Raw genomic sequence first — 57,671 nt, 5'->3', positions numbered from 1 at the left:
GGGAATGCCGCAGGCTGACAGTCAGTTGATCCCTGCGGAGGTGGACCCATGTCCTATGAAGTGACCAAGACCGACCAGCAGTGGCGTGACGAGCTCAGCCCCGAGGAGTACCAGGTGCTGCGCCAGGCCGGTACCGAGCGCCCGGGTACAGGCGAGCTGCTGCACGAGAACCGCGAAGGTGTGTTCCGCTGTCGCGCCTGCAGCGCTGAGCTGTTCCGCTCGGACAGCAAGTTCGACGCGCACTGCGGATGGCCGAGCTTCTTCGAGCCGAAGGAGTCCGACGCCGTGGAGCTCATCGAAGACCGCACCCTCGGGATGGTCCGCACCGAGGTGCGCTGCGCCCGCTGCGGCTCGCACCTGGGGCACGTCTTCGACGACGCGCCGCAGACCCCGACGGGGGAGCGGTTCTGCATGAACTCGATCTCGCTGACCTTCGAGGACTCGACCGCCAGCTGATCGAGCACGCCGGGTGTACGAGACCCGGCAGCATCACCCCACGAGGCCCGGACCGTCACGGTCCGGGCCTCGCGCGCGTCGGGACCTCGCGCGATGGAGCCTCGCTCGCGACAGGACCTCGCGCGCGACGCACGGGGCACGACGAAGGCCGGGCCACCCCTGAGGGGTGACCCGGCCTCTGTCGTGCGTGCGACCTGCTGGCGCTGCAGCTACCCAGCCGTCAGGCCCGGGGAGCCCGACCTGTGGCAGCGTCTGACAGCGACTCCTCCGAGCCCTTGTCCGCTGACGTGCCCTGAGCCGCGCGGACCTCGGCCTCCTCGGCCGTGAGGTCGTCGTCGCTGCGGACCGCACCTGCGGTGTCGGCGGCGTCGTGCCCCAGCTCTTCGAGGCGCTGCTGGACACCGGACTTGGTGCCGAGCGGGATCTCCTTGAGCAGGATCACCGCGATGAGCGCGATGAGCGCGAGCGGGGCGGCGATGAGGAAGATCTCCGCGACACCGGCGCCGTAGGCCTTCTCGACCACATCACGGACCGGGGCCGGCAGCGTGCTCACGTCGGGGATGGTCCCGCCGCTGAGCCCGCCGCCCTCGACGCCCAGGCTGCGCAGCCCGGCGGTGACGTCTGTCGTGATCCGCGACCCGAGGATCGCGCCGAGAACTGCGACACCCATCGCACCACCGAGGGTCCTGAAGAACGCGATGGTCGCCGTCCCTGTGCCCATCTCCTTGGGGGAGAGGGTGTTCTGCGCGGCGAGCACCAGGTTCTGCATGAGCATGCCCATGCCGACACCGACGACGAACAGGTAGACCCCGATGAGCGCCATGTTGGTGTGGTAGTCGATCGTGCCCATGAGGGCGAGGCCCACGGTCAGCGAGACGGCGCCGACCAGCATGAAGCGCTTGTAGCGACCGGTGCGGGTGATGAGCGTGCCGATCCCCGTCGAGGCGATGAACTGCCCGGCGATCATCGGGATGGTCAGCAGGCCGGAGACCGTCGCGGACTTGCCGCGGGCCACCTGCATGTACTGGCTGAGGAACACCGAGGTGCCGAAGAGCGCGATACCTACCGCGGCGCTGCCGATCACTGCGAGGACGACCGTGCGGTTGCGGAACAGGCTGAGCGGGATGATCGGGGCCTCGACGCGGCTCTCGACCCAGACGGCGAGGACGAGCACGAGGACCGAGCCGGCGGCCATCGCGACCGACTGCCAGGAGCCCCACGCGAACTGGTCGCCCGCGAAGGTGACCCAGAGCAGCAGCCCGGAGATCCCGACGGAGAGCAGGAACGCGCCCCAGTAGTCGAGGCGGACGCGGACCTTGGGCATCGGCGGGAGCTTGAGCGTGCGCTGCAGCGTGATGATCGCGGCGATCGCGAAGGGGATGCCGACGAAGAAGTTCCAGCGCCATCCGACGCTGTCCGTGAGCGCACCGCCGAGGAGCGGTCCGCCGACCATGCCGACGGCCATGATGGCGCCCATGAGGCCCATGTACTTGCCGCGCTCGCGCGGGGAGATGATGTCCGCGATGAGCACGGTCGCGAGGGCTGTGAGACCACCGGCCCCGATGCCCTGGAAGGCGCGGAAGAGGATCAGGGTGCCCGAGCTCTGCGACGCACCGGCGAGGGCGGCCGAGATCACGGTGATGACGAGGGCGATCTGGATCAGCGTCTTGCGGTTGACCAGGTCGGCCAGCTTGCCCCAGATCGGGGTGCTGATGGTGGTGGTGAGCAGCGTCGCGGTGACCACCCAGGTGAAGGCGGTCTGCGTGCCCTTGAGGTCCGCGAGGATCACGGGCAGCGACGACGACACCACGGAGGTGGCGAGGATCGACACGAACATGCCCAGGAGGATCCCGGAGAGGGCCTCGAGCACCTGGCGGTGGGTCATCTGCTGGGGTTCGCCGGGGACGTGCTCGTCCCCGGTCGTCACCGGCGCTGAGCCGGCTGTCTCGGTGGTCTTGCTCATACGGGTTCCTTTGCGTCAAACGTCTCTTTGACCTGCAGCGAGGCAGGTAGCTCGTTGTGGTGGTCGGCGATCGTGCGGGCGAGCGCCGCCATGTGGTCCGTCGCTGCGGACAGCTCGTGGGGTTCCCAGTCGGCGAACATGTCGGTCATGAGCACGGTGATGTGCTCCTTGAGCTCGTCGACGCGTGCGTGGCCGAGGTCGGTCAGCTCGATCGAGCGTGACCGGCGGTCACCGTCGTCGACCGTGCGGCGCACGAGCCCGGCATCGACGAGGGCGCTCACCTGGCGGCTCGCGACCGAGAGGTCCACCCGCAGATGCTGCGCTGCGCAGCCGACCGAGACAGGCTCGGCGGTCGCGTACAGGTAGCGCAGGATGCCGATGCCTGCGCGGGGCAGGTCCATCGAGCGTGCGAGGCGGGCGCCGATCTCACGCTGGGCGCGGCCGAACTCGTCGAGTGCGCGGAGCATGTCCTGCACCGCATGGCTGTCGATCATGTCGTCTCCTTGGAACTCTTCCATCCTAAGTCGTTGCTTGCAGAATGCAAGTAGTTGCTGTGTGATCCGCCGCACCGCCCGCGGGCCTCCCCGAGACGGTCGTGCCGCGGCGAGGTGCCCTCTCGCCGCGCGTTGCGGCGAGGGCTGCGGTATCTTCCGCACAACCCGCTGACCTGCGAGGACAGGCGGGTGAAGGTGAGAATCCACCCGCCCTCCCGCCGCCTCGGACCTCATGCCGGCCGGAGCGCTGTCGATAGGTCGTCGATGCACACCACAGCCGCAGGAGCGCGCGGACGACGACCTCGGCCCGCGCGCAGCTCAGGAGAGACACATGGCACGGATCGAACGACGGACGGTGCTCCAGTTCGCAGCGCTCGCAGCAGCCACGCCCTGGGTCGTCAACGTGCTCAGGACTGAGTCAGCAGCCGCCGGCAACCCCGAGGTCGCCGCGCCCTCCCCGGGGGTCGACGCGGCCTTCGCCTTCCTCGACGGCCTCGTGCCGCTCGCCCCGCCCGTGCTCCCCGGCGCCCCGGCACCCGTCGCCAGCCGAGCGCTGCCCCGCAGCTATTCGCGCGGCTACCTCGAGTCCATCGGCTTCGACGTCGCGTTCTCCTACGACTGCGCGCTCGTCGTCCTGGCCTACCTGGCCCGCGGGACGGCCGACGACGTCCAGCGCGCCACGACCATCGGCGACGTCCTCGTGTCGCTCCAGGAGAGCGACCCCGAGCTCGCCGGGCGGATCCGCAACTCCTACATCGCGAGCGTGTCGGTCGACGACGCGGGCCGACCGCAGATCGCCTCCCACGCCGCCACGACGGGCAACCAGGCCTGGGTCGGCATCGCGCTGCTCGCCCTGCACGCGACCGTCGACGACGACAGGTTCCTGGTCGCCGCCCTGACGCTCGCCCGGGCCGTCGTCGTGACGTCCTTCGACGACCGCGGTCTGCCGGCCTTCTCGGGAGGGCGCGGCGAAGACGGACGCGTGCTGTCCTGGCGCTCGACCGAGCACAACACCGACTGCTACGCCTTCTTCAGTGCTCTCGCCCGCGTCACCGCGGACCAGGAGTGGGCCGACCGCGCCGCCGACGCGCGGACCTTCGTCGAGTCGCTCTGGCGCCCTGAGGAGGGCTACTTCCTCGTCGGGACGATCGACGACGGGGTGACCCCGAACGTTCACCCGATCGCCGAGGACGCGCAGACCTGGACGTACCTCGCGCTGCGTGACCCCGCCTATGCGGGGTCCCTCGACTGGGCGGCCGAGCACCTGGCCGCGCACGACGGCGACGTCCACGGCGTGACCGTGTGCCACGTCGCGAGCACCGACAAGGTGTGGCTCGAGGGCACGGCGCACCTCGCTGCGGCCCTCACGGTCCGTGCGACCGAGACGGGCGACGCCTCCGGCGACCTCGCCCGGGCGGCGGCGCTCCTCGACTCGGTGTGGGTCGCGCAGGCCTCGTCACCCCACGCGGACGGGCTCGGCATCCCCTCGGCGTCCTCGGACGACCTCGACTCGGGCTTCGGCGACCTCGTCTACGCCTCGCTGCACACGGGCTCGACCGCCTGGGCGATCCTCGCGGCCCTCGGCGCGAACCCGCTCGCGGTCGTCCGTTAGACAGAGGCTGTACACAGCACAGCACAGCACTGCGCAGCACAGCACAGCGGCCCGGTCCTCTCGCGAGGAACCGGGCCGCTGTGCTGTGTGCAGACGCGCTGCGTGCAGACGTGCTGTGTGAAGACCTGGTCTGCTGCGCGCGGGCGTGCTGCGCGCGGGCGTGCTGCGCGCGGGCGTGCCGAGCGCGGTGGTGGTCGTCAGACCTTGACGTCGTCTTCCATGTCCTCGAGGTCGCGGTTGCGGGTCTCCTTGACCTTGGCCAGGACGAACACGAAGGACAGCAGCGCGAAGGTGCCGTACATGCCGTAGGTGAAGGGCAGACCGAGGTTCTCCGACAGCGGCGGGAAGCTGACCGTGATCGCGAAGTTCGCGATCCACTGCGCCGCTGCGGCGATCGCGAGGGCCGAGGCGCGGATGCGGTTGGGGAACATCTCGCCGAGCAGGACCCACACGACGGGACCCCACGAGGCACCGAAGGAGACCACGAAGACGTTCGCCGCGATGAGCGCGATGGTGCCCCAGGAACCGGCGAGCGTGACGTCGTCGCCCGAGCCGCTCGACTGGGTGAAGGCGATGGCCATCATCACGAGCGAGACCGTCATGCCGGCCGAGCCGGCGAGGAGCAGCGGCTTGCGGCCGATCTTGTCGACCAGCGCGATCGCGATGAAGGTCACGACCACGTTCGTCACGGCGGTGATCGTCGAGACCGTGAAGGACTGGGAGTCGTCGAAGCCGACCGAGCGCCACAGCGTCGTGGAGTAGTAGAAGATCACGTTGATGCCGACGAGCTGCTGGAACACCGACAGCAGGATGCCGACCCAGACGATGGGCAGCAGGCCGAAGCGCGGACCCTTGAGCGACGCCTGCTTCTCGAGCTTCGCGTCGCGCACGACCGACGCCTCGATGGCGTCGACCTTGGCGTCGAGGTCGACAGGGCCGAGGACCGAGCGCAGCACGGCGCGGGCCTCGTCGATCTTGCCCTTGCCGATGAGGTAGCGGGGCGACTCGGGGACCGTGAGCGCGACCCAGGCGTAGACGGCTGCCGGCACGATCGCGATGAGGAACATCCAGCGCCACGCGTCGAGGCCGAAGAGGCTCGCACCGAGGGCGATCGGGTCGCCGTCGCCGACGGGGCCGGCGGTCTCGGCGAAGAGCTGGTCGGAGAGCAGCGCCGCGAAGATGCCGATGGTGATGGCGAGCTGCTGGAGCGAGGCCAGGCGGCCGCGGATCGCCGTCGGGGAGATCTCGGCGATGTACGCCGGGGTCACGACCGAGGCGATGCCGATGCCGATGCCACCGACCACCCGCCAGAGGATGAGGTCCCACACGGCGAAGGCAAAACCACAGCCGACGGCGGAGACGAGGAACATGATCGCGCCGACGAGCATGACCCGCGGACGCCCCCAGCGGTCCGCGAGACGCCCGGCGTACCAGGCTCCGAGCGCGCACCCGAGGAGTGCGACGGCGACGGAGAACCCGACGAGCGTCGAGCTCAGCTCGAAGTCCTTCTCGATCGCGTCGACGGCTCCGTTGATGACGGAGCTGTCGAAGCCGAAGAGGAACCCTCCGACTGCGGCGGACACCGCGAGGGTGATCGCCTTGCGGTGCGCGGCTCTGGTCTCCGGGCTGTCGGGAGCGACCTCGCTCCCGCCTGCCTGCTCTTTCCCTGACGACGTGGTCATCGCTGCCTCCGCTGGTTCGTGGTCGCGGCGGCCGGCGGCGCTCGCGTCGCGGCCACAGGACCTCCGGGTCTTCTTCACTGTAACGACGGGAGACGATATCGGCGCGAGCAGAGAATCATGGGGTCGGCGAGGTGAGTCGATCGTCACGTCGACCTGGGTGGCGCAAGGACCGCTCGCGGTGCTCGCACGCGGTTGGCGGCAGGCCCGCGGGAGGACCAGACTGGGTAGATGACCGATTCGACCCGACCGACCGGCGGGCGCCCGCAGCCACGGCGCCCCGCGATGCTCGACCCACGCGCCGCCGAGGAGATCCCCGGGTCGGTCGACCCCACGGTCCGGGGTGAGATCGCCCACACCACGGCGGCCGCGATCGTGCACCAGGCGCGGGCCAAGGAAGACCCGGAGGTCGTCGCGCGTCTCGTGCGCCTGGTCGAGGACGAAGGGCTCGACGTCGTCGCGGCACTGTGGGCGGACAGCCCCGCGGACACGCTCCCCGGCGCGCTCTGGCGTCTCTACGTCCTGCGCGAGTGGGTCCGTCGCGACCCCTCGACCGTCGCGGAGCGATACAGGCTGGGCGTCGACGCGGCGCCGGTCCACGAGGTCGTCGCGGGCGTCGTGAGCCCACCCGGACCCGACGACGTGCGGACCGCCGCCGACGCCGTGCTGTCGGGCGTCTTCACGGGGGACCTGGCCGTCGCCCTCGAGCGAGCCGCGGCGTTCTGCCGGATCTTGGCGGTCGGCGCGGCCTTCGACGCCGACGCTGTCGACCGCGTCGACAGCGACCGGGGCACCCGCCTGACCCGTGGTGCGGCGTCGCTGACGCGCACCGCAGAAGAGCTCGAGCAGGCCGCGACGATGTGGCGGGCCGACCGACTCGAATGATCGCGCGAGGGCGCGTAGGCTTGTTCTCGACGCCGGGCCACTGTGGCCCCGGGCTCCAACACAAGCCGCTACGAGCGGCCTTCGCGCCGTCAGGCGCTACGTGGTCCGGCGTCCTCGAAGCTCTCATCGCAGTCCCCACCCCACCCACGGCACGGTCATGACGGCCCTCCGAGCAACGGCGCTCGTCGGCTCCCGAGGCCCAGGCCCACGGGGTGGCCGCTGGCCCTGGCCCACGAAGAAGTGGGACCTTCGTCTCATCAGGTCAGACGGTGACCTGTGCGTTCACCGTGAGTATGGTCGTGTGACACCCTCGGAGTTGTGAGTTCACCAAACTGCTGCCCTACGCTGGGGACGATCAGTCGATCTCACCAAGTTGCTGCACTGTCGTCACTCACTGTCAGTTAACGTCGCTTCCCCCCAACGGAGCCTGCTGTGCGCCTGCGCCTCACCCCGCGCGATACCTCGTTCTTCGATCTCCTCGCCGACTCTGCGAGCCACCTCGTCACCGGCGCGAACCTGCTGAGCGAGCTGCTCGGGGCAGACCGGCCGGGCCGCAAGGTGATCGCCAAGAAGCTGTCCGACGTCGAGCACGCCGCGGACGACGCGACGCACTCGATCATGCGTCGGCTCAACTCGACCTTCGTGACGCCCTTCGACAGGGACGACATCTCGGGGCTCGCGTCGGCGCTCGACGACTGCATGGACTACATGGAGGAGGCCGGCGACCTCATCGTGCTCTACAAGCTCGACGAGCTCCCCGCCCGTGTCTCCGACCAGATCCAGGTGCTCCAGCGCTGCGCCGAGCTGACCGCCGACGCCATGCCGCACCTGCGCTCGATGGGTGACCTCACGGACTACTGGGTCGAGGTCAACAGCCTCGAGAACCAGGCGGACAAGATCCACCGCAAGCTCCTCGCGCAGATGTTCGACGAGATCGCCGACCCCATCCAGCTGATGAAGCTCAAAGAGGTCGTCGAGACCCTCGAGGCCGCAGCCGATGCGTTCGAGACCGTGGCGAACATGGTCGAGACCATCGCCCTCAAGGAGTCCTGACTCCGGTGGAGGTCGCGCTCGTAGTTGTCGTCGTCGCGCTCGCTCTCAGCTTCGACTACACCAATGGATTCCACGATGCGGCCAACGCGATCGCGACCTCGGTCTCGACCCGCGCGCTGACCCCTCGTGCCGCGCTCATCATGGCCGCGGTGATGAACTTCGCCGGTGCGCTGCTCGGCACCGAGGTGGCCGAGACGATCGCGAAGTCGATCGTCAACCTCGACGGGGCGGCTGACCATACGGCGCTCGTCGTCATCCTCTGCGCCCTGGTCGGCGCGATCACCTGGAACCTCATCACCTGGTGGTTCGGTCTCCCGTCGTCGTCGACCCACGCGCTCATCGGCGGACTCGTCGGAGCAGGTCTCGCGGGTGGGCTCGGCATCTACGGCAGCGCGATCGTCGACAAGGTCGTCCTGCCGATGATCTTCTCGCCGCTCATCGGCTTCGGCCTCGCGTTCTTCGTGATGGTCGCCGTGCTGTGGCTCTTCCGCCGCGCCTCGCCGAGCAAGACGAACCGTCGGTTCCGCATCGCGCAGACGGCCTCGGCCGCGGCGATGGCCCTCGGCCACGGTCTCCAGGACGCGCAGAAGACCATGGGTGTCATCTACATGGCTCTGCTGACCGTCGGCTTCGCGAGCGCGGAGGACGGCATCCCGCTGTGGGTCAAGCTGGCCGCCGCCGCTGCGATCTCCCTCGGCACGTACTCCGGCGGCTGGCGCATCATGCGCACCCTCGGTCGCAAGATCATCGAGCTGGACCCCGCCCGCGGCTTCGTCGCCGAGTCGGTCTCGGCCGTGGTGCTCTACGTCAACGCCTTCGTGCTGCACGCGCCCGTGTCCACGACCCACACGATCACCTCGGCGATCATGGGTGTCGGCGCGACCAAGCGTCTCTCCGCCGTCCGCTGGGGGGTCGCCAAGAACATCGGGATCGCCTGGGTCCTCACGATCCCCGCAGCCGCGCTCGTGGCCGCGATCATGTACTGGATCCTGCACCCGATCCTCGGCTGACCAGCACCGTCGAAGACCCCAGCACCGCGCGACGCCCGCCAGGCAGACCTGGCGGGCGTCGTGCGTCTGCGACGTCTCCGGGGGAGGAGCGTGAGCGGGACGTCTGCCCGGCCGGGACTGATCCCGGGAGACCACGACCGTGCGACGTGACCCGGTCCGGTACCGGGTGGACACGACGAGCGGGCCCTCGACCCAGGCCTGGACCGACGCTGAGGTCCGAGACGCAGACGGGGCCCGCCGCTGTGTGCGACGGGCCCCGATCCTGCTGTGGTGCTGTGGTGCTGTGGTGCTGTGGTGCTGTGGTGCTGTGGTGCTGTGGTGCTGTGCGGCTCAGGCCGTGCGGCGCCTGCGGACCAGGAGGACCGCACCGCCGGCCAGAGCGAGGGCTGCGACGAGCAGCAGACCCGCGACGTCGCCACCGGTGAGGGCCAGCCCGCTGCCCGGGGTGGTCGACCCGGGACCGCCGGCGCCAGGAGCACCCGCTCCGGGTGCACCTGCCCCGGGCGTCCCGTCGGCCGCGAGGACCGTGAGCGCAGCGCTCACGTCGATGCCCTCGCCGAGCACGCGAACCGTGTGCTCCCCGAGAGGCGTCGCGGCCGGGATGGTCACCGTGAGCGTGCCCGCGCCGTCGGCGTCGAGCGCGAGGGTGCCGAGCAGGACGGGCTCAGAGTTGAGCCAGACCTCGGTCGAGGCGCCAGGCGTCCCGCCGGTGACCGTGGCGGAGACCGAACCGCCCGCGGCGACCTCGGAGGCCGAGAGCGTCAGGGTCGGAGTCTCGGGGTCGGTCGGTGGCGTGGTCGGCGGGGTGACCCCACCGGTCACCTCGGCCGGGAGGACGACCGTCGTGCCGCTCGGGGCGGCCGTCAGGGTGAGCAGCTGCGCGCCGTTCGTCGCGTCGGCCGGGACCGCCACCTCGACCGTCGTGCTGCCGTCGGTGAAGGTGCTGGACCCGACAGCAGTGCCGTCGAGGTCCGCGGACACCGTCGTGTTGACCGGGGATCCGAGGCTGTGCAGGTCCGCACGGCTGAGCGTGACCGAGGTGGTCGTACCGGCCTCGAGCGGCAGGCTCGCGCCGGCCTCGAGCTCGACACCGGTGACCTGGACGCCTGTGCGGGCGTAGCTCGGCGCGACGGGCGAGGAGTCCTCGAGGTACTGGACCCAGCCCTCCCAGTCGAGCAGGCCCGTGTTGATCGTCGCGGAGGCCTCGGAGAAGACCCTGAAGTTGTCTCCGCCGGCGGCGAGGAACGAGAACGTCCCGATGCGGTAGTCCGCAGCGAGGTCGATCGGCTCGCCGTCGATCGTCACCGAGCTGATCTTCCCGACGGTGCGGGTCGCGTCGGCCGGGTCGGGCACGGACTCGTACGTGTAGGTGACGTTGTCCGACAGCCCGAGCTGGAGGTACGGGCGTGAGGGGACAGACCCGTCGGCGCCGCGCTGCCACTGCTGCTCGAGCATCGTGACGACCTGCTCGCCGGTGAGGGTGACGATCGTCAGGTCGTTCGAGTAGGGGAGCACCGCGAGGGCCTCGGCGAAGGTGACGACGCCGTCGGCGCCGTACAGGAGGTCGGCGCGCAGACCACCGGGGTTGACGACCCCGAAGTCGGGCGCCGCCGGGAGCGTGGACAGGCTGTCCCGCAGGGCGTTGCCGACCACGGTGCCCATCGTCGACGCCTCGGAGCGGTCACCGCTGGTACCGCCCGTGTAGACGCCGTCGACGACGGTGCCGCCCGAGAAGGCCGTGGTGACGTCGGCGGACACCGACCCGACAGGCTCGGAGCCGATCTTGTCGGCGTAGGCGACGGCCTCGTCGACGATCGTCTTGACCTCGGCGACCCTGGGGAACGTCGCGACGAGCTCGTCCTCAGGTGTCGTCGTGCGAGGCACGTTGACAGCGTCGGACGCGATGACGTCGCCCGTGGCGAGGTCGACGTCGAGGGTGACCTTGCCGAGGAACTCTCCGTACGAGCCGGTCTGGAGGACCGGTCGGGTCGAGCCGTCGGTCGCGCCCAGGACCGGTGCCTGCCACGCGTACTGCTTGTGGGTGTGGCCCGTGAAGATCACGTCCACGTCGGGGGACGTGGTCGTGACGATGTCGGCGAAGGCCCCGCCGTGGGCGACCTCCTCCTCGAGGGTCGAGCCGTCGGGGATCCCCGCGCCTGCCCCCTCGTGGAACTCGGCCACGATGATGTCGGCCTCACCGTTGAGCGGGTCGCCGTCCGTCAGCTGGGCTGTCACCCGGTTGACGGCCTCGACCGGGTCGCCGAACTCGAGGCCGGCGATCCCCGTGGGAGTGACGAGCGCAGGTGTCTCCTCCGTGACGACACCGATGACGGCGACCTGCAGACCGTCGACCTCGACGATCTCGTACTCGTCGAGCGCCGGGGTGGTCGTGCCCTTGGTGTAGACGTTCGCACCGAGGTAGGGCGCGTCGAGCGCGTCAGACACGCGGCCGGTGAGGTCGTCGAAGCCCTTGTCGAACTCGTGGTTGCCGACCGCGCTCGCCGCGAGGCCGAGCGTGTTGAGCACGTCGATGGTCGGCTGGTCCTTCTGGATGCCGGAGGTGAAGAGCGAGGCTCCGATGTTGTCGCCCGCGGAGAGGAACAGGGTGCTGTCCTCGCCCGCCAGCGCGCGCTGCTCTTCGACGGTCCCCGCGAAGGCGACGGTCGCGCCGTTGCTCGTCGGGCCGATGCGCCCGTGGAAGTCGTTGATGTTGAGCAGCGTGAGTGTTGTGGTGTCGGCCGCGGCGGCCTCGGCGGACAGGCCGACGATCACGGGGTCGTGGTCGGAGGACCTGTAGGCGTCTGCCGTGTAGAAGTCGCCTGCGGTGGCGTTGACGCGGGAGTACTCGAGCGCGATGGACTCGGGGGCGTTGATGTCCCAGACGTCAGAGCCCGTGAAGCGCTCGGCGGCCGAGGCGTTGAGGAGCACGTGGTCGAGGGAGCCGTTGAGCCCCTGGAAGGAGTACGTGAACTCGCCGCGGCCCTCGAGGCGGGTCGCGTCCTGGTACCCGGCTCCGTAGAGGTGCTGGAGCGGGTCTTCGAAGGTGTAGGCGTTGAAGTCCCCGACGAGGAGGACGTCCTCGACGGGGGTGCCCACTTCGGTCGAGACTGCGGGGAGCGCGGTCTCGTCGATCCAGGTGGAGAGTGCCTTGGCCTGCTCGGTGCGGGCTGCGTTCCAGGCGCCCTGACCCAGGTCCTTCTCGGCGCCCGAGGCGCTGCCGGCCGACTTGGACTTGAAGTGGTTCGCGACGACGAAGAACGGCTCGCCGCCCGCGGCGGGCTCGAAGGCCTGACCGATGGGCTCGCGGGCGTTGTCGAAGGTCTGCCCGGCACCGCTGAGGCTGCCGAGGGCGTGGGAGCTGCCGACGGGGTTCACGGCTGCGGGCTGGTAGATGATCGCCGTCGAGATGACGTCCTGGTCGCTCGTGGCGGGCAGGTCGGCGGGGGAGGCGACGTAGGCCCAGCGGTCTTCGCCGGCCTTCGTGTTGAGCGCGGCGACCAGGGTCTTGAGCGCCTCGTCGGGCGTCTCGTCCAGTGCTGCCGAGTTCTCGATCTCCATGAGGCCGACGACGTCGGCGTCGAGGGTGGTGATCGCCTCGACGATCTTCGCCTGCTGGCGCTCGAGGTTCTGCTCGTCCCACGCACCGCGCGGGCCGTTGCCCGGGCAGGTGTCTGTCGTGACGGGGTTGCCCTCACGGTCCTTGTACGACGTGCACCCGGTCACCGAGGCACCCGTGGTGGTGAAGTAGTTGAGCACGTTGAAGGACGCGACGGTCACGTCGGCGGCGCCGACGGCTGCGGTGTCGGGGGCTGCCGGACGGGTGCCGGAGAAGGACACGGGGTACGCGGCGGTGTCGGCCGGGGTCACCTGGCTGGTGGGGTTGAGCTTCCAGGTGTTGTTCCTGAAGTCGACGACCACGGGGTCGGTGAACTCGACCGACGTGCCGACGCGGACTGCACCGTCGGCGGTGACGTACGGCGGGACGCTCGCGTTGTTCGGAGCCTTCAGGTAGTCCCACGACGCACCGTCGTCGAGCACGACACCGCGGGCTGCGTTGTCGGCGACGACGGCCTGCTGCTCAGGTGTCCCGAAGGCGGCGATGTCCGTCGACTGGCGCAGAGGGGAGTTTCCCGTCGCCAGGCCGACCTCTCCGTACTGGTGCGTGGAGTAGGAGTTGGTGACCGTGAAGTCGCCCTTCGGGAGGACGAGCACCGACTCGAGGGCCTCGCGGCCGGTCTCGGTCGCGGGCCACGCGCAGGACGCTGCGACGGGGGCGGATCCGGTCGCGGTGCCGGGGACGACAGTCGGCGTGGCGATCTGGGTGAGCCCGTTGAACTCACCGGCGACCCCGGTGACCTCGACGTAGTCGCCGACGGCGACCGTCGGCGCTGCGCCGGTGTAGACGAAGACGGCCGGGGAGGCCGTGCCCTCGGCCGGGCAGGTGGCTCCGGTGTCGGACTCCTGGATGACGAAGCCGTTGTAGCCGCCGGTCGGGTAGGCCGCGGTCACCCAGCCCGTCGTGGTGACGGTCTGGTCGGCGACGGGGGTCGTGGCGCCGGTGCCCTGGATCTCCGAGATGCGCAGGGTCCCGGCGTCGACCGGGGGCGCGGGGGGCTCGGGCGCGGCGGGGACCTCGTCCAGAGAGTTGACGGGTGTCGGCGCACTGGCGACGAAGTCAGCACCGTTGGCGGTGGTGTGGGCGTGCCCGGTCCGGGAGAGCGAGCTTGCCGAGCTGCCGGCGGGGGCCGCAGCGAGGCCGGCGAAGGTCACGGCCGAGCCGTAGCCGACGAGATCGACGACTGCCGGGCTGGTGGCGCAAGCGGCTGGCTCGCAGACGAGCGGCTCCGGACCAGCGACGAGCGCCACGGTCCCATTCGACCCGCTGAGGTCGAGGGTCCCGGAGGCATCGGGGGTCGGGAGGCCAGTGCCGCTCGTACCCCCGGCCAGCTGCACGAGATAGGTCTTGCCCGGAGCGATCGAGCCGGAGAGTGCCACGGAGCCGGAGCCCGCCGAGAAGCCTTTGGCCGCGGAGGCGTACTTGATGCTCATCCCGTCCAGCGGGACGGCGACGGAGCCGGGGTTGTACAGCTCGACGAAGTCGTTCTTCAGCGTGGCGGCGCCGTTGCCGCCGCCGCCGTAGACCTCGTCGATGATGACCTTGGCGGAGATGTCCACGGCTGCTTGGCTGGGTGTCGCCAGCAGCGGCGTGGTACCGAGGGCGACGGCGAGTGCCGCACCCCCGGCCAGGTGTCGTGATCGCATGTGGAGCCGTTCTCTTCGCGGGACCTGGATGGTGCGTCTATGCGACCAGACCGCGAACACCGGATCGTGACCATGAGGTTTCTTCCGGGTGAACTCCGGGGGGTGCGGCCGCAGGTCCGGCTCTACGGCGAGATGACGCCGTCCTGGACGCGCGTCCGGACCAGAGTTCACCCTGTCAGGTGTTTCTCAGTTCCGGAAGATGGTGCTTTCGAGGAAGGTATGTTACTGACCGGTACGGGGCGCCCGAGGGTGGGCGCTGCCCTGGCGCCCGACCGTGGCGAGGTCGGGACGCCCTCTACTCGAAGCGGCTCGGGTCTCCGAGGCCGACACGGACGACCTCGGGGGCGCCGCTCGACCAGTCGACGACTGTCGTCGGCTCGGTCCCGCAGTCGCCCCCGTCGACGACGACGTCGACCACGTGCTCGAGCTCTTCCTTGATCTGCCAGCCGTCTGTCGGCTGGGTCTCGCTGTCGGGGAGGATCAGCGTGCTCGACAGCAGCGGGGCGCCGAGGGCGCGCACGAGCGCGAGCGCGACAGGGTGGTCGGGGATCCGCACGCCCACGGTCTTCTTCTTCTCGTGCGCGAACCTGCGCGGGACCTCTTTGGTGGCCGGCAGGATGAAGGTGTAGGCCCCGGGGGTCGACGCCTTGATCGCCCGGAAGGCTGAGTTGTCGAGCCGCACGAACTGCCCGAGCTGCGCGAAGTCCGCGCACACCAGCGTGAAGTGGTGCTTGTCGTTCAGGTGCCGGATCCGCCGGATCCTGTCCGCCCCCGTGTGGCTGTCGAGGGAGCACCCGAAGGCGTAGGACGAGTCTGTCGGGTAGGCGATGAGCGCGTCGTCGCGCAGCATCTCGGTCACCTGCGCGACGAGGCGCGGCTGGGGGTCCTGCGGATGGATGTCGACGTAGCGAGCCATGAGTCGACGATAGGCCAGGACCCGCCGCCGCGCACCGTGCTCTCTCAGTGCAGCGGCGGCCGTACGTGCTCGACGCCGACGACCCGGGGTCCCTTGGCCGTCTGGCTCACGTGGGTCACGAGGGCCTCGCCGGGCTCGAGGAACGGGTCCTTGGTCGGCAGCGCCGAGGCGACCGAGCGGCGCGAGTGCTGCCCGAGGACGTCGAGGACCGTCGGCAGCACGGGCCGGTGCGTGCACAGGACCGTCGGCTCGGCGGACTCGAGCAGCGACCTGACGACAGCGGCGACGCGACCGGGTGACCTCTCGTGGTCGCTCTCGGTGAGGTTCTCGTTCGACTCGGTGTCCAGCCAGGCTGCCCGGGCGTACGGCGCCATGGTCTCCGAGCAGCGCCGCCACCGGCTGGTGACCACCGTGCTCACGCCGAAGGCCGCGAGGACCGGGACGAGCGCCGCCGACTGGGCGTGCCCCGTCGGGGTGAGCGGCCTGTCGATCTCGGTCCCGTGCCACGCGCTGCGGGCCTGGGCCTTGCCGTGCCGGGCGATGACGAGCGCGGTCGTGGCGAGCCGACCCTTCTCGTGCTCCGCGACGAGGGCGGCGAGCGGGACGGTGTCGGCGCGACGGGTCAGCGCGGCGGCCGCCTGCTCGACGTCCATCCACTTCTTGGCGTCGATCTCGGCAGGGTCGACAGGGGGGACCGGTGCGCGGGCCGCGAGGGCGGGGGAGGCTGCGCCCGTGGTCGCGGCCCAGTAGTGCACCCGCTTCACGGCGCCGTCGGGCGTGAGGTACTGCAGCCCGGGCAGCGGCAGACCGAGGGTCACCGGGCGACCGGTCTCCTCGGCGACCTCGCGGGCCGCGGCCGTCGGCAGCGTCTCGCCGGGGTCGAGCTTGCCCTTGGGCCAGGACCAGTCGTCGTAGCGCGGGCGGTGGATGAGGAGGACCTGCAGCCGCCCCTCCCGCACCCGCCACACGAGCGCACCAGCAGACTCGATGACCGGGGTCTTGTCGGTCGCCGAGTCGGACACGCCGGTGGCTCCGCGGACGCGGAAGGGGACGACGGGGGGAGTGCTCGACTTCATCGACCCAGGCTCAGTCGACGACGCTGCCGCACGATGAGGTCGTGCTGGACGTCTCCGAGAGGCTGTCCGTCCTCTGTGAGGTGGTGGCGGGTCCAGGTGCCGTCCGCAGCGAGGTGCCACGAGGCGGACTCGGGTGACATGGAGTTGTCGATGAGGTCGATCAGACCGTTGATCTGCGTCTCGTCCGTCAGGCGGATGAGGGTCTCGACCCGGCGGTCGAGGTTGCGGTGCATGAGGTCAGCAGAACCGATGAACACCTCGGGGCCGCTCGCCGGCCCCTCGGCGATCGCCGGGCCTGAGGAGTTCGCGAAGGCGAAGATCCGTGAGTGCTCGAGGAACCGTCCGAGGATCGACCTGACGCGGATCGTCTCGCTGAGCCCGGGGACCCCCGGGCGCACGGCGCAGATCCCACGGACCACGAGGTCGACCGGGACCCCGGCCTGCGACGCCCTGTAGAGCGCGTCGATGGTGGCCTCGTCGACGACCGAGTTGACCTTCATCTTGATCCAGGCCGGCTTGCCCGCACGGGCGGCTGCGGCCTCGCGGTCGATCCGCTCGACGAGCCCGGAGCGCACGGAGCGTGGGGCGACGAGCAGCCTGTGGAACCGGGACTGCGGGGCGTAGCCGCTCAGCTGGTTGAACAGGCGCGTGAGGTCCTGGCCGACGTCGGGGTCGCAGGTGAGCAGCCCCAGGTCGGTGTACAGGCGGGCGGTCTTCGGGTTGTAGTTGCCCGTGCCCACGTGGCAGTAGCGGCGCAGGCCGTCGGGCTCCTGGCGCACCACGAGCGAGAGCTTGCAGTGCGTCTTGAGGCCGACGATCCCGTAGACCACGTGCACACCGGCCTGCTCGAGCTTGCGGGCCCACGAGATGTTGTTCTGCTCGTCGAAGCGCGCCTTGATCTCGACCAGGGCCAGCACCTGCTTGCCCGCGTCGGCAGCCTCGATGAGCGCGTCGACGATCGGGGAGTCGCCCGAGGTGCGGTACAGCGTCTGCTTGATCGCGAGGACGTCGGGGTCGGCCGCGGCCTGCTCGAGGAAGGTCTGGACCGACGTCGAGAAGGAGTCGTAGGGGTGGTGGAGCAGGATGTCGCGCTCGCGGATCGCCGCGAAGATGTCGGTCGGCGTCGCGCTCTCCACCTCGGCGAGGGCACGGTGCGTGGTCGGCACGAAGCGCGGGTAGTGCAGGTCGGCCCTGTCGAGGTCGGCGATGAGGTTGAGGCCCGTGAGGTCGAGCGGCGCCTGGAGCGTGTACACCTCGTCCTCGACCACGCCGAGCTCACGGATGAGCAGCTGGCGGATGCGCGGGCTGATGCCCTGGGCGAGCTCGAGCCGGACCGGCGGGCCGAAGCGGCGACGCAGCAGCTCCTTCTCCATGGCCTTGAGGAGGTTCTCGGCGTCGTCTTCCTCGACCTCGACGTCTTCGTTGCGGGTCACCCGGAAGGTGTGGTGCTCGAGCACCTCCATGCCGGGGAACAGGTGGTCGAGGTGGTGGGAGATGATGTCCTCGAGCGGCACGAAGGACGTCGGGCCCTTGCCCGAGGCCTGCGTGCTCGGCGCGCTGGGACGGCCCTTGGCGTCGACCGCGATGAAGCGGGGCAGCAGCGGCGGCACCTTGACCCGGGCGAAGTGCTCCTTGTTCGTCGTCGGGTTGAGCACGACGACCGACAGGTTGAGCGAGAGCCCCGAGATGTACGGGAACGGGTGCGCAGGGTCGACCGCGAGCGGGGTGAGCACCGGGAAGATCTGCTTGCGGAAGAACTTGTGCAGGCGGTCCTGCTCCTGCTGCGACAGGTCTTCCCACCGGACGAGGGTGATGCCCTCGGCGCCGAGGGCCGGCTGGACGTGCTCGGCGAAGGCCCGCGCGTGACGGTCCATGAGGTCGTGGGCGCGCGTGCCGATCGCGTCGAGGACCTGGCGCGGGGTCAGACCCGAGGCGGCGTTGACGGCCAGACCTGTCGCGATGCGGCGCTTGAGCCCGGCGACGCGCACCATGAAGAACTCGTCGAGGTTCGAGGCGAAGATCGCGAGGTAGCGCACCCGGGCCAGCAGGGGCTGGGACTCGTCCTCGGCAAGCTCGAGGACCCGCTCGTTGAAGGCGAGCCAGGACAGCTCGCGGTCGCCGAAGCGGTCGTCCGGGAGCGGCTCGAGGCCGGCGCCGACGGCCGGGACCACGGTGTCGCGCTCTCCGATGTGCTCGGCGATGTGCGCTGCGAGCTCGGGATCGATCGGCGCTGAGCCCGGGGAGGGCGTGACAGGGCCGGGCTCAGGGGTGCGCCGAGAGGTCGCGGTCGATTCGCTCATGGGTTCATCGTGACACCTGTTGGTGAACTCTGGGTGCTCAGCGCGAAGATCGGTGCGTCGGCGCAGGTCGTCGGTGGTCGACGGCCTGCGTCGGCGCAGGTCCGGCCGAGGTCAGACGACGGTCTCGGCGGTGTCTGCGGTCGCGCTGGGACGGGCCATCTGGACGTCGGCCGTGGCCCGCGTGAAGCCCGCCGCGGTGTACGTGCGGATCGCCACGGTGTTGTCACCCTCGGTGTAGAGCTCGACCACCTCGACCCCGAGGTCGTGCAGTCGGGCCAGTCCCGCAGCGGTCAGCGCTGTCCCCAGGCGCAGGCCCTGGGCGGAGGGGTCGACACCGAGGGCGTAGATCTCCCCGACCCGGGGCGCGTCCTGCGCCTGGTCCGCGGGGACCTTCAACCAGCAGAATCCGACGAGCTCGCCGTCACGCTCGGCCAGCAGGAAGGACTCCGCGTCGAACCACGGCTCGCGGGCCCGGGCCTGGAGGTCGCCGAGGGTCAGGCGCCCCTGCTCGGGGTGCGAGGCGAAGGCGCGGGCGTTGACCGCGAGCCACGCCGCGTCGTCCTGACCCGGGCGGAAGCTCCGGAGCGTGACACCCGGGGCGAGCTCGGGTGCCGCACCCGGGGCATCGAGGGGCCTGTGCATCTTCCACAGCTCCCGGACGACGACGAGCCCTGTGCGCGCGGCGAGGCTGCGCGCGGCCGGGAGGTCGCCGTGCGCCCACACGGACAGCATGCGGTCCTCGGCGTCCATGAGCTCGAGGGAGTGCTCGAGCAGCGCCGTGCCCACTCCGTGGTGCCGCGCGAGGGGGTGCACGACGAGCTCGGCGCTCGCCGTCCCCGGGGCGCCACGGTCGATCTGCGCGTACCCGGCGAGGTCGTCGGCCGCGCGCACCATCAGGTGGGTCACGGGGGCGTCGGCGTCGAGGAGGTGCAGCAGCGGCTGCTCGGAGAGCGGTGCGACGCCGTCGACGTGCTCGGCCGCGCGGGCGAGCCTGTGCACCGCCGCTGCGTCGGCTGCGGTCAGGGGGCTGGTCTCGACGTCGATCTCGCTGTGGTCCACACCCTCGATTCCATCACGGCCGGGCCGTGGTCGGCTGCAGCAGGAGGACAGCCGCGCGGATGGACCTGCAGGGCTGCCGCGCGGGTGGAGGTCGTGATGGCGGGTGAGGCACCCGCACCCTGGCGCGGCGCGCGCTGCGCACCGCGGACTCACAGCGGGTTCATGGGAGGCCCAGACTGTGCAGACAGGCTCCGGCGCCAGGGTGGTCGCCATGAGCACAGACGACCGCACCCAGCCACTGTCCACCCCGCCGCCCTCGCCCGAGGGCTCGAGCGGAGCTGCCGGGCCGCCGCAGGCCCCGGCCGCACCGCACCAGGCACCGCACCTGGTTCAGGACGGCCCCACGGTCGAGACCGCAGCGATGCCGTCCGGAGGGCCGGGCTACGTCAACAGCTCGGCGACCGCGCAGCCGCCCACCCGCCGTCGACTGGGTGTCGGGGCAGCCGTCGGCGGCGTGGCCGCAGCAGGTGCGCTGTTCGTCGGCGGGTTCCTCGTCGGGTCGGCCACGGCCGACGGACCGAGCACGAGCGCCGCAGCCGAGGCGACAGGTGCCGGGGAGGCTGCCGCCCCGGACGGGACCGCGCCCGAGGGGACCGCGGCCGACGGCACCGCGCCCGACGCGGCAGCAGCCGACGGCACCGCGCCCGACGGTGCCCTCCCTGACGCCGGTGGCCGTGGTGGCGCGATGCCCGGAGGTGGCGGTCTGACCTCGGGAGAGATCACGGGCATCGCCGACGGGATCCTCACCGTGACCCTGGCGGACGGCACGGAGATCACCGTGACCACCACCGACAGCACGACCGTCACGACCACCGAGACCGCAGACGTCTCGGCGCTCGCGGTCGGGGACACCGTGACTGTCACGGGCGAGAGCTCCGACGGCAGCTCCGTCGACACCTCTGTCGTCGCGACGAGCATCGCCGAGGGCGAGACCGCTGGCCTCGGCGGCCCGGGCGCAGGGATGGGCGGGGGTGGACCGCAGGGCGCAGTCGAGCCGAACGCGACGGGGGCAGGTACGGGTGGGTCGACGAGCTGACGGGCTGAGCGCCCGCGTGGGCCCCGGGTACTGCCCGGGGCCCACGCGTCGTGCATCTCAGCCGCGCTCGAGGTGCCCGTAGCGGTGACGTGTCTGGGACACCGCCTGCTCGCGGACCATCGTCAGCAGCTCCCGACGGCCGCTCGCCACGACGGGTGCGTCGAAGACGGTGACCGACCCGACGTGGGCGGCAGCGGCGGCCCGGAGCCCGGGCTCGGAGCCGACGAGCCGGATCCGTCCCTCGACCTCGCCGGCAGCCACGCGCGCGGCGAAGGACTCGGCGTCCTCGACCTCGGCCGAGCTGACCGTGACGGCCACCCCGGCCACCTCGGCGGCGTGCAGGACACGGTCTGCCTCGATCTCGAGCGCGTCTGCCGCGACGCGCAGCGTGAGGCCCGGGACAGGGCGGTAGCGCAGCACGTTCGACTCGGAGTCGAGCCCTGTCGGGTCGTGCTCGACGCCCATCTCGCTCTCCCACCACGCCTGGTCGTCGGCCGCCGCCCACGCGAGCCACTCCTCGGGCGCGGCGACGCGGTCAGGGACAGAAGCGTCGTCGGACCAGGCACCGAGCTGCGCGACATAGCTGGGCCCGCCCGCCTTGGCGCCGGGACCGACGACCGAGGCCTTCCAGCCGCCGAAGGGCTGGCGCTGCACGATCGCCCCGGTGATGTGCCGGTTGATGTAGGCGTTGCCGACCTCGACGCGCTCGAGCCAGTGGTCGATCTCCGCCTCGTCGAGGGAGTGCAGCCCACCGGTGAGCCCGAAGGACACGGCGTTCTGCACCTCGATCGCCTCGTCGAGGGTGTCGACCCGGATGATCCCGAGGACCGGGCCGAAGACCTCGGTCAGGTGGAACCACGAGCCGGGCTGGACGCCCGCCTTCACCCCGGGGGTCCACAGGTGGTCGGTGCCGGGGACTGCGCGCGGCTCGACCACCCAGTGCTCGCCCTCGTCGAGGGTCGTGAGCGCCCTGAGCAGCTTCTCGCTCGGCTCGACGGTCAGCGGACCCGTGGTGGTGGCCAGGTCGGTCGCGGGCCCGACGGCGAGGGAGCGCACGGCGTCGACGAGCTGACGGTGCAGGCGCGCCGAGCGTCCGACGTTCCCGACGAGCACGAGCAGCGACGCTGCCGAGCACTTCTGCCCGGCGTGCCCGAAGGCCGACCGGACGATGTCCTTCACGGCGAGGTCGAGGTCCGCCGCAGAGGTCACCACGAGGGTGTTCTTGCCGGAGGTCTCGGCGAAGACGTCGAGGTCGGGGCGCCAGGACGCGAAGAGCTCCGCGGTCTCGATCGAACCCGTGAGGATCACGCGGGTCACGTCGGGGTGGGTGACGAGCCTGCGCCCGACCTCGCCCTCGTCGGCCGAGACGACCTGCACGACGTCAGGCTCGTAGCCGTGCTCGACGAGGGCACGGCGGATCGCGTCGACCCCCACGGCCGCGCAGCGCGGCGTGACGTGCGACGGCTTGATGACCACGGGGGACCCTGCGGCGAGCGACCCGAGGACCGAGCCGAGGGGGATCGCGACGGGGAAGTTCCACGGCGGGGTGACGACGGTGAGGCCCTCCGGGGTGAAGGTCGCCCCGGCGACCTCGTCGAGGTCAGCGGCCCGCTCGGCGTAGTACGCCGCGAAGTCGACGGCCTCGCTCACCTCGGGGTCGGCCTCGCCGACGGTCTTGCGGGCCTCGTGGACCATCGTCGCGACGAGGTCCGTGCGGGCCTCCTCGAGCAGGCGCGCGGCCGTGAGCAGCACCTCGCGGCGCTGCGCACCCGTGGTCGAGCGCCAGCTCTCAGCCACCTCGGCGGCGCGTGCCACGACCACGTCGACCTCGGCCGGCGAGGCCAGGACCGTGGTGGCAGGGACGGACGCGGCGAGCCTGTCGGCCGTCTCCTGCGAGACGATCTGCTGGGCCCACTCCCGGGACGCCTCGACGGCCGGGTCGGTGTCGGGCGCGTTGACGAAGGGCTGCCCGGCGACGAGAGTCGGCGGTGCCGGCCGCGCGGAGCGGCGCGGCTCCGTGGGAACCGTCGCGCTCGCGGCGACCGAGGCGCGGAAGGCGGCCTCCTGGTGGTCCATGGGCGAGCCGTCCTCGTGCGGGCCGTCCTCACCGGCGAACAGCGCGTGCACGAAGTTCTGCGAGGCCGAGTTCTCCTCGAGCCTGCGGACGAGGTAGGAGACCGCGACGTCGAAGTCCTTCTTCGCCACGACAGGGGTGTAGAGGACCACCTGGCCCACGGCGTCACGGACCGCGCGCGCCTGCGCCGGGGCCATGCCCTGGAGCATCTCGACGTCGAGGGCCTCGCTCACGCCTCGGTCGCTCGCCATGAGGTGAGCGAGGGCCACGTCGAAGAGGTTGTGGCTGGCCACGCCGATCCGTACGGCGTCGGTCCGGGTGGGGTCGAGGGCTCGGTCGAGCACGCGCACGTAGTTGGCGTCGACGTCGGGCTTGGAGCCGTAGGGGGCCTGCGCCCAGCCGTGGAGCTCGGCGTCGACCCGCTCCATCGCGAGGTTGGCGCCCTTGACCAGACGCACCTTGACGCGCGCACCGCCGGCGGCCCGGCGCGCCGCGGCGGCCTCGGTGAGGACGTCGAGGGCCGCACCCGAGTCCGGGAGGTAGGCCTGCAGCACGATGCCCATCTCGAGCCCCAGCAGCTCGGGGTCGGACATGAGGCGCAGGAACACCGCGACCGTGAGGTCGAGGTCGTGGTACTCCTCCATGTCCAGGTTGATGAAGGTGCCGCGCTCCGTGGCCGCCAGGTACAGCGGGCGGACGGTCTCGAGGACCCTCTCGACGCTGTCGGCGGTGTCCCAGGTGGACAGCTGGGACACCACGGCGGAGGTCTTGACCGACACGTAGCTGATGTCCGGGCGGGCGATGAGCGCGAGGATCCGCTCGGCCCGGTGGCCGGCCTCCTGCTGACCGAGGACGGCCTCGCCGAGCAGGTTGATGTTGAGCCTGAAGCCGTCGGCCGTCGCCTTCGCGATGTGCTTGGCCAGGCGCGGCCCGTCGTCGACGACGAGGTGCCCGACCAGCTGACGCAACCGGGTCCGGGCCGCCGGGACGACCACCCGGGGCAGCAACGGTGCTGCGACGGTGCCGGCCGTGACGAGCAGCCTGTCGACGGGGTTGAGGAAGGAGCCCGGCGCCGAGGCGACCGAGCGGAGCTCGGCGAGCTCGTGGGCGGCGACCTGGAGGTCGTCGGGACGGGCCACCCTGTCGACGAACCTGACCGCGAACTCGAGGCCTGCAGGGTCGGAGACCAGCTGCGCGAGCCTGTGGGTGGTGCGGCGCTCTGCCGCAGTCTGACCAGCGGCTGTGGCCGCCATCCACGTGCGCGCCAAGGATGCGGCGTCGTCCGTGAGCTGTGTGAGAGAGAGGGACATGGCACCAGTCTGAGCCACGCGGGCACCTGCGTCGTGGCGGCACGCGCCAGAGGCCCGGGTGGGCCGCCCCGCGACCTGCCCCCGGGCTCCGGTGGAGGTCAGAGGCTGCCGACGACCCTCTCGTGGAGAGCCCGCAGCGACGACGCCGAGACGGAGAAGGCCCCGTTCGCCGGGTCGACGTGCACGACAGCGACCCCGGCCTCGACGAGCGCCTCGACGTAGCCCACGACCGACGCTGTGGGGACGGCCACGACCGATGGTGCTGCCGCACGGTCTTCTGCAGGGACGGTCTCGTCCTCGGGGAGCCGGGCCGCGAAGGCCGCCGCGCGCGACGCCGAGGTGAAGGCGACGAGCGTCGGACCGGCCTCGTGGGAGACGGCGAGCGGGGTCTGCGACGGCCCGCGAGGGACGAAGTACCAGTGGTCGAGCTCGAAGACGGCCTGCCAGAGTGCCGACTGGGCCGCGGTGTCGCCGGGCGTCGCGCGGGCGCTCGCAGCGAGTTCGTCGACGATGGTCGACTCCTGGGTGTCGTCCTGGCCGGCAGGGGTCTGGGCCGTGCGGGCCTTGAGCCGGGCGAGGTCGTCGAGCAGGGTCCGGAGCATCGACGGCTTGATGCCGAAGGGGGTGTCCTGGATGTCGAAGGCGAAGAGCCTGACGCCGCTGTCCTCCATCGAGGATGCGGCCTGGAGCACGTCGCGCGGCGGGGAGGCGAAGACCGCGTTGGTCCCGCCGCGGCCGCCGTCGGCGAAGGCGATCGCGCGGGCCATGTCCGTGAAGGCCGGGACCGCGGACTCGCCGTTGAAGGTCACGAGCCCGGGGCGCATCGAGCCCGAGTCGTCCTTGACGAAGAACCAGCGGGGGAGCTCGAGGACGGTGCGCCACAGCGCGCCCCAGGCGACCGCGGCCTCCTTCGAGCCCGAGCCGTCACCGGCTCCGGCGGCGACGGCGGAGGCGACGAGGCTGTCGATGACGGCAGACGACGGTGAAGGCTTCATCCCTCCATCCTCCCCGAGCCCCGCGCTAGTGACGAATGCAGGCGCCGAGCTCGGCACTTCGGAGCGAGATCGACCCTCCTGCGGCACGATCTCGCTCCGAAGTGACGATCTCGCCCTGCCGGCGCCTGCCTGGTCCAGCAGGCAGGCGCCGACCGACCACTACTTCTGCGCGGGTGTCGCCAGGCCGCTCGCGATGAGGTCCATGACCGAGGAGTCCGCGAGGGTCGTCGCGTCACCGACGGTGCGGTGCTCGGCGACGTCGCGGAGGAGGCGGCGCATGATCTTGCCGGACCGGGTCTTGGGGAGCTCGGGGACGACGAGGATCGTGCGGGGCTTGGCGATCGGTCCGATCTGCTTCGCGACGTGCGCCCGCAGCAGCTCTTGCACGTCGGCCTGCACGGCGTCCGCGGCGAACTCCGAGCGCAAGATCACGAAGGCCACGACAGCCTGCCCGGTCGTCTCGTCAGAGGCGCCGACCACGGCCGCCTCGGCGACGATCTCGTGGGCTACCAGCGACGACTCGATCTCCGTGGTCGAGAGCCTGTGCCCCGACACGTTCATCACGTCGTCCACGCGGCCCAGCAGCCAGATGTCGCCGTCGTCGTCCTTCTTGGCGCCGTCGCCGGCGAAGTAGACGTTCTTGAACCTCGACCAGTACGTGTCCTTGAAGCGCTCGAGGTCGCCCCAGATCCCGCGGAGCATGGCGGGCCAGGGTTCGGTCACCACGAGGTACCCGCCCTCGCCGTGCCCCACGGGCTGACCCGCGTCGTCGACCACGTCGGCGGCGATGCCTGGCAGCGGGCGCTGCGCCGATCCTGGCTTGGCCTCGGTCACACCAGGCAGCGGGGAGATCATGATGGCGCCGGTCTCGGTCTGCCACCACGTGTCGACGATCGGCGTGACGCCCGACCCGATCACCCGGCGGTACCACTTCCACGCCTCGGGGTTGATGGACTCGCCGACCGAGCCGAGCAGCCGCAGCGAGGACAGGTCGAAGCGTCCGGGGATCTCCTCGCCCCACTTCATGCAGGTGCGGATGGCCGTGGGTGCCGTGTAGAGGATCGAGACCTTGTACTTCTCGACGAGCTCCCACCAGCGTCCCTGGTGCGGGGTGTCGGGGGTGCCCTCGTAGATCACCTGCGTGGCACCGTTGAGCAGCGGCCCGTAGACCACGTAGGTGTGCCCGGTGACCCAGCCGACGTCGGCCGTGCACCAGTAGACGTCGGTCTCGGGCTTGAGGTCGAAGACGTTGTGGTGCGTGTACGCGGCCTGGGTGAGGTACCCGCCTGTCGTGTGCAAGATCCCCTTGGGCTTCCCGGTCGTCCCGGAGGTGTAGAGGATGAAGAGCGGGTGCTCGGCCTCGACCCACACGGGTTCGTGCTGGACGTCTGCGGCCTCGACGGCCTCGTGCCACCAGACGTCGCGTCCGGCGGTCCACGCGACGTCCTGGCCGGTCCGGCGCACGACGAGGACGTGCTGGACCGGAGACTCCGGACCGCCCTCGAGGGTCTCGAGGGCTGCGTCGACAGCGGGCTTGAGCGCTGCGGCGCTGCCCCGGCGGTAGCCGCCGTCGGCGGTGATGACGACCTTGGCCTCGGCGTCGGCGATCCTGCTGCGCAGCGCGTCGGCGGAGAACCCGCCGAAGACGACGGAGTGCGGAGCGCCGACGCGGGCGCAGGCGAGCATCGCGACGACGGCCTCGACGATCATCGGCAGGTAGATGACCACCCGGTCCCCGGCCTCGACCCCGAGGGACGAGAGCACGTTGGCCGCCCGGGACACCTCGCGCTGGAGCTCGGCGTAGGTGACGGTCCGGGTGTCGCCGGGCTCGCCCTCGAAGTGCAGCGCGACCCTGTCGCCGTTCCCGGCGACCACGTGCCTGTCGACGGCGTTGTACGCCGCGTTGAGGGTGCCGTCGGCGAACCAGCGGGCGACGGGCGCCCCGGACCAGTCGAGGGTCTCGGTGAAGGGGGTCTTCCAGGTGACGTGCTTCCGAGCCTGCTCGGCCCAGAAGGCCGTCGGGTCGGCGGCGGCCTGGTCGTAGAGGTCGGCCTGAGCGTTGGCCTGGGCGGCGAAGGCCGCGCTCGGCGGGAACGTGGGGTTCTCGTCCGCGGCCTCGTGGGCCTCAGGGGCTTCTCGGCCTTCGGGCGCTGTGGACGGGGTGTCCTGGGGCACGGCATTCCTCCGGTGTGCATCGACGCTGGTGCAAGGGACCTTCGTCCCAGGTCGAGCATAGTGTGTCGCAGCACACACCGGGCCCCGAGGTGTGGCGATGCTCAGCGTGCGACGTCTCCCGACAGCACCGCCGTGCTCCCGCCCAGACGCGAGACCAGCTCGGTGCGCGACCTCACGTCGACCTTGCGGAACACCCGGGTCAGGGTCGCCTCGACGGTCCGGACCGAGAGGTACACGCTCGCGCTGATCTCCTTGTTGCGCATGCCGCGCGCCACGAGCAGCGCGATCTGCAGCTCTCGCTCGGAGAGCGCCGACCGGACCTCGGCGGGCACCGTCGAGCTGTCGGGCCGCCCTCCGACCGCGATCTCCGCGGGACCGAGGCTCGCGGGCTGCTCGACCGACGGCGCGGCGAAGACCTGGCGCAGGTGGTCACGGACAGGACGGAGCAGCCGCGGGTCGGCGAGCCACCGCCGGACGGCGTCGGTCTCGGGCACCGGGGAGTGGCCCGGCGTCGCGAGCACGGCGTCGACGAGCTCCTGGGCTGCGACGGACATCCAGCTGCACCTGTCCTCACGCTGCGAGCAGGTCCTCGAGAGAGCCCTGGCGTCGTCGAGCCTGCCCTCGGCGACGTAGGCGCGCGCGAGGGCCGTCGGCAGGACGACGGTGATCATCGTGTCGGCGAGCGCCGTGCGCTCGTCGTCGTCGAGGAACAGCGCCGACCGGGCGTGCTCGAGGAGCACGACAGCACGGTCGCCCTGGCCCGATGCCAGGCAGTACACGCCCTGGGTGACCTCGGCGCGGACGTCCAGCAGGGTCGGCCCGAGGGCGATCGCGCGACCTCCCCGCGAGGCTCGTAGGAAGGTCGGGGGGACTGCGGGGCCCGGGGCCTCGAAAGAGCTCCCGATGCCGACGGTGACCCGCAGCGAGGTGGCGCAGGAGCTGAGGTCCGAGATCTCCGACATCTTCTCGAGGTGGTGCACGGCGAGCACGTAGCTGCCGCGCGCGAACTCGACCATCGCGTGGTTGAGGTCGTAGAGCAGCCTGTCGTACCTGGAGCGCGGCGTGCCCGAGAGCGTCGCGAGCTCGGCGCGTGCCTCGGCGATCTTGCCTGCGTGGCGCAGGGCGTAGAGGTGCATCCCCGCACACTCCCAGGGAGTCCGTCCTGCTCCGGGTGCGCCCTGCACCTCACCCCGAGCACGAGCCTGAGACCACCTCTCTAGGGCCGCGTCGGGGTCGGTCTCGCCCGACGACGCGGTGCGGGCCAGCGCGTAGTCGAGCTCGGCGCGGAGCGCGTCGGACAGCTCGTCGCGGAGCGGTGCGACCCGCTCTGCGACGGTCTGCGCGGCTGTGGGCCGCCCGACCGCCAGCAGCATGAGCGCGGTCTCGACGGCGAAGGCCTGCGCCGCGGACCGTTCGGAGGGGTGGGCCTGGTCGAGGGCGTCGAGCGCGATGCTCGCCGAGACCGTCTCGTCGGCGAGCAGGCGGACGTTCTGGACCACGCGGGCCAGCGCGACCCGTCCTCGACCACCCGAGAACCCGTCGAGCGCGGTCTGGGCGACCGCCAGGGCGTCGGCCAGCAGGCCGTCGTGCAGGGCGACCTGCGCCTCGGCAGCGCTCAGGAGGCCGCGCACCTCGGGCGTGCTGTGCGGCCAGGCGGCGGCGAGCAGCCTGCGCGCCCGGTCTCCGGCGTCGCGGCTGCTGCTCGTCTGGACGACCCGCACGGCGTGTGCCGCGAGGCTCAGCACGAGCCCCGCAGACTCGCCGGGCGCGTCGGAGGTCGCCACGGCCGTGCTGAACGCCTCCTGGACAGGGTCGAGGTCGTCGGCGCACGCAGCGAGGAGCGCCCGGGCCGCGCGGCGCCTGATGGTGCTGGTGGTGGTGGCGCGCAGGTGCCGCTCGAGCAGCCCGCTCACAGGCCGGACGTACCCGGCGCGCGAGACGACGGCGCCGTCGTCGACGAGGTCTTCGAGGCAGGAGCCGAGGGAGTCGAGCATCCTCGACACGAGGCCGGCCGAGCGGGTGCCCGAGGTGACCACCAGGTGCAGCGCCTCGAGGGTCGGTGGTGGGAGCTCGGCCACGAGGTCGGCCACCGCGGCACGTGCTGCGTCGGCGAGCCGCTCGGTCGTCGGGACGAGGCTCGTGCCGAGCAGCTGGGTCTCCGTGAGCTGCTCGACGAGCTCTTGGACGACCGCGGGGCGTCCGTCGGTGAGGTCGCGGACGCGCTGCGCGACAGTCGCCGGCGGGGTGAGGGACCGCAGCGAGCGGGCGGTCTCGACCACGTCCTCGACGGTCAGGGGCTTGAGCTCGAGCCTGCGGAAGTCGTGCAGCTCGGGGACGTCCTTCTCGCGGGTCGCCGAGCAGACCACTCCTCCGCCGGCGGTCGAGTACGCGGCGGCGAGGGCGAACAGAGCCCGGCTCGCGGCGTCGACGTGGTCGACGTCGTCGACGAGGAGGTAGATGCGGCCACGTCCGGCGGCGAGCCTCATCGACTGCACGAAGGCGTCGAGCATCCGCGAGTCGAGCGCGTCCGCACGGGACGGCGGTGCGACGTGAGCGTCGGCGAGCGCCTGCCGGACCGAGCCCACGTCGTCGGGGCGTGCGACGACAGGGATGCCGAGCGCGCTGCTCACCTGCGCCTCGGCGATCACGGCTGCCCCGTACGGGACAGTCGGCACGTTGCGCAGCCCGCGCACGCGTATGACGACGCCGTCGAGAGCGGCCTCGAGGTCGTCGAGCAGCGTCGACTTCCCCATCCCCCGCGGCCCGACGACGAGCAGGCCGGGGTGCGACCCGGGCCCTGCGACGGCGTCGAGCGCAGCGTCCAGCTGCCTCGACGTGCTCTCTCGGCCTCCGTCGGCCGTGGTCGTGTCTCTGGCCATGGTCATCGAACCCCCCTTCGACGACGTGGGCACGGAGCGAGTCGACCCGCGGATGGAAAGCGTTCTCCCAAACGATGCTGCGGGTGCCGTGCCTACGTCGACCCATAGTGCGGGACCGGGGGAGGTCTCCGCAAAGGAACCCGCAGATCGTGCGGGTTCCCGCAGAGGTGCACGGGGGTAGCCGCCGAGACCCCTCACCCAGCCCGCAACCCGCCGGTGCGGCGGCTGACGATGGGTCGGCGACACGACTCGGGTGGGACCTGGGTCCTTGCGGACGGGACGGCCACCAGGGGAAGCACCAGGTCAACCGCCCGCCGGTCCTGCCGGACGTGCCGCCTGGCATCACTCCAACGAGGGGGCACGGACACATGCACACCACCACTGGGCGCCGCCACAGGGCGGCCACGGCCGGCCGGCGGGCAGCAGCCATGATCGCCACCGTCGGTCTCGTGCTCATCGGAGCCGTCGCCACACCCGCAGCCGCTGTCGAGTCCGACAGCGCCGAGGCCGAGGGCCGCGTCGTCAGCGGCGGCGGCACCGTGAACCTCGACGGGATCGCCAGCCTCGCACCGGCCTACAGCGCCGACCCGAGCGCTCCCGGGATCGTCGCCAGCCCCCTCCAGGCCTCGGTGCTGAGCACCCTCGGCATCGACCTCGGCGGCGGTGTCCAGCTGTTCGGGCCGAACGGCGTGATCGGCGTCGGAGCCCTCGAGCAGTACGCGTCGACCAGCGAGGAGGACGCCTACGCGGCCTCCGGCGCGGTCACGCAGGACGGGTCGATCGCCGTCGGCGGGACCGGCCCGCAGGACAACGCCTTCGTCGACGTGTCGGCGCTGCTCAGCTCCGCCGCCCTCAGCGGCATCACGACGGGTCTGATCTCCCAGCTCAGGGTCGAGCTCGGGGCGCTGTCCGCGACAGCCGGCTCTGTCGGTGACGACCTCGCGACGAGCGACTACCAGATCGCCGACGGGACCCTCGTCTTCACGAGCCCTGTCGTCCAGAACCTCACGACGAACCTCAACGGGGCCCTCACCACCCTGACGACCACCGCGAACGGGATCACCGGTCCGACGGGCATCCTCGGCCAGGCGCTCCCCGGCATCGCGACCAGCGTGGTCGGACCGCTCACGACCGCACTGCGCACCGTGACCGCCGGCCTCGTCACGGTGAGCAACGTCGCCGTGACCGCCGGCTTGACCGTCAACCTCAACACGGCTCTCTCCGCGATCACAGCAGCGCCGATCACGAGCACCGACAGCGCGGTGACCATCAACTTCGCGACAGGTGAGGTGACGGTCGACCTCGCCAGGCTCATCGCCAACTCCCAGGGCGGGCCGTACGACGGCACGCTCAACAACCTCGCGCCGAACACCGAGCTGCTCGACCCGTCGCTCATCCAGGCCGGGCTCGACGGGGCCGTCGCGACGATCTTCGACCAGGTCCCCGCGCTGCTCGTGAACTCGGCGAACAACACCCTGCGCAGCTCGACGATGACCGTGCGCCTCACGGCGAACGCGACTGTCGGCACCCCGCCGCTCGCCGTCCCGCTCGTGGCCGTCAACGTGCTGGCGACCGGGACCGTCGCGAGCTTCCTCGGCACGCCCGGCGCTCCGGCCCCCGTCCTCGACACCTCGCAGACGACCGCCCTCGGCGTGATCCCGCTCGGCACGCTGCTCACCCCGATCACGAGCACTGTGGTGGGCACGCTCCTTCCCGCGATCGTCACGCCGCTCTCGAACGCGATCACCGGCGTCGGGATCACCGACGCCGCCTTCCGCCCGCTCGTGGTCGCCGCCGGCACGGCCCTCCAGCCGATCACCGGGGTGATCAACCAGATCCTCTCGATCACCGCGAACGTCCAGGAGGCCGGGAGCTTCACCACCCCGGCCGGCTACGACGAGGGCGCGTTCACGCAGCGTGCCGTGAGCATCGACCTGCTGCCCCTCCTCGGGACACCGCTCGCCGAGGTGAACCTCGCGTCGGCGACGGTGAGGTCCGCCGTGATCCCGGCCGTCGAGGTGGCGATCACCGCCCCGCTCGACGGCAGCGTGCTCACGGTGCCCGACTCGGGCGCGACCCTGCCGCTGGCTGTCACCGGCACCGGCGAGATCGGTGCCGACGTCTCTGTCGCGGCACCGGGCCTGCCGACCCAGACGACTGTCGTCGGTCCCGACGGCACGTGGACCGTGACCTTCCCGGCGGCGGGTGTGGGCACCTACGCGGTGACCGCGACCCAGACCGCTGGCGCGGAGGTCAGCACGGCGAGCGTCGGCGTCACGGTCGAGGTCGGCGAGATCGACGACGTGGTCATCACCGCCCCCGCCGACGGCACAGTGCTCACGGTCCCCGTCGACGGGACCACCGACGTGGTCGTCTCCGGCACGGGCCAGATCGGCGCCGACGTCGTCGTGTCGCTCCCCGGCCAGCCCGACCAGACCGTGGTCGTCGGCCCTGACGGCACGTGGACCGCGACCTTCGCCGGGATCGACGAGGGCAGCTACGCGGTGACCGCGACCCAGGCCGTCGGCGACCAGACGAGCAGCTCCTCCGTGACCGTCGTGGTCGACGAGGTCTTGCCCGTCGCGATCACGCTCCCGACCGACGGCACAGTGCTCACGGTCCCCGCGACGGCACCCGAGACCGACGTGACCGTCACCGGCACCGGCGACCCCGGCGCCGACGTGGTCGTCACGCTGTCCGGGCTCCCGGAGCAGACCGTGACGGTCGCCCCGGACAGGACCTGGACCGCGACCTTCCCAGGCGTCGGCGTCGGGACCTACACCGTGACTGCCGCGCAGACCGTCGGTGACCAGGCCACCACCGCGAGCGTCGGCCTGACCGTCGAGGTCGGCGAGATCGCCGACGTCACGATCACCCTGCCGGCCGACGGTGCCACCCTCACGGTGCCCGACGGTGCGAGCACGCTCGACGTCGCCGTGACCGGGACCGGCCAGATCGGCGCAGAGGTCGTCGTGTCGGCACCCGGCCTGGCAGACCAGACAGCGACGGTCGGACCCGACGGCACGTGGACGGTGACCTTCCCCGCTGTCGGCACCGGTACGTACACCGCGACCGCGAGCCAGACCGTCGGTGCCGAGACGACGACCGCGACGGTCGGCTTCACGGTCGAGGTCGGCGAGATCGACGACGTCGCCATCACCTCCCCGACAGACGACCAGGTCTTCACGGTCGCCGTCGGGGACGAGACCGACGTGGTCGTCACAGGCACCGGTCAGATCGGCGCCGAGGTCGTCGTCGCGGTCACCGGCCAAGACGACCAGACCGTGACCGTCGGACCTGACGGGACCTGGACCGCGACGTACAGGGACCTCCCGGCAGGGGAGTACACGGTTACCGCCACCCAGACCGTGGGCACCGAGCAGTCGACCGCGACGGTGGCCCTCGAGGTCGCCGAGATCGACGCCGTCGCCATCACCGCACCGGGCGACGGAGACGTGATCACCGTCGTGACCGGCGAGACCACCGACCTGGTGGTCTCGGGAACAGGGTTCGTCGGCGCCGACGTGCTCGTGAGCATCCCCGGTCAGCCGGAGCAGCCCACGACAGTCGGCCCTGACGGGACGTGGACCGCGACCTTCCCGGGTCTCGGTGCCGGCTCCTACGCCGTCACCGCGGACCAGACGGTCGGAGACCAGAGCAGCTCGAGCTCCGTGACCGTCGAGGTCGCCGAGGCCGACGCTGTCACCATCACCGCACCGGCCGACGGCACAGTCGTGACGGTCCCCGGAGGCGGGACGACCGACCTGGTCGTGACAGGGACTGCGGACTCGGCCACCGACGTGATCGTCTCGATCCCGGGCGAGACCGACCAGACAGCAGTCGTCGCACCTGACGGCTCGTGGACCGTGACCTTCCCGGGCCTCGGCGAGGGGAACTACGCGGTGACCGCGACCCAGACCGTCGGCACCCTGACGACCGACGCGATCGTCGGCGTCGTCGTCGACGACGTCGCGGGGGTGACCGTCACCGCGCCCGCCGCGGGCGACGTGATCACCGTCCCGGTCGGCGGGACCGCAGACCTCGACGTCGTCGGGACCGGCGACCCTGGCGCCGAGGTCCTCGTGACGGTGACAGGTCAGCCTGACCAGACTGTCGTCGTCGAGCCCGACGGGTCGTGGACCGCGACCTTCCCGGGTCTCGGGGCCGGCTCCTACGAGGTCGTCGCCACCCAGACCGTCGGCGACCAGACCACCAGCGTGACCGTCCCCGTCGAGGTCTTCGAGGTGGCCCCGCTAGCCATCACGTCACCTGTCGACGGCGACAGCCTCTACGTGGCGACAGGCTCCGAGGCCGACCTCGTCGTCACCGGGACAGGCTCGATCGGCGCCGACGTCCTCGTGTCGGTCCCCGGCGAGACCGACCAGGAGACGACCGTCGGCGACGACGGCACCTGGACGGTGACCTTCCCGGGTCTGCCCGCCGGTACCTACACGGCCACCGCGACGCAGCTCGTCGGTGACCAGCTGAGCAGCGAGGACGTGACCGTCGAGGTCGTCGACGTCGACCAGGTCGCGATCACCGCACCGGCCGACGGAGACGTGATCTCCGTCGAGGCCGGTGGGACGACCGACCTGGTCGTCGAGGGCACCGGTGACGTGGGCGCGGAGGTCGTGGTCTCCGTGACCACCCAGCCGGACCAGACGGTGACCGTCGGTCCCGACGGCACGTGGACGGCCACCTTCCCGGGCCTCGGCGAGGGTGCGGCACCCTACGTGGTGACCGCCACCCAGACCGTCGGGACCGATGTCACGACCAGCACGGTCGACGTCACTGTCGACGGTGTCTACCCCGTGGCGATCACCGCCCCGGCGGACGGTGCGGTCTACTCCGTCCCCGTCGGCGGCTCGACGGCACTGACCGTCACCGGAACCGGTGACGTCGGAGCAGACGTCCTCGTCTCGCTCGCGGGCCAGCCCGACCAGACCGCTGTGGTCGGCGCGGGCGGCACGTGGACGGTCACCTTCACAGGTCTCCCGGTCGGCGAGCACGACGTGGTCGCCAGCCAGCTCGTCGGAGGCGTGACCAGCACCGCCGAGATCTCGGTCTCCGTGGTGGTCGGCACGATCACCTCGGTCCAGATCCTCACGCCCGCCTCGGGCGACGTCATCACGGTCCCGCTCGGAGGCTCGACCGACCTCGTGGTCTCCGGGACCGCGCAGATCGGCGGCGAGGTCGTCGTGACCATCCCCGGAGAGGAGCCGCAGACGGCGACCGTCGGGGACGACGGCACCTGGACCGTGACCTTCCCAGGTCTCGGCGAGGGAGTGCACCCGATCACCGCGACCCAGACGGCCGCTGGACAGGTCAACCAGGCGGCCATCACGGTCGAGGTCGACGGCATCGTGCCCGTCACGGTCGTCGAGCCGGCTGACGGCGACGTCGTCACCGTCCCGGTCGGCGGGACCACCGACCTGGTGGTCACCGGTGCCGGGGACCCCGGCGCCCAGGTGCTCGTGACCGTCATCGGCCAGGTCGACCAGACCGTGGTCGTGGCCCCGGACGGCACGTGGACCGCGACCTTCTCGGGCCTCGGCGCAGGCGCGTACGACGTGACTGTCGCCCAGACCGTGGGTGACCAGTCGACGACCGAGACCGTCTCGGTCGAGATCGACGAGGTCGTCGCGGCCACGATCACCGCCCCTGACGACGGAGACGTCGTCACCGTGCCGGTCGGCGGCACGACAGACCTGGAGACCGCGGGCACAGGCGACCCGGGTGCTGAGGTCGAGGTCTCGGTGACAGGCCAGACCCCGCAGACCGTGACGGTCCAGCCTGACGGCGCGTGGACCGCGGTCTTCCCGGGCCTGGGCGAGGGCACGTACGACGTGACAGCGACCCAGACCGTGGGTGACCAGACGACGACGGAGACCGTCACCGTCGAGGTGGACGGGGTCGTCGCGGCGACGATCACCGCCCCGACCGACGGAGACGTCATCACCGTCCTCGAGGGCGGGACGACCGACCTGGTCGTCACCGGCACCGGAGACCCGGGTGCCGAGGTCGTGGTCACGGTCGAGGGCCAGGCGCCCCAGACCGTGGTCGTGGCCCCGGACGGCACGTGGACGGCCGTCTTCCCGGAGCTCCCGGCCGACAGCTACGAGATCACCGTGACGCAGACCGTGGGTGACCAGACCACGACCGAGACCATCACGGTCGAGGTCGACGGTGTGGTCCCGGCGACCATCACCGCCCCGGCCGACGGTGGCACGCTCCAGGTCCCGGTGGGAGGGACGACCGACCTGGTCGCCTCTGGCACGGGTGACCCGGGTGCCGACGTGGTCGTCTCCGTGACGGGCCAGCCCGACCAGACCGTGGTCGTCGCACCCGACGGGACGTGGACGGCCACCTTCCCAGGCCTCGGCGAGGGTGGGTACGACGTCACCGCCACGCAGACTGTCGGCGACCAGACGACGACCGAGACCGTCACGGTCACGGTCGACGGGGTCGACGCCGTGAGCATCACGGCCCCGCTCGACGGAGGCGTGCTCTACGTCGCCGACGGCGGCACGACCGACCTGGTCGTCGCGGGGACAGGTGACGCCGGTGCCGAGGTCGTGGTCTTGGTGACAGGCCAGCCTGACCAGACCGTCACCGTCGAGACCGACGGCACGTGGACGGCCACGTTCCCGGGCCTCGGAGCAGGCGAGTACACGGTCACGGCGGACCAGACCGTGGGGACCGTCGTCTCGACGACCGACGTCTCGGTCGCCGTCCAGGTCGCCGCCCCCGTGGCGATCACCTCTCCGCTCGACGACGCGGTCTTCTCCGTCCCGACGGGCGGGTCGACCGACCTCGTGGTCACAGGGTCCGGCGCCGCCGGAGCCAGCATCGTCGCCTCGATCTCCGGGCAGCCGGACCAGACGACGACGGTCAGCCCCGAGGGCACGTGGACGGTGACCTTCCCAGGTCTCGGGGTCGGCTCCTACGACGTGACGGTCGGCCAGCTCGCCGGGTCCGTGCCCAGCACGGACGAGGTCTCCGTCTCGGTCGAGGTCGGAAGCATCGCGCAGGTCGTGATCCTCGCGCCCCTCTCGGGCGACGTGGTCACGGTCCCGGTCGGAGGGACCACGGACCTCGTGGTCTCGGGCACCGGGGAGATCGGCGGCGAGGTCGTCGTCACCGTCCCCGGCGAGACGCCGCAGACCGCGACGGTCGGGCCTGACGGCTCCTGGACCGTCACCTTCCCCGGGCTCGGGGAGGGTGAGCACGTCGTGACAGCCACCCAGACGGCCGACGGCCAGACCAACCAGGCTGCCGTCACCGTCGAGGTCGACGCGGTCGTCCCCGTCGACATCACCGGACCTGGCGACGACACCATCATCACGGTGCTCCCGGGTACCGCGGCAGATCTCGTCCTGACCGGGTCCGGCGACGTCGGCGCCCAGGTGCTCGTGAGCGTCGAGGGTGAGGACGACCAGACGGTGGTCGTCGGGCCTGACGGCACGTGGACCGCCACGTTCCCCGGGCTCGGTGCGGGGAGCTACGACATCACCGCCAGCCAGACCGTCGGTGACCAGACGAGCACGGACAGCATCACGGTCGAGGTCCAGGTGGATATCGACGCGGCCGAGGTCGACCCTGTGACGATCACCCTGCCGGCCGACGGTGACGTGCTCACAGTCCCGGACGACGCGAGCCTGCTCGACGTCACTGTGGTCGGCTCGGGCGAGGCCGGCGCCGAGGTGGTCGTGACCATCCCCGGTCAGGAGCCGCAGACCGCGACCGTCGAGACAGACGGCACGTGGACCGTGACCTTCCCGGAGCTGGGTGTCGGCAGCTACCAGGTGACCGCGACCCAGACCATCGAGGTGTCCTTCACGACCGACACCGTGGGTGTGACGATCGCGGTCGGGGAGATCGTCCCCGTCGTCATCACCTCACCCCAGGACGGCAGCTCGATCTGGGTGATGCCCGGCGCGACGAGCGAGCTCGTGGTCGAGGGTGAGGGTCAGATCGGTGCTGACGTGGTGGTCTCCGTGACAGGTCAGGACGACCAGCCCACGACTGTCGGCCCCGACGGGACCTGGACGGTGACCTTCGAGGCGCTGGCAGTCGGCGCCTACGAGGTCGAGGCGGTCCAGACCATCGGAGACGTCGAGTCCTCCGACGCTGTCGGGGTGACCGTCGAGGCCATGGAGGTCGCTGACGTCGTCATCACCTCGCCGCTCGACGGTGACGTGATCACCGTACCGGCAGGCGAGGCGACCGACGTGGTCGTCACGGGTGCCGGTCAGCCTGACGCCGAGGTCGTGGTGTCGGTCCCGGGCTGGGACGACCAGACGGTGACGGTCTCACCCGAGGGCACGTGGGAGACCACGCTGCCCGAGGTCGGGGTCGGTGCCTACCCGGTGACCGCGACCCAGACCGTCGGGGACCAGACGAGCACCGACACCACGGCCTTCGTGGTCGAGGCCCAGGAGGTCCCGGCCGGACGCCCCTTCGCGGTCGTCAAGTACTCGCTGCTGGTCCGGGGCGCGGGCATGACCCAGGAGGTCTACGGCAGCGGGTTCGTCCCGGGTGAGACCGTCTCGGGTGTGGTCCGGTCGACGCCGCTGCCGCTCGAGCCCGTCGTGGCCGACGCCGAGGGGAACGTCACGCTGACCTTCCCGGTCGACGAGGCCTTCGACCTCGGGGCGCACGCGGTCTACCTGACCGGCAGCGTCTCGGGTGAGCTTGGCGCCGACCAGCTCGCGACGGGCTTCGTGGTGATGGACATGGCCGACGGCTTCCTCGTGACGCCCGGTGGCTCTGTCATCCGCTGGCCCGGCGCCTCGGCGCCTGCCCTGACAGGGGCTGGGTCTTCGGGTGGTCTGGCCCGCACGGGTGCGGACGACCTCGGGGCCGGTCTGCTGGCCGGTGCGCTGCTGCTCCTCACCGGAGCGGGTCTGCTCGCAGTCCGCCGTCGGACCGGGGAGGGGTGACGGGACGGGCTGCTGCCGTGACGGCGGGTCCGCCCCCTCGGGTCCGCCGCCACCTGCTCGCGACGCTCGGCGTCCGGTGATGCCCCGGCCGACGAGCGCGTGAGACGACGGATGCTCCGTACCGAGAGGTGCGGAGCATCCGCCGTCTGGGGTCCCGGTGAGGAGCGGGACCGGCGACGAGCAGGCCCGGTGACGAGCAGGCCGAGCGACGAGCAGACCCAGCGAGCAGGTAAGGCGGGCCGCAGGCTTCGAGAGCGAGAGCCTCAGCGAGCGGCTGGCGTGTCGAGCGGGACGGGGAGCGCTGGGCGCAGCGGACCGGCGACCAGCGCGTAGCCGAGCCCGACCACGACGGCGCCCCCCACGAGGTTGCCGATCCCGACCACGGTCATGTTGCGGGCGAAGTGCCCCCAGGTGGCCTCGGGGTCACCGCTCATGAGGCCGAGGCCGTAGGTGGTCATGTTGGCGACCACGTGCTCGAAGCCCGAGGTGATGAAGGCCAGCAGGCACCAGAAGATGACGAAGAGCTTGGCGCCCTCGGACGTGAGGCGGGCGCAGGACCAGATGGCCAGACACACGAGGATGTTGCAGAGCACGGCGCGGAAGAACAGCTGCGTGCTGGACTCGTGCGCCTTCGCCGCGAGCATGGACGAGATCATCTTCCCGCCGGGGGTCTCGGGCGCCAGGACCCCGGAGAAGTGCACGAGGGCGGCGAAGGCGAAGGCTCCGAGCATGTTGCCGAAGAAGCTGAAGGCGAGCGTCCCGGCGCCCTGGCCCCACCGGACGGACCGGCCGATCGCGCCCTGGGTGAGCGTCATCATGTTCGAGGTAGAGAGCTCGCCGCCCGCGATGACCACGAGGGTGAGCGCGATGCCGAACACGAGGCCCGACACCAGCTTGGCGGCTGGGGAGTCCTGGGCCAGGAAGGGTCCGGCCGCAGAGACCATGAGCACGACGGCGACGCCGACGTAGGCTCCGGCCATCATCGCCTGGACGGTGTAGGCGAGGGGGCGGCGGGTGGCCGCGACCTTGGTGAGCGCCGCAGCGCGCTGGTACTCGAGGGTCTCCGGGATGGTCAGCACGTGATCAAGGATCCTCCCGGCGGTGTCCCCCTTCATGGGACCATCGGCCTCCCTTCGGCTGTCAACCCCTTGGGCTCGCCGGGGAGGGGGACGGGCGGCTGCCGTGGCACCCCCGTCGCGACCAGGTCGCAGGTGGAGGAATGCTCGGACCAGCGCGGGCGTTGCGACCAGCATGACCTCACCGCTGCTCTTCGAGCCCCTCACGCTGCGCTCTGTCACCTTCCCCAACCGGGTCTGGCTCGCTCCGATGTGCCAGTACTCGGCCGTCGACGGCCTGCCGGGTGACTGGCACCTCGTCAACCTCGGTGCACGGGCCCAGGGTGGCTTCGGGCTCGTCGTCGCCGAGGCGAGCGCAGTCGTCCCCGAGGGTCGGATCACGCCGCAGGACACCGGGATCTGGTCCCAGGAGCACACGGCCGCGTGGGCGCGCATCGTCGACTTCGTGCACGAGCGCGGGTCGCGTGCGGGCATCCAGCTCGCCCACGCCGGGCGCAAGGCCTCGACCTTCCGACCGTGGAGCGAGCACCGCGGTTCGGTCCCTGCCGCGGACGGTGGTTGGGAGACCGTGGGCCCCTCGGCCGAGGCCTTCCCAGGCTACGAGGCACCGCGCGAGATGACCGCGCAGGAGATCGCGGAGATCCCCGCGGCCTTCGCCGCGGCGGCAGTCCGGGCGGACGAGGCCGGCTTCGACGTGGTCGAGATCCACGCGGCCCACGGATACCTGCTGCACCAGTTCCTCTCGCCCCTGTCCAACCACCGCACCGACGGCTACGGGGGTCCGCTCGAGGACCGCGCACGGCTGCTCGTCGAGGTGACTGACGCGGTCCGCGCGGTGTGGCCAGCCGACAAGCCGCTGTTCGTCAGGGTCTCGGCGACAGACTGGCTGCCCGACGGCCTGTCGGTCGACGACGTCGCGCAGGTGGCCGCTGTGCTCGGCGAGCACGGGGTCGACCTCGTGGACGTCTCGACCGGCGGCAACGCCCCCGCGCAGATCCCCGTCGGTCCCGGGTACCAGGTCCCCGCGGCGCGGGTCGTCCGCGAGGTGTCTGGCGTGGCCGTCAGCGCCGTCGGTCTCATCACCGACCCCGCGCAGGCCGAGCAGGTGCTCGTCGACGGGTCTGCCGACGCCGTGATGCTCGGCCGCGAGGGCCTGCGCGACCCGCACTGGCCGCTGCGCGCCGCCCACGAGCTCGGCGTGCCGACCGACCAGGCCCGCTGGCAGCCCCAGTACGTGCGGGGCGCCTGGGCCTGACGGTCCGGCCGGGTCGGGCCGGGCTGGGCCTGGCCTGGCCCGGCTAGGCGCTCGCGGCCGCTGCTGCTGCGTCGGCCTCGGCCTCCGCGCGGGCCGTCGCCTCGACCGCGGCGGCCACGAGCGTGGTCACCTCGGGGTTGAACACGCTCGGGACGATGTAGGTCGGGTTGAGCTCGTCCTCGTGGATCACGGCGGCGAGAGCCTTGGCCGCCGCCAGCAGCAACGGCTCGGTGACCTTGCTCGACCTGGCGTCGATCAGCCCGCGGAACACGCCTGGGAAGGCGAGCACGTTGTTGATCTGGTTCGCGAAGTCGCTGCGGCCCGTGCCGACGATCGCGGCGTGCTTCGCGGCCTCGTCGGGGTCGACCTCGGGGGAGGGGTTGGCCATCGCGAAGACGATCGAGTCCTCGGCCATCGTCGCGACGTCGTCCCCGGTGATGACGTTCGGCGCAGACACGCCGATGAACACGTCTGCTCCCGCGAGCGCCTCCTTGAGCGTGCCCGTGAAGCCGCGAGGGTTGGTGTTCTCGGCGGTCCAGACGAGCGACTCGGCCAGGTCGGGGCGTCCGGGGTAGATCACGCCGTCGATGTCGGCGACGACGACGTCGCGCGCCCCGGCGGCGAGGAGCAGCTTGAGCACTGCGGTCCCGGCGGCGCCAGCCCCGGAGAGCACGATCTTGACGTCGGGCAGCGACTTGCCCACCACGATCAGGGCGTTGGTGAGGGCGGCGAGGGCGACGATCGCGGTGCCGTGCTGGTCGTCGTGGAACACCGGGATGTCGAGCTCGGCGCGCAGGCGACGCTCGACCTCGAAGCAGCGTGGGGCGGAGATGTCTTCGAGGTTGATCCCGGCGAAGACCGGGGCGATGGCCTTGACCGCGGCGACGATCTCGTCGACGTCTGTCGTGTCGAGGGCGATCGGGAAGGCGTCGATGTCGGCGAAGCGCTTGAAGAGCGCGGCCTTGCCCTCCATGACGGGCAGCGAGGCGAGGGGACCGATGTCTCCGAGCCCGAGGACCGCGGTGCCGTCGGTGACGACGGCGATCGTGTTGCGCTTGATGGTGAGGCGGCGGGCGTCCTCGGGGTTCTTCGCGATCGCCTGGCAGACACGGGCGACGCCGGGGGTGTAGATCATCGAGAGGTCGTCGCGGTTGCGGATCGGCACCTTGGACTCGATGCGCAGCTTGCCGCCGAGGTGCAGCAGGAAGGTGCGGTCGCTGACCGGGCCGACCTTGACGCCCGGGATCGCCCGGAGAGCGTCGACGATCTCGGTCGCGTGCGCGTCGCCGCGCGTGGCGCAGGTGACGTCGACGGAGATGTGGTCGGAGTGCGAGGCGGTCACGTCGAGGCCCGTGACGATGCCGCCGGTGTGCTCGATGGACGTCGTCAGCTCGCTCACTGCGGTCGGTCGGGCGACGACCTCGAGACGGACGGTGATGGACGAGGACACGCTCGGCGCTGAGGTCATCAGGTCAGACTAGTGACGCGAGGGCGAGAACGCGGGCTGAGCGTGGACGTGGGACGGCGGAGTCCAGAGAGCGGATCGTCTGGCGGTGCGCGGCGTGCGGCGTGCGGTGCGCGGTGAGCACGGCTGGACGCACCGACGGCGTCCCTCTCCCGAGGGACGCCGTCGATCAGACGCAGCGGACAGGTATCAGGCGTGCACTCTCCAAGTTGCTGCTCCAGGTCGAGCCTGGTCAGCATGTCCTCACGGGGACCGGTCGCGCGTGGGTCCTGCTCCCTGCGTTCTGTTGTCCTCCCTTTCTACTCCGCTCGGGCGGCGGTGTGAAGGGGGTCTCAGGAAGTACCTCTGGTCGGTCTGAGCCGTTCAGACGGAGCGACGGCGCAGCAGCCGCCACACCACGATCGCTGCACCCGTCCCCACCAGCGCGGCGACCCCTGTGGCGACCGAAGCACGGGGCGAGAGGACCCTGCGCAGCGCCACGGGCCGGTTGAAGGTCAGCACGCCCCAGCCCTGCTCGGCCGCGAGGCGGCGCAGCGTGCGGTCGGGGTTGACGGCGAAGCCGTGGCCGACCGCCGAGAGCATCGGGGCGTCGGTGATCGAGTCCGAGTACGCGTACGAGCCGTCCAGGTCGTAGCCGTGCTCGGCGGCGAGCCTGCGGACAGCCTCGGCCTTGTTCTCCCCGTAGGCGTAGAAGTCGATCTCGCCCGTGTAGCGGCCGTCGACCACCTCCATGCGGGTCGAGACGGCCTGGTCGGCGCCGAGCATCGCGGCGATGGGCTCGACCAGCTCCGCACCCGAGGCTGACACGATCACCACGTCGCGGCCGGCGGCCCGGTGCTCGGCGATGAGCGTCACGGCCTCGGCGTACACGTAGGGGTCGATGAGCTCGTGCAGGGTCTCGGCGACGATGGCCGACACCTGGTCGACGGGCCATCCGGTGACCATCGAGCTGAGGTGGGCGCGCATCCGCTCGGTCTGGTCGGCGTCGGCGCTGCCCACGAGGAACAGGAAGTGCGCGTACGCGGCGCGCAGCACGGCGCCGCGGGACAAGAGCCCACCCGCGAGGAAGGGGCGTGAGAAGGCGGCCGTCGACGAGGTCGCGATGATCGTCTTGTCGAGGTCGAAGAACGCCGCGGTGCGTCGCCCCGCCGCAGCGTCCGGGGCAGGAGATGAGGTCACCGTTCGAGCGTAACCGGTCGGACGGCGGGCTTTCTGGCTGTCCACAGGGTCCCTGACGGGACTCCTCGTCCCGAGGTCGAGTGGTCCGGGGTGCCCCGAGCAGGACGTGACGGACACCGTGGGGCGATGACTTCTGGAACCATCTTCTCCCCAACTCGCGCGGCCTTCGGGTCTTCGCCGCCTCCCGTGGCACCTGCTGGGCCATCGCCGCGTGCCGTCGCGACCCTGGCGCACCCGACAGGGGTCCCCGGCGCGACCCTCGGCGGGACGGACCGGCGTCGAGCCGGCGTTGACGGCCCGGGGGCCGGTGGTCCCTCGACCCGTGCTGTCACGGTCGGTGTGGTCGGGGCCTGCGGCGGCGTGGGTGCGTCGACCCTCGCTGCCGCTGTCGCCGTGACGGGTGCGCACGCCGGGCTGCTCGCCGTGCTCGTCGACGGACGGCACGCGGGTGCCGGGATCGACGTGCTGCTCGGCATCGAGGAAGAACCTGGCCTGCGGTGGGCAGACCTCCAGGACGCGCGCGGCGAGGTCGACCCGGTCAGGCTGCTCGACCTGCTGCCGCGGTGGTCCGGGGTGCACGTCCTGAGCACGGACAGAGCCCGGAGCCTCGCTCAGCCCGACGAGGTCGAAGGTGACGTGCTGCGCGCTGTCGTCTCCGCTGCGGACCTCGTCGTCCTCGACCTCCCTCAGGGGCGGGTCGCAGACCGTGCCCGGTCCTGCGACGTGGGGCTCGTCGTCGCCCTCTGCGAGACGCTGTCGGCCGCCGGGGCCCAGTCAGTCGCGGCCGAGCTCGGCCCCGTCCCGTCCGGGCTGGTCTGCCGGAGGTCCGCCGCGGGACGGCTGCTGCCGCACGACGTCGCCGCGGCGGCCGGGATGGAGCTCTGGGGTGAGCTCGTCACCGACCCTCGGGTCGCGACAGCCGTCGAGGCCGGGGCCGGCCCTCCTGTGAGGACCGGCCGGGACCCCGCAGGACGAGGTCGAGGGTGGGCCGGAGGTCGCCGGGACCGCGGAGGTGGTCGTGGTCGTGCGGACCGGGGTGCTGCCCGGTCCTCGCTCGGGGGCGTCGCCCGAGCCGTCCTCTCGCACGCGCAGGCCGTCGCCGGCTCGGGTCAGGCCAGCCGATGACCCGGGTCGCCTCGCGGCAGATCCGTGCCGGCACCGAGCAGCCGACCCGTGCCGGCACCCAGCAGCCTGGTCCAGGCTCGCCGCGCCTCCGCAGCGACCCGGCGCGGGACGATCTCCTCCACGGCGTGCGCGACAGGCTCGCGCGGGCAGGACCGCACCCGACGCGCGAGCAGGTCGTCGACGCGCTGCACGCGGGCGACGTCCTGCTGGGGAGCGACGCCCTCGACGAGCTCGTCGGCGTCGTGCGGGCCGAGGTCTTCGGCGCCGGTCCGCTGCAGGAGCTCCTCGACGACCCGACGGCCACCGACGTGCTCGTCAACGGCCCGGCCGACGTCTGGGTCGACCGCGGTTCAGGCCTCGTCCGCGTCGGCGTCGACCTCGGGAGCGACCAGGACGTCCGCGACCTCGCCGTCCGCCTCGCCGCTGCTGGTGGGCAACGGCTCGACGACTCCAGCCCGACGGTCGACGCACGCCTTCCCGACGGGACGAGGCTGCACGCCGTCCTCGCCCCGCTGTGCCCGGCCGGAGCGGTGATCTCCCTGCGGACCCTGCGTGCCCAGGCCTTCACCCTCGACGAGCTCGCAGACGCTCAGACGGTCCCGCCCGGGTGGGTGCCGGTCCTCGAGGCGATCGTCGGCGCACGCGCCTCCTACCTCGTGTCGGGCGCGACAGGGTCGGGAAAGACGACGCTGCTCGCCTCCCTGCTCTCCCTGGTCCCCGCCTCGGAGCGCATCATCACCATCGAAGAGGCCCGGGAGCTGGTCCCGGCCCACCCGCACGTCGTGCCGCTCACCGCCCGCCGTCCCAACGTCGAGGGCACCGGAGGGGTCGACCTCGCCGACCTCGTGCGCACGGCGCTGCGCATGCGACCCGACCGCATCGTCCTGGGCGAGTGCCGCGGTGCAGAGGTCCGCGACGTGCTCACCGCGCTGAACACCGGGCACGCCGGTGGTAGCGCCACCATCCACGCCAACACGGCTCGTGACGTCCCCGCCCGGCTCGAGGCGCTCGCGGCCCTCGCCTCGATGCCCGCAGCCGCTCTCGTGGCGCAGGCTGTCAGCGCCTTCGACGCCGTCCTGCACCTGCGTCGCAGGAGCCGTCGCACGGACGCGGGTGCTGATCCTGGAGACTCGCGCCGCTATCTCGAGGAGATCGCCGTGGTCGGCCGTGCACCCGACGGGAGCCTCGAGGTCGCACCGGCCCTGACGTGGGACGGGGAGAGCACCCCTCTGCGGCACCCCGGCTGGGAGGACCTCGCGCACAGGCTCGGGCTCGGATGAGCGCTGCCCTGTGGTTCCCAGGGCTCGCCGACGGCGCGGTCGGGGTCCTGCTCGCTGCCGCGGTCGTGCTCGCGACAGGGTCGGTCCCGGTGCGCGGGCGTGGCTCCCTGCGCCCGACGACGCCCGTGCGCAGAGCCCGGAGGGCACTGGGTCGCACGCTCCGACCCACGGTGGGGAGGCTGCGCGGCGGTCTCTCCCGCCGACGCGGCGAGACGGGCCGCGTCCAGGTCGTCATCACGCAGGTCGCCGGGCTCGTCCGCAGCGGCATGCCGCCCGATCTCGCCTGGGCGAGCGTCGACATCGGGACGACGGCCGACGGGATGCCCCGCGCGGACGACCTCGTCGGCCTGACCCACGACAGCTCCCAGGCCCACGCCGTCGTCGCCGCGTGCAGGCTCGCCCACGAGATCGGGTCTCCCGTCGCCCCCGTGCTCGACTCGATCGTCTCCACCCTCGTCACCGCGGCGGAGTCCGCAGCCGATCGCGAGGCGGCGCTCGCGGCACCTCGGTCTACGGCGCGACTGCTGCTCTGGCTGCCTGTCGTCGGCGCCGGGCTCGCGACCGTGCTCGGCGCCTCTCCGCTCCGGTTGCTCCTCGACGGCGGGCCCGCCGCCCTGGCCCCTGTCGCTGGTGGTCTGATGCTCGTGCTCGGTCAGGCGTGGTCACGCAGGCTCGTCCGTTCAGCGGCCGCGGACGGAGACGACCGATGAACGGACTGCCGATCGTGGGCAGCCTGCTCACAGGTCTGCTCGTCGCTCTGCTCGTCTGGTCGGCGACGACGCCGTGGTGGCTCGACAGGGGGCTGGTCGGGCGTGCGGCGCGGCGCTCGGGGCGTGCCGCCCGTCGGACGGCCGGCACGTCTGGCGGGGTGACCGTCGTCGGTCGGGGAGCCAGGACCGGTCCTCCAGGCGCGAGGGACGCTGACCTCCGCGCAGGCGGGGGCGGCGAACCCTCGGTGGACCTCACGGTGGTCCTCGACCTGCTCGGAGCCGCACTGGGTTCAGGTGCCGGGGTGCCGCGGGCTCTCGAGGCCGTCGGGCGGTCGGTCGGCGGGGTCGACGGTGCCGGGCTGGCACGTGCGGCTGCGGCGCTGCTGCTGGGTGCTGGGTGGTCTCAGGCCTGGGACCGGGTCCCCGGCCGGCTCTGGCCCGTCGCCGAGGCGCTGCGTCCTGCGTGGGTCCACGGCGCACCGCCTGGCGACGCCCTGCGTGTCGCGGGCGAGCAGCTCGTCCACGAGGGGCGCGCGCGGTCGAGGACGGCCGCCGCGCGTCTGGGCGTGCAGCTCGTGCTGCCGCTCGGGCTGTGCCTGCTGCCGGCCTTCGTGCTGCTCGGGCTCGTCCCGGTGATCGTGGCGCTCGGGTCCGGGCTCGGCGCTGGGCTCATGGGCGGTTGAGCGTGGATTGTCCACAGGGTGCGCTGAGTCTGCGTCCATCCACACGTGCCGGATCTAGGCAGTCGCCACCGGGCCCCACCGGCCGACAGTGGACCCGGCACCCCAGCGACACCGAGGTGCTGGACCGCCGGACGGTGGTGGGTGGGCTCTCCGGACCTGCCTCGCTGCCGAGACCGGCCCCTGGGCGCACTCGCGTCCGGGGCACCACGACCAAGGAGCACATCATGACGAGCACCACCTTGACCCTGCCGGCACCCGTGAGCCTCGGACGGTCCGTAGCCCACGGCGAGGTCGGCCGACGCGCTGAGCACGACGACCAGCACGATGAGCACGGCCGACACGATGAGCACGGCCGACACGACGAGCACGGCCGACGTGACGAGCACGCGGCGGCAGGCCTCCGCCACCGTTGGGACACCGTCGTCGAGCAGGGGACAGACGTCGGGATGGCGACGGCCGAGTACGCGATCGCGATGATCGCCGCTGTCGGCTTTGCCGGTCTGCTCGTGACAGTCCTGTCGAGCGGGACGGTCCGAAGTCTGCTCACAGGACTGGTCACCTCCGCCCTGAGCATCGGCTGATGACCGTCGAGCACGCTGCCGGCGGCGTGGAGCACGGACGGGCGCCTCGGCGCTCGGGCCGCGTCAGCCTGCGGCACCTTCGTCAGGACGACCACGGTGCCGTGACGGCGGAGCTCGCGGTCGCGCTCCCGGCAGTCGTGCTCGTCCTCGCGGCACTCCTCGTGGTGGTGGTCGCGGGTGTCTCCCAGGTCCGGGTCGTCGATGCTGCGAGGGCCGGTGCTCGCGCCGCGTCGGCAGGGGAGAGCGACGGCCGGGTCCACGAGATCGTGGCGCAGCTAGCCGGGAGCTCGGCGTCCGCGACCGTGGGCGGTGACGGCTCGTGGGTCACTGTCACCGTGAGAACGTCTGTCACCGGCGGATGGTTCTCCGGGCCCCTGACCGTCTCGGCCACCGCGACCGCCCGCGTCGAGTCGTCGACGGGCGTGCCGTGACGGTGCACGAGGCGGTGCCCGACGCTGGCCCTGCGGTTGTCGCCGGGACGCGCTGGGGGAGGGCGACCCACGGCGTCCGCGACGACCGAGGGGCTGGGACCGTCCTGGTGCTGGCGCTCGTGGCTGTCGTCGTCGTCCTGGTGCTGGGGACGGCAGTGCTCGTGGGTGCTGTCGTCACGCGAGGTTCCGCGCAGTCAGCGGCAGACCTGGCGGCGCTGGCTGCTGCGGCGTCCCTCCAGCGCGGCGCAGCCGACCCCTGCTCGGGAGCGCGCGAGGTGGCGGCGAGCAACGGTGCTCAGGTCGAGGCTTGCCTGTGCGCCCCTGACAGGTCGTGCACGGTGTCCACGACCCTGGCGACCAGGACGGGCGCTGCAGCCAGAGCCACGGCACGGGCTGGGCCCGCCTCGCTGGCAGACCGTGGGTGACCAGGGCGACGCACCAGGTCTTGCGCGATCAACACCTAGACCGTGTCGAAGAGCCGCCATATCCGCGAGTCGAGCACGGGGATCACCTCTGGCGCGCCCCCTGGACCGACGGGAGGCATACAGGCTTTCCGGGGCTCGGGCGCTGCCGGGCACCCAGATGTGGAGCCCCGGAGGCCGAGGATGGCAAGACGAGCCGACGCCAAGACCAGCAGACGAGAGGACCAGGAGAGTGATCGTGGAGTGCCGGTCCGAAGACGCAGACCTGCTGCTCGTCGCGCGCGTCCGTGAGGGCGACGTCGACGCGAGCCTGATCCTGTGGCGCAGGCACTGCGAGACGGCACTGACCTGGGCGGGCAAGCACGTCGCCGACAGAGACGACGCAGCTCTCGTCGTGAGACGGGCCTTCGCCCGAGTCATGAGCGAGATCGCTGCCGACCATGACCCTGTCATGCCCTTCCTCCTCTACCTGTGCGCGACTGTCGAGGACGAGGCTGGTGCGGCGCCGGGTGAGAAGACGAGCGACCTCAGCCTGGTGCGCGCTTTCCGGAAGCTGCGCGGGAGCTATCAGACGGTGCTCTGGTACACCGTCGTGGAGCCCCTGCCCCGGGCGACCCTCGCGGTCGTCCTCGACCGTGAGCAGACGGACCTGCGGGTCCATGCGCGGCAGGCCGTCAGCCGGCTGCGGGCAGAGTGGGTGGCTGAGACCGTCGCCGACAGGTCTGTCCCAGACAGCTGCGCCTGGCTCCTCCTGAGAGTTGACGCCTACCAGGCCGGGATGCTCGGACAGCTGTCCGAGCAGAGGTACGAACGGCACCTGCGCGGCTGCGGCTGGTGCGTGACCATGATCGACGCGCTCGGCAACCTCCTGGACGTGCTGCGGTCGGTCGTCCTGCCACAGGCTGCGGACGGCTCACACGCACTGCTCGACCCCGAGCCTGCTGAGGAACCGACGACGACCATCTGCTGAGGCGAGTCCGAAGGACCGGTCTGGTACGCGGGCTCCGGCTGGTCCCTTGGAGTGGCGCTCGTGCTCCAACCTGCTCTGGTGCTCTGGTGCTCTGGTGCCCAGGTGGGCACCCGCCCCACGCCCTGCTCCAGCGCACTAGGATCGGCGGTGCGCCGTGACGGTGACTGCCGCAGCGGTGCACTGAGCAGGTCTGCTCGACCCGCTCGAGCCCTCGTCAGACCGTTCATCACGCGAATCCGGCTCCTGGAGCCGGCGAGAGGTTGTCCCGGATGCCCCAGCAGGTTGCGATCGAGTCCCTCAGCCACGACGAGCTCGTCGAGGCGCACGCGAACCTCTCCGCGCAGTACGCGGACCTGGTGTCGACAGGTCTCACGCTCGACCTGACGCGCGGCAAGCCGGCACCCGAACAGCTCGACCTCTCGAACGACCTGCTCAGCCTCCCCGGCGGCACCGACGCCAAGGACGGCTCGGGCACCGACTGCCGCAACTACGGCGGCACGGCTGGTCTCCCCGAGCTCCGGGCGATCTTCTCCGAGCTGCTCTCCGTTCCCGCGTCACAGCTCGTGGCAGGCAACAACGCGAGCCTCGAGATCATGCACGACCTCGTCGTCTTCGGGCTCCTGCACGGGACCCCCGACTCCGAGCGTCCCTGGTCGGCCGAGCCCGTCGTGAAGTTCCTCGCCCCCAGCCCGGGCTACGACCGCCACTTCGCGATCACCGAGTCCTTCGGCATCGAGATGATCCCGGTGCCGCTCGGAGCTGACGGCCCTGACATGGATGTGGTCCGCGAGCTCGTCGCCGCCGACCCCGCGATCAAGGGCATCTGGACCGTCCCGACCTACGCCAACCCCACGGGAGCGGTCTACTCCGAGGAGGTCACTCGCGCCCTCGTCGAGATGCCGACAGCGGCACCCGACTTCCGGGTTTTCTGGGACAACGCCTACGCCGTGCACACTCTCGTCGACGAGGCGCCGCCCGCGCACGACATCGTCGGGATGGCTGCTGCGGCCGGGAACCCGAACCGTCCCTACGTGCTCGCCTCCACCTCGAAGATCACCTTCGCGGGGGCAGGGGTGAGCTTCTTCGGGTCGTCCGCGGCGAACGTCGCGTGGTACCAGGAGCACTACTCCAAGAAGAGCATCGGACCGGACAAGGTCAACCAGCTGCGCCACGTGCGGTTCTTCGGCGACGCCGACGGCGTCCGCAAGCACATGGCCAAGCACCGCGAGATCCTCGCGCCGAAGTTCGAGAAGGTCCTGCAGATCCTCGAGGCGCGCCTCGGCGGGACAGGTGTCGCGACCTGGACCACCCCCGAGGGCGGGTACTTCATCAGCCTCGACGTGGTGCCCGGCACGGCGCGACGGGTCGTCCAGCTCGCCAAGGACGCTGGGATCGCGCTGACCGCTGCGGGTTCGGCGTTCCCCTACGGGCGTGACCCGGAGGACACCAACATCCGGCTGGCGCCGAGCTTCCCGTCGCTCGACGACGTCGCCGCGTCCATGGACGGCGTCGCGACCTGCACCCTGCTCGCCGCGGTCGAGGCTCGTCTCGCCTGAGGCCTGACGCCTGACATCTGATGCCTCAGGCCGGGGGCACCAGGCAGGAACTCCCGAGCCCGAGCCCGCAGTCAGGGCACTGTGCGGTGGCGTCTGGTCGTCACTACGGGGTGTCGTCGGCGGGGAGAAGCTCGAAGTCTCTCCGCCCGGCGGCGACCCCGTTGACCTGGAGCTCGACGGCGTGGGCCCCAGGGTGGTAGCGCCGCGTGGTGATCACCTTGAAGGAGTGCCGTCGTCCGAGCCGCAGCGTCTCGCCCGGGCCGATGTCGGCGGTGGTCAGCTTGAACACCTTCGTCGTCTGCGAGCCGTTGGCCTTGCGGTGGTGCACCACGTAGTCGACGACCACCCGCGCCGCGCCTGCCCCGCCGTTGTGCACGGTCGCCGTGAGACCCAGAGCCTCACCGACCCGGACCTCGGTCGCCTCGAGTGTGAGCTCCGCGACGACGTCCGGGGTCGGTGCGAAGCCGAGCAGCGCGAGGGCGTCCGGGTCGCCGCGCTTGACGAGGGTCCGCAGCGCGTGCCGGACGAGCGGCAGGGTCGTCGGCGCGGCCGCCTCTAGCCACCGGCGCGCGGTCTCGACCGTGACCTCAGGGTCTTTGCGGCTGAGGTCGTTGAGGTGGTTGGCCACAGACCTGCGGACGTACTCGCTCTCGTCGCGGTAGAGCGCGTCGAGGATCGGCAGCGTCACGGTCGGGTCCGCTGAGAGGCCCGCGACCTGGGTACCCCACGGCAGGTGGCGCCGGGTTCCTTCGCTCGCGAGGCGTCGGACGTGCTCGTCGTCGCTCCTCGTCCAGCGCAGCGCCGCGGCGAGCGACCTGTCGAGGTCGTGGGAGAGCAGCGGGCGGACGGCGAACTCTGCGGTGAGCCGCCCCGTGAGCTCGGCCTGCAGGTCGAGCGCGGTGTCGAGGGCGGCGTCAGACCCGGCGGCGATAGCCCGCGCGCTGACGGCCTCTGTCACCGGCCAGATCATCCACCCCGTGAAGCTCTCGTCGTGAAGACAGCGGCGCACGAGGACAGCGAGGTCGTCGACGGTGCCGGGCGCGTCGGCGAGGATCGCGTCCTTGACGAGGTGTGCACGGTCCCGCAGCGCGAGGGGTGCGAGGGAGCCAGCGCTCGACCGGACGTTCTCAGCGGCTGTCCCTGGCGCAGCGGCCTCGATCACCTCGGCCAGGCCGAGCACAGCATCGGACCCGAGCAGCTCGTCGGCGAAGGGCACAGCATCTCCTGGGGTGGTTGCGCTGACCGCGAGAGCCCGCGGTCCCGCCGACCTTATCGGTGGGCCCTGACACCGAGGCGACTGCTGCCGCACAGGCGTACTGGCCGTCGCCGCCGAACCTGCCCCGAAGACCACGACGCCCACGACGCCCACGACGACTACGACGACAACTTCGGCCGCTCGACCACCGGCCACCTCCCCACGAGGTCGCACGAACCGGCTCGACGTCGCCCTGCCTGCCGCGAGGTCGTACAGACACGCCGGATCTGGCCCCCAAGGGCGAGATCCGGCGTGTCCGTACGACCTCGGTGCTGAGGGTGCGACCTCGGTGCGAGCGGGTGCCTGGCTCGTCAGCACTCCACGTAGTTGACGGCGAGGCCCCCGAGCGAGGTCTCCTTGTACTTGGAGTGCATGTCGGCCCCGGTCTGGCGCATGGTCTCGATCGCTGCGTCGAGGCTGACGGTGTGCCGGCCGTCGCCGCGCAGCGCCATGCGCGCGGCGTTGATCGCCTTGACGGCGCCGATCGCGTTCCGCTCGATGCACGGGATCTGCACCAGACCACCGATCGGGTCGCAGGTGAGCCCGAGGTTGTGCTCCATCGCGATCTCGGCAGCGTTCTCGACCTGCAGGGCCGTCCCGCCGAGCACCTCTGCGAGCCCGGCCGCGGCCATCGCGCAGGCCGAGCCGACCTCGCCCTGGCAGCCGACCTCGGCCCCGGCGATCGACGCGTTCGTCTTGATGATGATGCCCACGGCTCCGGCCGCGAGCAGGAACCTCACGGTCCCGGCATCGTCCGCGCCGGGCACGAACTCGCGGTAGTAGCGCAAGACCGCGGGGATGATGCCGGCTGCCCCGTTGGTCGGAGCGGTGACGACCCTGTGCCCGGCGGCGTTCTCCTCGTTGACGGCCAGCGCGAAGAGGTTGACCCAGTCCATCGCGCGCAGCGGGTCGTCGTTGGCGCCCTCGGCGAGCAGCGCGCGGTGCAGGGCGTGCGCCCTCCGTGGCACCTTGAGCCCACCGGGGAGCGTGCCTGTCACGGCGCACCCGGCGTCGATGCACGCGTCCATCGCCTGCCAGATGTCCAGCAGCTCGGACGCGACCCGCTCCGGGGTGCGGGTCACGCTCTCGTTGGCGAGCATCACCTCGGCGACGCCCAGGCCCGAGGTCGCGCAGACGGCGAGGAGGTCGTCGGCGCAGGTGAAGGACCACGGGGCCGCCGGCGAGCTGCCCTCGGTCCCGATCAGCGTGATCGGGCCAGGCGCCCCGGTCCGGGACGGGAGGTCAGCTCCGTCTGCGGGCCGAGCGCCTGGGCCTGCGGGCTGCGCGGCTGGGTCTGCGGGCCGAGCGCCTGGGCCGACGGGCTGCGTGGCTGGGTCCGCGGACCGGTCAGCGCCGTCCGCGGGCTGCCTGCCTGGGCCCGCCGACCGCTCGTCGGCAGGCATCACAACAGGCGTGTCGTCGGGGTCCGGTACGACGAAGCCGCCCCCTACCGAGAAGTAGGTACGGCGCAGCAGGACCGAGCCGTCGGCGGCGGAGGCCGTGATGCGCAGACCGTTGGGGTGGAAGGGCAACACAGTCCTGGGCAGGAACTGGACGTCGTGATCGAGGTCGAAGGGGATCTCGACGCGGTCGAGGAGGCGCAGCGAGCCCGCGGCATGCACCTCGTCGAGGATCGTTTCGACCACGGGCGTCGCGACACTCTGCGGCTCGTGGCCGACGAGGCCGAGCAGCACCGCGCGATCGGTCCCGTGCCCGCGACCTGTCGCACCGAGGGACCCGAAGAGCTCGACGCTGACGCGCGCGACGCCGACACCCACGAGGTCCGGTGCGGTCGGCGCCGGGGTGGTCGGGGTCGCCGCCGCGCTGGGGCTGCCAGCCGTACCAGGACCGACGGCTGACCAACCGGTCCCGTTCGCCCCGGCGTGGTCAGCAGCCTGCCCCGGGTCGTTGCCGCGTCCGCTCGAGCCCAGCAGCTCGTCGACGAAGGTCTTGGCGGCGCGCATCGGTCCGACGGTGTGCGAGCTCGACGGTCCGATGCCGATCGTGAACATGTCGAAGACGCTCAGCGGCTGGTCCGAGGCGATGTGCTGACGACCGACGGTCGTCGCGCGGCTCATGCCTGGACCTCCGGTTCGAGGGTCGAGACCTCGGCCGAGGTGCCGGCGGCGCTGGCAGCACCGGCGGCGCCGTGAGCACCGACAGCACCGTGGCTCCCGGCGGCACTGCTCGCAGCAGACCCCGCCCACCCCGCAGCACGGAGACCCGGAGCCTCGGCGCGCTCCCGGACCCGCTCGGTCTGCGCGTCGACCAGCCGTGCCCGCAGCCGCGGGTCGCGGGCCGCATCGACGATGGTCGACGCGAGCGCGACAGCCGCGTCGAGCACGGCGCGGTCACCGGCCGGGCCGCCGGCCGCCTCGGCGAACTCGGCCGTGTGGATCGGCCCTCGCGCGCCCTCGACCCCGACCACCGGGTGGATGGAGGGGACCACCTGCGAGACGTTCCCCATGTCGGTCGACCCGCCGCTGCGGGGCGGCGCGGTCCTGTCGAGCGTCCGTCCGCGGGCAGACAGGTGCCCGGCGAACACCTCGACGAGGTCCGCGTCCTGGACGAGGTCGGCGTACAGCGGCTCGGACTCGTCGACCGACCACGAGACCCCGGCCGCGATCGCCGCGCCCTCGAAGCAGGCGAGGACCCGTCCTTCGAGCGTCTGGAGCGCGTCGAGGGTCGCCTCACGCACCTCGATCTCGACGACGGCGCGGTCCGCGATGATGTTGGTGACGAGCCCGGCCTCGGTGATGATCGCGTTCAGGCGCGCCCCGTCGCGCACCTGCTGGCGCAGCAGACCGACGGCGACGAGCGAGATGGTCGCGGCGTCGGCGGCGTTGCGCGCCTGGTCGGGGGCTGCGGCGGCGTGCGCGCCCTGCCCCGTGAAGGTGACGACCAGGCGGTGCACGGCCTGCATGCGGGTGGTCGTGGGCCACGTGTCGGCCGGGTACGGGTGGACCATGAGCGAGAAGGTCGCGTCGTCCCAGGCACCGTCGGCGAGCATGAGGACCTTGCCGCCACCGTGCTCCTCGGCCGGGGTCCCGAGCACCGTCACCCGGATGCCGAGCTCGTCGGCGACGTCCGCCGCGGCGATCGCGGCTCCGACCCCGGCCGCCGCGATGATGTTGTGCCCGCAGGCGTGCCCGATGCCGGGCAGCGCGTCGTACTCGACGCAGATCACGGCGTTCATGTCGCCGTTGCCGTAGGTCGCGCGGAGCGCGGTGTCGAGACCGTGCACGCCGACGGTCACGTCGAAGCCCGCGTCGGTGAGCCGCTCCGCCACGAGGGAGGACGCGTGGTGCTCCACGAAGGCCAGCTCTGGCCTCGCGTGGATCGCGTGGGAGAGCGCGAGCAGCTCGTCGCTGCGGACGGCGACTGTCGTCGCGACGGTGTCGTGCAGCGCTGCGGTGGACGGGGCGTCGGTCACGGAGGGCTCCTGGTGGTCGGGTGGGCCGGAGGTCGTGCTGTCCGGGACCGCAGGGTCGCGGGTCCGGGGCCGGTCGTGGGTGTGAGGGACCTGGCGGACGGCACCGCCCGGGTGAGGGCGTCGCGTCTGTCCCCATCATCTCCCGCCGGTCGCGCACGGGCAGCCTCGAAGACTCGACGCGGCCGCTATCACTCCATCGCCCCTTAAAGAGTGATAGCGGCTGGAGCTATCACTCTCTAGCACCGTCGCCTTCCAGCAGTGCCGACCACCCTGGCTCGCCGACCACGCCGCTGCACGCCCCCGTCACCGCTGCGCCAGCACAGCGTCCAGCAGCCGCACCGCTGCCGCCTTGTCGAGAGGGTTGTTGCCGTTGCCGCACTTGGGGGACTGCACGCAGCCCGGACAGCCTGTCGCGCAGGGGCAGGTCGCGATGGCCTCGCGGGTCGCGGCCAGCCACTGCTCGGCGAGACCGAAGCCGCGCTCGGCGAACCCGGCGCCGCCGGGAAAAGCGTCGTAGACGAAGACCGTCGCGCGCTCGGTGTCCACGTGCATCGCCGTCGAGACGCCGCCCAGGTCCCAGCGGTCGCAGGTCGCCAGGAGCGGGAGCAGGCCGATCGAGGCGTGCTCGGCGGCGTGCAGCGCACCGGGGGCCTCGTCGGCGTCGACCTGGGCGTCCTCGAGCAGCTCGGCCGAGACCGTCCACCACACAGCGGCCGTGCGCAGCGTCCGCACGGGGAGGTCGAGGGGCTCGGTCCCGAGGACCTCTTGCGAGGGCAGCCGGCGCCGCTGGAAGCTCTCGACCTGGCTGTGCACCTCGACAGTGCCGAAGCCCCACTCGACCGCGGGCCGGCCGTCGGCCGAGACCTGCGAGCCCCAGTCGACGTGCTCCTTCTCCTCGATGACGTCGATCGAGGTGATCGACCGCGACCACGTGCCGTAGCCGACGTCTTCACGGCCGACGAGCGCGACCGAGTCGACGATGCTGTAGTCCTCGACCACGAAGGTCTCGCCCTGGTGCACGTACACCGCACCCGTGTGGACCGACCCGTCGGCGGCTGCGGCGTCGACGGTCCC

Annotated in this window: 36 protein-coding genes (1 of these 36 cut by a window edge); 17 read left to right on the top strand and 19 right to left on the bottom strand. The window is 71.7% G+C overall.

From position 1 onward, the window contains the following. The first annotated feature begins 48 nt into the window (after nt 1–48). Entirely contained in the window at nt 49–456 is a 408-nt protein-coding gene (gene msrB / locus HZZ10_RS04200; protein ID WP_179912526.1) for a peptide-methionine (R)-S-oxide reductase MsrB, read from the top strand. A 220-nt stretch (nt 457–676) separates the two neighbouring features. On the opposite strand, the gene HZZ10_RS04195 is transcribed toward msrB, so the two are convergent. Next, nucleotides 677–2,419, bottom strand: coding sequence for an MDR family MFS transporter (locus tag HZZ10_RS04195; RefSeq protein ID WP_179912525.1), 1,743 nt, complete (start codon nt 2,417–2,419; stop codon nt 677–679). Beyond that, nucleotides 2,416–2,913, bottom strand: a complete 498-nt coding sequence (locus HZZ10_RS04190) for a MarR family winged helix-turn-helix transcriptional regulator (protein ID WP_228087026.1) — start codon at nt 2,911–2,913, stop codon at nt 2,416–2,418. The genes HZZ10_RS04195 and HZZ10_RS04190 overlap by 4 nt, the downstream gene beginning before the upstream one ends. A gap of 331 nt (nt 2,914–3,244) precedes the next feature. Between HZZ10_RS04190 and HZZ10_RS04185 the strand changes: the two genes are divergently transcribed. After that, nucleotides 3,245–4,525, top strand: a complete 1,281-nt coding sequence (locus HZZ10_RS04185; RefSeq protein WP_179912524.1) for a hypothetical protein — start codon at nt 3,245–3,247, stop codon at nt 4,523–4,525. A gap of 197 nt (nt 4,526–4,722) precedes the next feature. Here the strand turns inward: HZZ10_RS04185 and HZZ10_RS04180 are convergent, their stop codons facing one another. Further along, nucleotides 4,723–6,207, bottom strand: coding sequence for a sugar porter family MFS transporter (locus HZZ10_RS04180; protein WP_056127675.1), 1,485 nt, complete (start codon nt 6,205–6,207; stop codon nt 4,723–4,725). A 282-nt stretch (nt 6,208–6,489) separates the two neighbouring features. On the opposite strand from HZZ10_RS04180, the gene HZZ10_RS04175 reads away from it, so the two are divergent. The 3 genes from HZZ10_RS04175 (at nt 6,490) to HZZ10_RS04165 (ending at nt 9,152) form a co-directional block, all read left to right on the top strand. Continuing rightward, the gene (locus HZZ10_RS04175) at nt 6,490–7,089 is read left to right on the top strand and encodes a hypothetical protein (RefSeq protein WP_056130483.1); all 600 of its coding nucleotides are present in this window, start codon (nt 6,490–6,492) and stop codon (nt 7,087–7,089) included. Nucleotides 7,090–7,521: 432 nt separating this feature from the next. Further along, a complete protein-coding gene (locus HZZ10_RS04170) occupies nt 7,522–8,142 on the top strand; it encodes a DUF47 domain-containing protein (protein ID WP_056127677.1) in 621 nt (206 codons plus the stop codon). Between the two features lie 5 nt (nt 8,143–8,147). After that, nucleotides 8,148–9,152 carry an inorganic phosphate transporter gene (locus HZZ10_RS04165; protein WP_056127680.1) on the top strand — a complete coding sequence of 335 codons (1,005 nt, stop codon included), beginning with the start codon at nt 8,148–8,150 and terminating at the stop codon, nt 9,150–9,152. A 330-nt stretch (nt 9,153–9,482) separates the two neighbouring features. Here HZZ10_RS04165 and HZZ10_RS04160 read toward each other — a convergent pair whose 3' ends face one another. The 5 genes from HZZ10_RS04160 to mshD form a co-directional block, all read right to left on the bottom strand. After that, entirely contained in the window at nt 9,483–14,414 is a 4,932-nt protein-coding gene (locus tag HZZ10_RS04160; protein ID WP_218928422.1) for an ExeM/NucH family extracellular endonuclease, read from the bottom strand. A 295-nt stretch (nt 14,415–14,709) separates the two neighbouring features. Next, complete coding sequence (locus HZZ10_RS04155) at nt 14,710–15,330, bottom strand: L-threonylcarbamoyladenylate synthase (RefSeq protein ID WP_056127688.1); 621 nt, start codon at nt 15,328–15,330, stop codon at nt 14,710–14,712. Nucleotides 15,331–15,374: 44 nt separating this feature from the next. Next, nucleotides 15,375–16,406 carry an NUDIX hydrolase gene (locus tag HZZ10_RS04150; RefSeq protein ID WP_056127691.1) on the bottom strand — a complete coding sequence of 344 codons (1,032 nt, stop codon included), beginning with the start codon at nt 16,404–16,406 and terminating at the stop codon, nt 15,375–15,377. Then, nucleotides 16,403–18,706: an RNA degradosome polyphosphate kinase gene (locus HZZ10_RS04145; protein WP_218928421.1), complete on the bottom strand. Its 2,304-nt coding sequence runs from the start codon at nt 18,704–18,706 to the stop codon at nt 16,403–16,405. The genes HZZ10_RS04150 and HZZ10_RS04145 overlap by 4 nt, the downstream gene beginning before the upstream one ends. Nucleotides 18,707–18,817: 111 nt before the next feature. Next, nucleotides 18,818–19,765 (bottom strand): mycothiol synthase, encoded by a 948-nt coding sequence (gene mshD / locus HZZ10_RS04140; RefSeq protein ID WP_308507481.1) that lies wholly within the window; start codon nt 19,763–19,765, stop codon nt 18,818–18,820. 211 nt (nt 19,766–19,976) lie between these two features. Between mshD and HZZ10_RS04135 the strand changes: the two genes are divergently transcribed. Then, nucleotides 19,977–20,801: a hypothetical protein gene (locus HZZ10_RS04135; protein WP_179912522.1), complete on the top strand. Its 825-nt coding sequence runs from the start codon at nt 19,977–19,979 to the stop codon at nt 20,799–20,801. A gap of 57 nt (nt 20,802–20,858) precedes the next feature. Here the strand turns inward: HZZ10_RS04135 and HZZ10_RS04130 are convergent, their stop codons facing one another. The 4 genes from HZZ10_RS04130 to HZZ10_RS04115 form a co-directional block, all read right to left on the bottom strand. After that, nucleotides 20,859–24,185, bottom strand: coding sequence for a bifunctional proline dehydrogenase/L-glutamate gamma-semialdehyde dehydrogenase (locus HZZ10_RS04130; RefSeq protein WP_179912521.1), 3,327 nt, complete (start codon nt 24,183–24,185; stop codon nt 20,859–20,861). Nucleotides 24,186–24,283: 98 nt separating this feature from the next. After that, the gene (locus tag HZZ10_RS04125) at nt 24,284–25,180 is read right to left on the bottom strand and encodes a hypothetical protein (RefSeq protein WP_179912520.1); all 897 of its coding nucleotides are present in this window, start codon (nt 25,178–25,180) and stop codon (nt 24,284–24,286) included. A gap of 159 nt (nt 25,181–25,339) precedes the next feature. After that, the gene (acs, locus tag HZZ10_RS04120; protein WP_179912519.1) at nt 25,340–27,355 is read right to left on the bottom strand and encodes an acetate--CoA ligase; all 2,016 of its coding nucleotides are present in this window, start codon (nt 27,353–27,355) and stop codon (nt 25,340–25,342) included. Nucleotides 27,356–27,456: 101 nt separating this feature from the next. After that, nucleotides 27,457–30,240: a helix-turn-helix transcriptional regulator gene (locus tag HZZ10_RS04115; RefSeq protein ID WP_179912518.1), complete on the bottom strand. Its 2,784-nt coding sequence runs from the start codon at nt 30,238–30,240 to the stop codon at nt 27,457–27,459. 362 nt (nt 30,241–30,602) lie between these two features. On the opposite strand from HZZ10_RS04115, the gene HZZ10_RS04110 reads away from it, so the two are divergent. Next, nucleotides 30,603–39,176 carry a choice-of-anchor G family protein gene (locus tag HZZ10_RS04110; protein ID WP_179912517.1) on the top strand — a complete coding sequence of 2,858 codons (8,574 nt, stop codon included), beginning with the start codon at nt 30,603–30,605 and terminating at the stop codon, nt 39,174–39,176. Between the two features lie 263 nt (nt 39,177–39,439). Here HZZ10_RS04110 and HZZ10_RS04105 read toward each other — a convergent pair whose 3' ends face one another. Further along, nucleotides 39,440–40,291: a formate/nitrite transporter family protein gene (locus tag HZZ10_RS04105; RefSeq protein WP_218928420.1), complete on the bottom strand. Its 852-nt coding sequence runs from the start codon at nt 40,289–40,291 to the stop codon at nt 39,440–39,442. 136 nt (nt 40,292–40,427) lie between these two features. Between HZZ10_RS04105 and HZZ10_RS04100 the strand changes: the two genes are divergently transcribed. Continuing rightward, on the top strand, nt 40,428–41,507 hold the full coding sequence (locus HZZ10_RS04100; RefSeq protein WP_179912516.1) for an NADH:flavin oxidoreductase/NADH oxidase: 1,080 nt from the start codon (nt 40,428–40,430) through the stop codon (nt 41,505–41,507). 43 nt (nt 41,508–41,550) lie between these two features. Here HZZ10_RS04100 and HZZ10_RS04095 read toward each other — a convergent pair whose 3' ends face one another. Then, entirely contained in the window at nt 41,551–42,975 is a 1,425-nt protein-coding gene (locus HZZ10_RS04095; protein WP_179912515.1) for an NAD-dependent malic enzyme, read from the bottom strand. 360 nt (nt 42,976–43,335) lie between these two features. Beyond that, nucleotides 43,336–44,151, bottom strand: coding sequence for an HAD family hydrolase (locus tag HZZ10_RS04090; RefSeq protein ID WP_056130486.1), 816 nt, complete (start codon nt 44,149–44,151; stop codon nt 43,336–43,338). Nucleotides 44,152–44,277: 126 nt separating this feature from the next. Here HZZ10_RS04090 and HZZ10_RS04085 point away from each other — a divergent pair, with 126 nt between their 5' ends. The 9 genes from HZZ10_RS04085 to HZZ10_RS04045 all read left to right on the top strand — a co-directional run bounded on the left by HZZ10_RS04085 (nt 44,278) and on the right by HZZ10_RS04045 (nt 51,909). Continuing rightward, complete coding sequence (locus HZZ10_RS04085) at nt 44,278–45,276, top strand: CpaE-like family protein (protein ID WP_179912514.1); 999 nt, start codon at nt 44,278–44,280, stop codon at nt 45,274–45,276. Then, entirely contained in the window at nt 45,273–46,556 is a 1,284-nt protein-coding gene (locus HZZ10_RS04080) for a TadA family conjugal transfer-associated ATPase (protein ID WP_179912513.1), read from the top strand. The genes HZZ10_RS04085 and HZZ10_RS04080 overlap by 4 nt, the downstream gene beginning before the upstream one ends. Further along, the gene (locus HZZ10_RS04075) at nt 46,553–47,266 is read left to right on the top strand and encodes a type II secretion system F family protein (RefSeq protein WP_179912512.1); all 714 of its coding nucleotides are present in this window, start codon (nt 46,553–46,555) and stop codon (nt 47,264–47,266) included. The genes HZZ10_RS04080 and HZZ10_RS04075 overlap by 4 nt, the downstream gene beginning before the upstream one ends. After that, nucleotides 47,263–47,949: a type II secretion system F family protein gene (locus tag HZZ10_RS04070; protein WP_056127738.1), complete on the top strand. Its 687-nt coding sequence runs from the start codon at nt 47,263–47,265 to the stop codon at nt 47,947–47,949. Before HZZ10_RS04075 ends, HZZ10_RS04070 begins: the two co-directional genes overlap by 4 nt. Before the next feature lie 224 nt (nt 47,950–48,173). After that, entirely contained in the window at nt 48,174–48,530 is a 357-nt protein-coding gene (locus tag HZZ10_RS04065; protein WP_179912511.1) for a DUF4244 domain-containing protein, read from the top strand. Then, entirely contained in the window at nt 48,530–48,961 is a 432-nt protein-coding gene (locus tag HZZ10_RS04060; RefSeq protein ID WP_228087023.1) for a TadE family type IV pilus minor pilin, read from the top strand. The genes HZZ10_RS04065 and HZZ10_RS04060 overlap by 1 nt, the downstream gene beginning before the upstream one ends. Further along, the gene (locus HZZ10_RS04055) at nt 48,958–49,386 is read left to right on the top strand and encodes an Rv3654c family TadE-like protein (RefSeq protein WP_308507480.1); all 429 of its coding nucleotides are present in this window, start codon (nt 48,958–48,960) and stop codon (nt 49,384–49,386) included. Before HZZ10_RS04060 ends, HZZ10_RS04055 begins: the two co-directional genes overlap by 4 nt. A gap of 235 nt (nt 49,387–49,621) precedes the next feature. Then, complete coding sequence (locus HZZ10_RS04050; RefSeq protein ID WP_179912509.1) at nt 49,622–50,353, top strand: RNA polymerase sigma factor; 732 nt, start codon at nt 49,622–49,624, stop codon at nt 50,351–50,353. Between the two features lie 269 nt (nt 50,354–50,622). After that, nucleotides 50,623–51,909: an aspartate aminotransferase type Ic gene (locus tag HZZ10_RS04045; RefSeq protein WP_179912508.1), complete on the top strand. Its 1,287-nt coding sequence runs from the start codon at nt 50,623–50,625 to the stop codon at nt 51,907–51,909. A gap of 103 nt (nt 51,910–52,012) precedes the next feature. Here the strand turns inward: HZZ10_RS04045 and HZZ10_RS04040 are convergent, their stop codons facing one another. The 4 genes from HZZ10_RS04040 to sftH form a co-directional block, all read right to left on the bottom strand. Next, nucleotides 52,013–53,125, bottom strand: coding sequence for a DNA alkylation repair protein (locus HZZ10_RS04040; RefSeq protein ID WP_179912507.1), 1,113 nt, complete (start codon nt 53,123–53,125; stop codon nt 52,013–52,015). A 350-nt stretch (nt 53,126–53,475) separates the two neighbouring features. After that, nucleotides 53,476–55,176 (bottom strand): L-serine ammonia-lyase, encoded by a 1,701-nt coding sequence (locus HZZ10_RS04035; RefSeq protein ID WP_409372379.1) that lies wholly within the window; start codon nt 55,174–55,176, stop codon nt 53,476–53,478. Between the two features lie 62 nt (nt 55,177–55,238). After that, on the bottom strand, nt 55,239–56,597 hold the full coding sequence (locus tag HZZ10_RS04030; RefSeq protein ID WP_308507479.1) for an amidohydrolase: 1,359 nt from the start codon (nt 56,595–56,597) through the stop codon (nt 55,239–55,241). A gap of 303 nt (nt 56,598–56,900) precedes the next feature. Continuing rightward, nucleotides 56,901–57,671, bottom strand: the final stretch of a protein-coding gene (gene sftH, locus HZZ10_RS04025) for a DEAD/DEAH box helicase (protein WP_179912505.1). Its footprint extends 1,851 nt past the window's final position; only the last 771 of its 2,622 coding nucleotides appear in the window; the start codon falls outside the window, past its right edge; the stop codon is at nt 56,901–56,903.

The organism is Sanguibacter inulinus (assembly GCF_013415325.1).
In the GTDB taxonomy this organism is placed as follows: domain Bacteria; phylum Actinomycetota; class Actinomycetes; order Actinomycetales; family Cellulomonadaceae; genus Sanguibacter; species Sanguibacter inulinus.
Note: the sequence above shows the minus strand (reverse complement) of the source record. Positions and strands in the feature narration are given on the sequence as shown.

Bases quoted from the DNA above. Each gene is read 5' to 3' on its own strand.
- msrB (WP_179912526.1), top strand. From the start codon at position 49: ATGTCCTATGAAGTGACCAAGACCGACCAGCAGTGGCGTGACGAGCTC.
- HZZ10_RS04195 (WP_179912525.1), bottom strand. From the start codon at position 2,419: ATGAGCAAGACCACCGAGACAGCCGGCTCAGCGCCGGTGACGACCGGG.
- HZZ10_RS04190 (WP_228087026.1), bottom strand. From the start codon at position 2,913: ATGATCGACAGCCATGCGGTGCAGGACATGCTCCGCGCACTCGACGAG.
- HZZ10_RS04185 (WP_179912524.1), top strand. From the start codon at position 3,245: ATGGCACGGATCGAACGACGGACGGTGCTCCAGTTCGCAGCGCTCGCA.
- HZZ10_RS04180 (WP_056127675.1), bottom strand. From the start codon at position 6,207: ATGACCACGTCGTCAGGGAAAGAGCAGGCAGGCGGGAGCGAGGTCGCT.
- HZZ10_RS04175 (WP_056130483.1), top strand. From the start codon at position 6,490: ATGCTCGACCCACGCGCCGCCGAGGAGATCCCCGGGTCGGTCGACCCC.
- HZZ10_RS04160 (WP_218928422.1), bottom strand. From the start codon at position 14,414: ATGCGATCACGACACCTGGCCGGGGGTGCGGCACTCGCCGTCGCCCTC.
- HZZ10_RS04155 (WP_056127688.1), bottom strand. From the start codon at position 15,330: ATGGCTCGCTACGTCGACATCCATCCGCAGGACCCCCAGCCGCGCCTC.
- HZZ10_RS04150 (WP_056127691.1), bottom strand. From the start codon at position 16,406: ATGAAGTCGAGCACTCCCCCCGTCGTCCCCTTCCGCGTCCGCGGAGCC.
- HZZ10_RS04145 (WP_218928421.1), bottom strand. From the start codon at position 18,706: ATGAGCGAATCGACCGCGACCTCTCGGCGCACCCCTGAGCCCGGCCCT.
- HZZ10_RS04135 (WP_179912522.1), top strand. From the start codon at position 19,977: ATGAGCACAGACGACCGCACCCAGCCACTGTCCACCCCGCCGCCCTCG.
- HZZ10_RS04130 (WP_179912521.1), bottom strand. From the start codon at position 24,185: ATGTCCCTCTCTCTCACACAGCTCACGGACGACGCCGCATCCTTGGCG.
- HZZ10_RS04125 (WP_179912520.1), bottom strand. From the start codon at position 25,180: ATGAAGCCTTCACCGTCGTCTGCCGTCATCGACAGCCTCGTCGCCTCC.
- HZZ10_RS04115 (WP_179912518.1), bottom strand. From the start codon at position 30,240: ATGACCATGGCCAGAGACACGACCACGGCCGACGGAGGCCGAGAGAGC.
- HZZ10_RS04110 (WP_179912517.1), top strand. From the start codon at position 30,603: ATGCACACCACCACTGGGCGCCGCCACAGGGCGGCCACGGCCGGCCGG.
- HZZ10_RS04105 (WP_218928420.1), bottom strand. From the start codon at position 40,291: ATGAAGGGGGACACCGCCGGGAGGATCCTTGATCACGTGCTGACCATC.
- HZZ10_RS04100 (WP_179912516.1), top strand. From the start codon at position 40,428: ATGACCTCACCGCTGCTCTTCGAGCCCCTCACGCTGCGCTCTGTCACC.
- HZZ10_RS04095 (WP_179912515.1), bottom strand. From the start codon at position 42,975: ATGACCTCAGCGCCGAGCGTGTCCTCGTCCATCACCGTCCGTCTCGAG.
- HZZ10_RS04085 (WP_179912514.1), top strand. From the start codon at position 44,278: ATGACTTCTGGAACCATCTTCTCCCCAACTCGCGCGGCCTTCGGGTCT.
- HZZ10_RS04080 (WP_179912513.1), top strand. From the start codon at position 45,273: ATGACCCGGGTCGCCTCGCGGCAGATCCGTGCCGGCACCGAGCAGCCG.
- HZZ10_RS04075 (WP_179912512.1), top strand. From the start codon at position 46,553: ATGAGCGCTGCCCTGTGGTTCCCAGGGCTCGCCGACGGCGCGGTCGGG.
- HZZ10_RS04070 (WP_056127738.1), top strand. From the start codon at position 47,263: ATGAACGGACTGCCGATCGTGGGCAGCCTGCTCACAGGTCTGCTCGTC.
- HZZ10_RS04065 (WP_179912511.1), top strand. From the start codon at position 48,174: ATGACGAGCACCACCTTGACCCTGCCGGCACCCGTGAGCCTCGGACGG.
- HZZ10_RS04060 (WP_228087023.1), top strand. From the start codon at position 48,530: ATGACCGTCGAGCACGCTGCCGGCGGCGTGGAGCACGGACGGGCGCCT.
- HZZ10_RS04045 (WP_179912508.1), top strand. From the start codon at position 50,623: ATGCCCCAGCAGGTTGCGATCGAGTCCCTCAGCCACGACGAGCTCGTC.
- HZZ10_RS04035 (WP_409372379.1), bottom strand. From the start codon at position 55,176: ATGTTCACGATCGGCATCGGACCGTCGAGCTCGCACACCGTCGGACCG.